The organism is Pseudomonas lundensis (assembly GCF_002269125.1).
In the GTDB taxonomy this organism is placed as follows: domain Bacteria; phylum Pseudomonadota; class Gammaproteobacteria; order Pseudomonadales; family Pseudomonadaceae; genus Aquipseudomonas; species Aquipseudomonas lundensis_A.
Genome location: NZ_NQKI01000010.1, coordinates 1 through 56,279, shown reverse-complemented (window position 1 = coordinate 56,279; position 56,279 = coordinate 1). Strand labels below are relative to the sequence as shown.

Annotated in this window: 58 protein-coding genes, 1 other RNA gene and 1 riboswitch (1 of these 60 running past the window's edge); of the genes, 23 read left to right on the top strand and 36 right to left on the bottom strand. The window is 56.7% G+C overall.

Features of this window, described 5'->3' with window-relative positions:
• The 10 genes from murD to rsmI all read right to left on the bottom strand — a co-directional run.
• A protein-coding gene (gene murD / locus CJF39_RS08695; RefSeq protein WP_094993051.1) for a UDP-N-acetylmuramoyl-L-alanine--D-glutamate ligase crosses the window boundary here: on the bottom strand, positions 1-952 show its 5' portion. 395 nt of this gene lie to the left of the window's left edge; 952 of the gene's 1,347 nt are visible here — the first part of the coding sequence; its start codon is at positions 950-952; the stop codon falls past the left edge of the window.
• 5 nt (positions 953-957) lie between these two features.
• Positions 958-2,040, bottom strand: a complete 1,083-nt coding sequence (gene mraY, locus CJF39_RS08690) for a phospho-N-acetylmuramoyl-pentapeptide-transferase (protein WP_047273782.1) — start codon at positions 2,038-2,040, stop codon at positions 958-960.
• Positions 2,040-3,407, bottom strand: coding sequence for a UDP-N-acetylmuramoyl-tripeptide--D-alanyl-D-alanine ligase (locus CJF39_RS08685; protein ID WP_094993050.1), 1,368 nt, complete (start codon positions 3,405-3,407; stop codon positions 2,040-2,042). The genes mraY and CJF39_RS08685 overlap by 1 nt, the downstream gene beginning before the upstream one ends.
• A complete protein-coding gene (locus CJF39_RS08680; protein WP_094993049.1) occupies positions 3,400-4,863 on the bottom strand; it encodes a UDP-N-acetylmuramoyl-L-alanyl-D-glutamate--2,6-diaminopimelate ligase in 1,464 nt (487 codons plus the stop codon). The genes CJF39_RS08685 and CJF39_RS08680 overlap by 8 nt, the downstream gene beginning before the upstream one ends.
• Positions 4,863-6,605, bottom strand: a complete 1,743-nt coding sequence (locus CJF39_RS08675) for a peptidoglycan D,D-transpeptidase FtsI family protein (protein WP_094993048.1) — start codon at positions 6,603-6,605, stop codon at positions 4,863-4,865. Before CJF39_RS08675 ends, CJF39_RS08680 begins: the two co-directional genes overlap by 1 nt.
• The gene (gene ftsL, locus CJF39_RS08670) at positions 6,602-6,895 is read right to left on the bottom strand and encodes a cell division protein FtsL (RefSeq protein WP_019823808.1); all 294 of its coding nucleotides are present in this window, start codon (positions 6,893-6,895) and stop codon (positions 6,602-6,604) included. The genes CJF39_RS08675 and ftsL overlap by 4 nt, the downstream gene beginning before the upstream one ends.
• The gene (gene rsmH / locus CJF39_RS08665; protein WP_432760237.1) at positions 6,892-7,839 is read right to left on the bottom strand and encodes a 16S rRNA (cytosine(1402)-N(4))-methyltransferase RsmH; all 948 of its coding nucleotides are present in this window, start codon (positions 7,837-7,839) and stop codon (positions 6,892-6,894) included. The genes ftsL and rsmH overlap by 4 nt, the downstream gene beginning before the upstream one ends.
• Complete coding sequence (gene mraZ, locus CJF39_RS08660) at positions 7,836-8,291, bottom strand: division/cell wall cluster transcriptional repressor MraZ (protein ID WP_047273774.1); 456 nt, start codon at positions 8,289-8,291, stop codon at positions 7,836-7,838. The genes rsmH and mraZ overlap by 4 nt, the downstream gene beginning before the upstream one ends.
• Positions 8,292-8,646: 355 nt before the next feature.
• Positions 8,647-9,000: RNase P RNA component class A (rnpB, locus tag CJF39_RS08655), an RNA gene on the bottom strand.
• Between the two features lie 140 nt (positions 9,001-9,140).
• Complete coding sequence (rsmI, locus tag CJF39_RS08650; protein ID WP_094993047.1) at positions 9,141-9,995, bottom strand: 16S rRNA (cytidine(1402)-2'-O)-methyltransferase; 855 nt, start codon at positions 9,993-9,995, stop codon at positions 9,141-9,143.
• A gap of 236 nt (positions 9,996-10,231) precedes the next feature.
• Here rsmI and CJF39_RS08645 point away from each other — a divergent pair, with 236 nt between their 5' ends.
• From CJF39_RS08645 to CJF39_RS08630, 4 genes are all read left to right on the top strand, one after another.
• The gene (locus CJF39_RS08645) at positions 10,232-12,004 is read left to right on the top strand and encodes a penicillin-binding protein activator (protein WP_094993046.1); all 1,773 of its coding nucleotides are present in this window, start codon (positions 10,232-10,234) and stop codon (positions 12,002-12,004) included.
• Positions 12,004-12,366 carry a YraN family protein gene (locus CJF39_RS08640; protein ID WP_094993045.1) on the top strand — a complete coding sequence of 121 codons (363 nt, stop codon included), beginning with the start codon at positions 12,004-12,006 and terminating at the stop codon, positions 12,364-12,366. Before CJF39_RS08645 ends, CJF39_RS08640 begins: the two co-directional genes overlap by 1 nt.
• A 137-nt stretch (positions 12,367-12,503) precedes the next feature.
• On the top strand, positions 12,504-13,097 hold the full coding sequence (locus CJF39_RS08635) for a phosphoheptose isomerase (protein WP_094993044.1): 594 nt from the start codon (positions 12,504-12,506) through the stop codon (positions 13,095-13,097).
• A complete protein-coding gene (locus CJF39_RS08630; RefSeq protein ID WP_047273769.1) occupies positions 13,094-13,675 on the top strand; it encodes a BON domain-containing protein in 582 nt (193 codons plus the stop codon). The genes CJF39_RS08635 and CJF39_RS08630 overlap by 4 nt, the downstream gene beginning before the upstream one ends.
• A gap of 118 nt (positions 13,676-13,793) precedes the next feature.
• On the opposite strand, the gene CJF39_RS08625 is transcribed toward CJF39_RS08630, so the two are convergent.
• The 7 genes from CJF39_RS08625 to rplM form a co-directional block, all read right to left on the bottom strand.
• Positions 13,794-14,207 (bottom strand): ClpXP protease specificity-enhancing factor, encoded by a 414-nt coding sequence (locus CJF39_RS08625; protein WP_094993043.1) that lies wholly within the window; start codon positions 14,205-14,207, stop codon positions 13,794-13,796.
• Between the two features lie 17 nt (positions 14,208-14,224).
• On the bottom strand, positions 14,225-14,842 hold the full coding sequence (locus tag CJF39_RS08620) for a glutathione S-transferase N-terminal domain-containing protein (RefSeq protein ID WP_094993042.1): 618 nt from the start codon (positions 14,840-14,842) through the stop codon (positions 14,225-14,227).
• A gap of 184 nt (positions 14,843-15,026) precedes the next feature.
• Entirely contained in the window at positions 15,027-15,806 is a 780-nt protein-coding gene (locus tag CJF39_RS08615) for a cytochrome c1 (protein WP_094993041.1), read from the bottom strand.
• On the bottom strand, positions 15,806-17,017 hold the full coding sequence (locus CJF39_RS08610) for a cytochrome b (protein WP_047273766.1): 1,212 nt from the start codon (positions 17,015-17,017) through the stop codon (positions 15,806-15,808). Before CJF39_RS08610 ends, CJF39_RS08615 begins: the two co-directional genes overlap by 1 nt.
• On the bottom strand, positions 17,017-17,616 hold the full coding sequence (petA, locus tag CJF39_RS08605) for a ubiquinol-cytochrome c reductase iron-sulfur subunit (RefSeq protein WP_094993040.1): 600 nt from the start codon (positions 17,614-17,616) through the stop codon (positions 17,017-17,019). Before petA ends, CJF39_RS08610 begins: the two co-directional genes overlap by 1 nt.
• Before the next feature lie 253 nt (positions 17,617-17,869).
• The gene (rpsI, locus tag CJF39_RS08600) at positions 17,870-18,262 is read right to left on the bottom strand and encodes a 30S ribosomal protein S9 (RefSeq protein ID WP_047273763.1); all 393 of its coding nucleotides are present in this window, start codon (positions 18,260-18,262) and stop codon (positions 17,870-17,872) included.
• Between the two features lie 14 nt (positions 18,263-18,276).
• A complete protein-coding gene (rplM, locus tag CJF39_RS08595; protein WP_047273761.1) occupies positions 18,277-18,705 on the bottom strand; it encodes a 50S ribosomal protein L13 in 429 nt (142 codons plus the stop codon).
• A gap of 246 nt (positions 18,706-18,951) precedes the next feature.
• On the opposite strand from rplM, the gene CJF39_RS08590 reads away from it, so the two are divergent.
• Positions 18,952-19,992: an NADP(H)-dependent aldo-keto reductase gene (locus CJF39_RS08590; protein WP_094993039.1), complete on the top strand. Its 1,041-nt coding sequence runs from the start codon at positions 18,952-18,954 to the stop codon at positions 19,990-19,992.
• A 225-nt stretch (positions 19,993-20,217) separates the two neighbouring features.
• Complete coding sequence (locus tag CJF39_RS08585) at positions 20,218-21,138, top strand: GlxA family transcriptional regulator (RefSeq protein ID WP_169963341.1); 921 nt, start codon at positions 20,218-20,220, stop codon at positions 21,136-21,138.
• Between the two features lie 70 nt (positions 21,139-21,208).
• Here CJF39_RS08585 and zapE read toward each other — a convergent pair whose 3' ends face one another.
• The 3 genes from zapE to CJF39_RS08570 form a co-directional block, all read right to left on the bottom strand.
• Positions 21,209-22,303, bottom strand: coding sequence for a cell division protein ZapE (gene zapE, locus CJF39_RS08580; RefSeq protein WP_094993038.1), 1,095 nt, complete (start codon positions 22,301-22,303; stop codon positions 21,209-21,211).
• Positions 22,304-22,394: 91 nt separating this feature from the next.
• Positions 22,395-23,750: a tryptophan--tRNA ligase gene (locus CJF39_RS08575; RefSeq protein ID WP_094993037.1), complete on the bottom strand. Its 1,356-nt coding sequence runs from the start codon at positions 23,748-23,750 to the stop codon at positions 22,395-22,397.
• A 24-nt stretch (positions 23,751-23,774) separates the two neighbouring features.
• A complete protein-coding gene (locus CJF39_RS08570; protein WP_094993036.1) occupies positions 23,775-24,410 on the bottom strand; it encodes an alpha/beta hydrolase in 636 nt (211 codons plus the stop codon).
• Between the two features lie 139 nt (positions 24,411-24,549).
• Between CJF39_RS08570 and CJF39_RS08565 the strand changes: the two genes are divergently transcribed.
• Positions 24,550-24,984, top strand: coding sequence for a YhcB family protein (locus tag CJF39_RS08565; protein WP_047273751.1), 435 nt, complete (start codon positions 24,550-24,552; stop codon positions 24,982-24,984).
• A 157-nt stretch (positions 24,985-25,141) separates the two neighbouring features.
• Here CJF39_RS08565 and CJF39_RS08560 read toward each other — a convergent pair whose 3' ends face one another.
• The 4 genes from CJF39_RS08560 to CJF39_RS08545 all read right to left on the bottom strand — a co-directional run bounded on the left by CJF39_RS08560 (position 25,142) and on the right by CJF39_RS08545 (position 29,378).
• Positions 25,142-25,858: an OmpA family protein gene (locus CJF39_RS08560; RefSeq protein WP_094993035.1), complete on the bottom strand. Its 717-nt coding sequence runs from the start codon at positions 25,856-25,858 to the stop codon at positions 25,142-25,144.
• A gap of 100 nt (positions 25,859-25,958) precedes the next feature.
• A complete protein-coding gene (locus tag CJF39_RS08555) occupies positions 25,959-26,600 on the bottom strand; it encodes an MBL fold metallo-hydrolase (protein ID WP_094993034.1) in 642 nt (213 codons plus the stop codon).
• Positions 26,601-26,631: 31 nt separating this feature from the next.
• A complete protein-coding gene (locus tag CJF39_RS08550) occupies positions 26,632-28,398 on the bottom strand; it encodes a DUF1302 domain-containing protein (protein WP_094993033.1) in 1,767 nt (588 codons plus the stop codon).
• A 350-nt stretch (positions 28,399-28,748) separates the two neighbouring features.
• The gene (locus CJF39_RS08545) at positions 28,749-29,378 is read right to left on the bottom strand and encodes a LysE family translocator (protein ID WP_094993032.1); all 630 of its coding nucleotides are present in this window, start codon (positions 29,376-29,378) and stop codon (positions 28,749-28,751) included.
• 80 nt (positions 29,379-29,458) lie between these two features.
• Here CJF39_RS08545 and CJF39_RS08540 point away from each other — a divergent pair, with 80 nt between their 5' ends.
• From CJF39_RS08540 to CJF39_RS08530, 3 genes are all read left to right on the top strand, one after another.
• Complete coding sequence (locus CJF39_RS08540; protein ID WP_094993031.1) at positions 29,459-30,424, top strand: 2-hydroxyacid dehydrogenase; 966 nt, start codon at positions 29,459-29,461, stop codon at positions 30,422-30,424.
• A 30-nt stretch (positions 30,425-30,454) separates the two neighbouring features.
• Positions 30,455-31,453: a class I SAM-dependent methyltransferase gene (locus CJF39_RS08535; RefSeq protein WP_094993030.1), complete on the top strand. Its 999-nt coding sequence runs from the start codon at positions 30,455-30,457 to the stop codon at positions 31,451-31,453.
• Positions 31,454-31,502: 49 nt separating this feature from the next.
• A riboswitch (yybP-ykoY riboswitch) is annotated at positions 31,503-31,624 on the top strand.
• Between the two features lie 90 nt (positions 31,625-31,714).
• Complete coding sequence (locus tag CJF39_RS08530) at positions 31,715-32,299, top strand: TMEM165/GDT1 family protein (protein WP_047274281.1); 585 nt, start codon at positions 31,715-31,717, stop codon at positions 32,297-32,299.
• A gap of 51 nt (positions 32,300-32,350) precedes the next feature.
• On the opposite strand, the gene CJF39_RS08525 is transcribed toward CJF39_RS08530, so the two are convergent.
• The 4 genes from CJF39_RS08525 to CJF39_RS08510 are packed head-to-tail and all read right to left on the bottom strand — an operon-like array spanning position 32,351 to position 34,338.
• Positions 32,351-33,172 (bottom strand): M48 family metallopeptidase, encoded by an 822-nt coding sequence (locus tag CJF39_RS08525; RefSeq protein WP_094993029.1) that lies wholly within the window; start codon positions 33,170-33,172, stop codon positions 32,351-32,353.
• Between the two features lie 45 nt (positions 33,173-33,217).
• Positions 33,218-33,844, bottom strand: coding sequence for an SOS response-associated peptidase (locus CJF39_RS08520; RefSeq protein WP_094993028.1), 627 nt, complete (start codon positions 33,842-33,844; stop codon positions 33,218-33,220).
• A 45-nt stretch (positions 33,845-33,889) separates the two neighbouring features.
• Positions 33,890-34,150 carry a putative signal transducing protein gene (locus CJF39_RS08515; RefSeq protein ID WP_094993027.1) on the bottom strand — a complete coding sequence of 87 codons (261 nt, stop codon included), beginning with the start codon at positions 34,148-34,150 and terminating at the stop codon, positions 33,890-33,892.
• 5 nt (positions 34,151-34,155) lie between these two features.
• The gene (locus CJF39_RS08510; protein ID WP_094993026.1) at positions 34,156-34,338 is read right to left on the bottom strand and encodes a CPXCG motif-containing cysteine-rich protein; all 183 of its coding nucleotides are present in this window, start codon (positions 34,336-34,338) and stop codon (positions 34,156-34,158) included.
• A 105-nt stretch (positions 34,339-34,443) separates the two neighbouring features.
• On the opposite strand from CJF39_RS08510, the gene CJF39_RS08505 reads away from it, so the two are divergent.
• On the top strand, positions 34,444-35,610 hold the full coding sequence (locus CJF39_RS08505) for a 1-acyl-sn-glycerol-3-phosphate acyltransferase (RefSeq protein WP_094993025.1): 1,167 nt from the start codon (positions 34,444-34,446) through the stop codon (positions 35,608-35,610).
• Positions 35,611-35,741: 131 nt separating this feature from the next.
• Positions 35,742-35,948 (top strand): hypothetical protein, encoded by a 207-nt coding sequence (locus tag CJF39_RS08500; RefSeq protein ID WP_094993024.1) that lies wholly within the window; start codon positions 35,742-35,744, stop codon positions 35,946-35,948.
• Between the two features lie 58 nt (positions 35,949-36,006).
• On the opposite strand, the gene CJF39_RS08495 is transcribed toward CJF39_RS08500, so the two are convergent.
• Entirely contained in the window at positions 36,007-36,591 is a 585-nt protein-coding gene (locus CJF39_RS08495) for a YajG family lipoprotein (RefSeq protein WP_094993023.1), read from the bottom strand.
• A gap of 157 nt (positions 36,592-36,748) precedes the next feature.
• On the opposite strand from CJF39_RS08495, the gene CJF39_RS08490 reads away from it, so the two are divergent.
• Together CJF39_RS08490 and mqo are read left to right on the top strand one after the other, a co-directional pair.
• A complete protein-coding gene (locus tag CJF39_RS08490; RefSeq protein ID WP_094993105.1) occupies positions 36,749-36,982 on the top strand; it encodes a hypothetical protein in 234 nt (77 codons plus the stop codon).
• A gap of 739 nt (positions 36,983-37,721) precedes the next feature.
• Positions 37,722-39,221 carry a malate dehydrogenase (quinone) gene (mqo, locus tag CJF39_RS08485; RefSeq protein WP_094993022.1) on the top strand — a complete coding sequence of 500 codons (1,500 nt, stop codon included), beginning with the start codon at positions 37,722-37,724 and terminating at the stop codon, positions 39,219-39,221.
• 91 nt (positions 39,222-39,312) lie between these two features.
• On the opposite strand, the gene CJF39_RS08480 is transcribed toward mqo, so the two are convergent.
• From CJF39_RS08480 to CJF39_RS08460, 5 genes are all read right to left on the bottom strand, one after another.
• The gene (locus tag CJF39_RS08480; RefSeq protein WP_249275338.1) at positions 39,313-39,768 is read right to left on the bottom strand and encodes a hypothetical protein; all 456 of its coding nucleotides are present in this window, start codon (positions 39,766-39,768) and stop codon (positions 39,313-39,315) included.
• Positions 39,769-39,960: 192 nt separating this feature from the next.
• Positions 39,961-40,248, bottom strand: coding sequence for a PA4642 family protein (locus tag CJF39_RS08475; protein WP_094993021.1), 288 nt, complete (start codon positions 40,246-40,248; stop codon positions 39,961-39,963).
• A 51-nt stretch (positions 40,249-40,299) separates the two neighbouring features.
• The gene (locus CJF39_RS08470; protein ID WP_094993020.1) at positions 40,300-40,794 is read right to left on the bottom strand and encodes a hypothetical protein; all 495 of its coding nucleotides are present in this window, start codon (positions 40,792-40,794) and stop codon (positions 40,300-40,302) included.
• A gap of 124 nt (positions 40,795-40,918) precedes the next feature.
• Positions 40,919-41,479: a response regulator transcription factor gene (locus CJF39_RS08465; RefSeq protein ID WP_094993019.1), complete on the bottom strand. Its 561-nt coding sequence runs from the start codon at positions 41,477-41,479 to the stop codon at positions 40,919-40,921.
• The gene (locus CJF39_RS08460; RefSeq protein WP_094993018.1) at positions 41,472-42,734 is read right to left on the bottom strand and encodes an ATP-binding protein; all 1,263 of its coding nucleotides are present in this window, start codon (positions 42,732-42,734) and stop codon (positions 41,472-41,474) included. Before CJF39_RS08460 ends, CJF39_RS08465 begins: the two co-directional genes overlap by 8 nt.
• 273 nt (positions 42,735-43,007) lie before the next feature.
• Between CJF39_RS08460 and CJF39_RS08455 the strand changes: the two genes are divergently transcribed.
• From CJF39_RS08455 to CJF39_RS08415, 9 genes are all read left to right on the top strand, one after another.
• The gene (locus tag CJF39_RS08455) at positions 43,008-43,727 is read left to right on the top strand and encodes an SIMPL domain-containing protein (RefSeq protein ID WP_094993017.1); all 720 of its coding nucleotides are present in this window, start codon (positions 43,008-43,010) and stop codon (positions 43,725-43,727) included.
• A gap of 420 nt (positions 43,728-44,147) precedes the next feature.
• Positions 44,148-45,773 carry an ABC transporter substrate-binding protein gene (locus CJF39_RS08450; protein WP_094993016.1) on the top strand — a complete coding sequence of 542 codons (1,626 nt, stop codon included), beginning with the start codon at positions 44,148-44,150 and terminating at the stop codon, positions 45,771-45,773.
• Positions 45,774-46,074: 301 nt separating this feature from the next.
• Entirely contained in the window at positions 46,075-47,673 is a 1,599-nt protein-coding gene (locus CJF39_RS08445; RefSeq protein ID WP_094993015.1) for an ABC transporter substrate-binding protein, read from the top strand.
• A 165-nt stretch (positions 47,674-47,838) separates the two neighbouring features.
• Positions 47,839-49,218, top strand: a complete 1,380-nt coding sequence (locus CJF39_RS08440) for an OprD family porin (protein ID WP_070411210.1) — start codon at positions 47,839-47,841, stop codon at positions 49,216-49,218.
• Between the two features lie 75 nt (positions 49,219-49,293).
• Positions 49,294-50,889 carry an ABC transporter substrate-binding protein gene (locus CJF39_RS08435; protein WP_094993014.1) on the top strand — a complete coding sequence of 532 codons (1,596 nt, stop codon included), beginning with the start codon at positions 49,294-49,296 and terminating at the stop codon, positions 50,887-50,889.
• 75 nt (positions 50,890-50,964) lie between these two features.
• On the top strand, positions 50,965-51,975 hold the full coding sequence (locus CJF39_RS08430) for an ABC transporter permease subunit (RefSeq protein ID WP_094993013.1): 1,011 nt from the start codon (positions 50,965-50,967) through the stop codon (positions 51,973-51,975).
• A 10-nt stretch (positions 51,976-51,985) separates the two neighbouring features.
• Positions 51,986-52,897, top strand: coding sequence for an ABC transporter permease subunit (locus tag CJF39_RS08425; protein WP_094993012.1), 912 nt, complete (start codon positions 51,986-51,988; stop codon positions 52,895-52,897).
• Between the two features lie 10 nt (positions 52,898-52,907).
• On the top strand, positions 52,908-53,876 hold the full coding sequence (locus tag CJF39_RS08420; protein ID WP_094993011.1) for an ABC transporter ATP-binding protein: 969 nt from the start codon (positions 52,908-52,910) through the stop codon (positions 53,874-53,876).
• The gene (locus CJF39_RS08415; RefSeq protein WP_094993010.1) at positions 53,876-54,847 is read left to right on the top strand and encodes a peptide ABC transporter ATP-binding protein; all 972 of its coding nucleotides are present in this window, start codon (positions 53,876-53,878) and stop codon (positions 54,845-54,847) included. The genes CJF39_RS08420 and CJF39_RS08415 overlap by 1 nt, the downstream gene beginning before the upstream one ends.
• 71 nt (positions 54,848-54,918) lie before the next feature.
• Here CJF39_RS08415 and CJF39_RS08410 read toward each other — a convergent pair whose 3' ends face one another.
• Positions 54,919-55,245 carry a hypothetical protein gene (locus tag CJF39_RS08410; protein ID WP_094993009.1) on the bottom strand — a complete coding sequence of 109 codons (327 nt, stop codon included), beginning with the start codon at positions 55,243-55,245 and terminating at the stop codon, positions 54,919-54,921.
• A 221-nt stretch (positions 55,246-55,466) separates the two neighbouring features.
• Positions 55,467-56,087: a hypothetical protein gene (locus CJF39_RS22805; RefSeq protein WP_141232174.1), complete on the bottom strand. Its 621-nt coding sequence runs from the start codon at positions 56,085-56,087 to the stop codon at positions 55,467-55,469.
• Positions 56,088-56,279 lie beyond the last annotated feature (192 nt).

Sequence of the window (56,279 nt, the reverse complement as noted above, 5' to 3'; positions counted from 1 at the left end):
CCTCAAGCTCGCGTACCCACTGGCAGCGATGCTCAAGGCCGGTGAAATTACGCAAGCTCGACAGCATCGCGTCGAACGGCAGCCCCACTGCGTGGCCCAGTGCCAAAGCAGCAAGCGCGTTTGCCTGATTGTGCGCACCGCGCACTTTCAGTTCACGCACAGGCATGAGGTTTTGAAATTCGAACGCGAGGTATTTTTCGCCGTTTTCTTCACGCAAACCGAACGCTTTGAAGTCCGGCGCGCCCAGACCGAACGTCCAGCACGGCAGGCCGTCACTCATCAACGGGCGGGTCAGCGCATCCTGACGATTGACCACCACTTGGCGAGCACCCCGGAAGATCCGGTGCTTGGCCAAGTGATACGCGGGCAAGCCGCTGTATCGGTCCATATGGTCTTCGCTGACATTGAGCACGGTGGCCACTTCAGCCCCCAACTGATGGGTCGTTTCAAGCTGGAAGCTCGACAGTTCCATCACGTACAACTCAACGTCGTCGCTGAGCAGGTCGAGTGCAGGCATGCCGAGGTTGCCGCCGACCGCCACGCGCTTGCCTGCCGCTGCAGCCATTTCGCCAACCAGCGTGGTTACCGTGCTCTTGGCGTTGGAGCCACTGATTGCAACGATGGGCGCTTTTGCGTTACGCGCGAACAGGTCGATGTCGCCCGACAACTTCACGCCCCGTGCAGCCGCTGCTTGCAATGCCGGGGTGGCCAGTGCCAGCCCGGGGCTGACGTACAGCTCATCCGCCCGGCACAGGAACTCGACATCCAACTCGCCACAACGCACTTCCACTTGCGGGTAGTCACGGCGCAACGTGGCCAGCTCCGGTGGATTTTCCCGCGTGTCGGCAACGGCAAATGACACGCCCTGACGCGCCAGGAAGCGCACCAGGGACATGCCGCTCTTGCCGAGGCCGACAACAATGCGGAAGTGGTCAGAAGCGATCAGAGACACAGGTTCTACCTCAGCTTCAATGTGGCAAGGCCGATCAACACAAGAATCACGGTGATGATCCAGAAACGGACGATCACGCGCGGCTCAGGCCAGCCTTTGAGTTCAAAGTGGTGGTGAATCGGCGCCATGCGAAATACACGTTTACCGGTCAACTTGAAGGACGCGACCTGGATCACCACGGACAGGGTTTCCATCACGAACACCCCGCCCATGATGAAGAGCACGATTTCCTGACGCACAATCACGGCGATGGTCCCCAGTGCGGCACCCAGCGCCAGTGCGCCGACGTCGCCCATGAAGACTTGGGCCGGGTACGTGTTGAACCACAGAAACCCAAGACCGGCGCCGATCAATGCGCCGCAGAATACGATCAGTTCACCGGCCCCCGGCACATAAGGGATCAACAGGTAATCGGCAAATTTCACGTTACCCGACAGGTAGCAGAAGATGCCCAGTGCACCGCCCACCATCACCGTCGGCATGATTGCCAGGCCATCAAGGCCGTCAGTCAGGTTGACGGCGTTGCTGGAGCCGACGATCACGAAATACGTCAGCACCACAAAGCCAATGCCCAGCGGAATGCTGGCATCTTTGAGGATCGGCAAGATCAGGGTAGTTTCGACCGCGCTCGGTGCCGTCATATACAGGAAGATCGCTGCACCCAGACCGAATACCGATTGCCAGAAGTACTTCCAGCGGCTCGGAAGGCCGCGGGAGTTTTTCTCGATCACCTTGCGGTAGTCGTCGACCCAGCCAATGGCCCCGAACAGCAGGGTGACCAACATCACGACCCACACGTAACGGTTGCTCAGGTCTGCCCACAGCAAGGTGCTGATGGTGATGGCGGACAGAATCAACGCACCGCCCATGGTCGGGGTGCCGGATTTCGACAAATGCGATTGCGGCCCGTCGTTACGCACAGATTGGCCGATTTGGCGGTTTTGCAGGGTGCGGATCATCCACGGCCCAAGGCACAGTGACAGAGACAGCGCGGTCAGTACGCCCAGAATTCCCCGCAGGGACAAGTACTGGAAGACCGCGAAGCCCTTGTAGAACTGTTGCAGATACTCCGCTAGCAGCAGCAGCATTAATGTTTCTCCCCGCTGGAACCGCACAGCGCCGCAACGACGTTTTCCATCGCAGCGCTACGCGAGCCCTTGATCAAAATAGTGGTGTTTGTTTCGTGCTCAGCGCGAAGCGCCTTGATCAGGTCAGCCTGATTGGCGAAGTGACGAGCCTGGTGTCCAAATGCAGCGACGGCATGAGCCATCATTGGCCCCACCGCATAGAGCGCTGAAACCTTGTCGGCGGCATAAGCGCCTACTTCACGATGTCCTTGCTCCGCCCACTCACCCAGCTCGCCAATATCTCCGAGCACCAGAACGGTGCGGCCGGAAAAGGCGGCGAGTATATCAACGGCAGCGCACATTGAGGTGGGGTTTGCGTTGTAAGTGTCATCAATAATTCGTAGTCCGGCAGGGGTCAGTTGAGCCACTGCTCGCCCCTTGACCGGTTGCACCGCGTTTAACCCGGAAACGATGCCAAACAGTGAAACGCCCAACGCATAAGCGGCTGCCGCTGCGGCCAGGGCATTGGCTACGTTATGACTGCCCAACAGGTTGAGCTGAACCTGCTCCACGCCCGCCGGGCTGTGCAAAGTAAACCCTGGGCAACCACGCGCATCACGGGTCAATTGGCTGGCATGGAAATCCGCTTGAGCATTGCTCAAGGCGAACGTGAGAACCTTGCGCTCACCGGCACGGGCCTTCCAGATGCCGAATGCCTTGTCATCAAGATTGAGCACCGCGACGCCATCGGCCGCCAGCCCTTCGATGATTTCGCCTTTGGCTTCGACAATTTTATCCGGGCCGCCAAATTCACCGACATGGGCTGTGCCAGCATTGTTAAGCACGGCCACGTGGGGGCGGGTCAAGCTGACGGTGTAGGCGATTTCGCCCAGACGCGATGCGCCCAGTTCGATCACTGCCGCTGTGTGCTCGGGCGCCAGCTCCATCAAGGTAAGCGGAACGCCGAGGTCGTTATTCAAATTACCTTTGGTTGCCAACACCGGCCCGCGCGTGCGCAGGATGCACGCGAGCATTTCCTTGACCGTGGTTTTGCCGCTGGAACCTGTAATCGCTGCCACCGGCTTGTCGTAGCCAGCACGGTTCAACGCACCCAATTGACCCAACGCGACGCGTGTGTCTCTAACGATCAATTGGGGCAAGGCTGACTCAGGTACTTCCCGCTCGACCAGTGCGGCTACAGCGCCCTTGGTCGCCACTTCGTTCAAGTAGTCATGCCCGTCAAAACGTGGGCCCGTTAAGGCAATAAACAACTGCCCTCTGGTAATTGCACGACTGTCAATGCTGACACCGTTAAAGGTCGCATCAGCCTCAACCAGACGACCGTTAAGTGCCGCACAGACTTCGCTCAACAATAGAGGCTTAAGCATGGGCGGCCTCCCAAGCGAGCAAGGCATTTTCGGCTTCTACAAGATCGGAGAAATCATGACGTTCGCCATTGATTTCCTGATAGTCCTCGTGACCTTTACCCGCCAGCACGATCACGTCATCAGCACTGGCTTGAGCAATGATCTGCGCAATGGCTTCAGCACGCCCGGCAACGAAGGTGACGTTGGCCTCATCGGCAAATCCGGCGCGGATGTCATTGAAAATCTGCGCGGGGTCTTCAGTACGTGGGTTATCGTCGGTGACCAGAACGGTGTCAGCCAAACGCTCTACCACCTCAGCCATCAGCGGCCGCTTGCCGCGATCGCGATCACCGCCGCAGCCAAACAGGCACTGCAACTGCCCTTTTGCGTGAGGACGCAGGGCCAGCAGAACTTTTTCCAGCGCGTCAGGGGTATGTGCGTAATCAACCACGACCAATGGCTTGGAACCACCGCCCAAACGCTGCATACGGCCTACCGGACCTTCCAGTTTTGGCAGCACGTTAAGAATTTCATCCAGCGGATAATCCAGGCCCATCAAAGCACCGATAGCGGCCAGCACGTTGCTCAGGTTGAAGCGACCGAGCAGCGTACTGCGCAGTAAATGCTCACCTTGAGCGGTTTTCACCGTGGCACGCACGCCGTCATCGTCAAACGTAGCGTCGTAGCAATACAAAGAAGCACTGCTGTCTTCGAGGCTATAGCTAATCAGTCGGGAATCATGCTTTTCAGCGGCGAGTTCACGACCAAATGCATCATCCAGATTCAGTACCCGGCACCGCAGGTTCGGCCATGCAAACAGCTGGGCTTTTGCCTGCGCATACGCTTGCATGGTGCCGTGGTAGTCAAGATGATCGCGCGACAGATTAGTCAGGACTGCCACATCAAATGCCAATGCACTGACCCGCCCCTGATGCAAACCATGGGAGGAGACTTCCATCGCTACCGCTTTTGCACCGGCTTTTTTCAGATCAGCCAGCATGGCCTGCACGGCAATCGGATCGGGCGTTGTGTGCCGTCCGCTTTGCAGCGCGCCATAAAAGCCAGTGCCCAATGTACCGACGATTCCGCAATGCTGGCCCAACAAATCCAGCGCCTGCGCCACCAATTGAGTAACGCTGGTTTTACCGTTGGTACCGGTGACGCCCACCAGGTTGAGGTGATGGCTTGGCTCGCCATAAAAGCGCCCGGCGATATCTGACAATTGTGCAGCAAGACCTTTGACCGGAATCAGCGGCACCGAGGTGATTGGTAGCACTGAAGCGCCATCCACTTCATACGCCACAGCAGCTGCGCCTCGGCTTAAGGCATCCGCGATGTGTTCGCGGCCATCGAGCTTGCCGCCTGGCACAGCAAGGAACAGGTCGCCTGCGCGTACGTTCCGGCTATCAAGGGTCAGCTCGCGGATCAGCAAATCGTGACCAGCGTGGGGGAATATTTTGTTCAGGCTCAAGGACATTAGCCGCGCCCTCCTTTGGCTGCCGCAGCGGCCGCCGCTGCTTGTTGCTCTGCCGCAGTCGGCAGGTTATCCGGCGTGACGTTCATCAGGCGCAGGGTGCCAGACATGACTTTGCTGAATACCGGCGCCGATACCAGACCACCGAAGTAGCCTGCCTTGCTCGGTTCGTCGATCACTACCACGATGGCGTAACGCGGGTCGTTCATCGGGCCGAAACCTGCGAACAGTGAGCGATAGGAATTCACGGCATAGCCTTTGACGCCGCCAGAAGACGTTTTGCGCGCCGTACCTGATTTGCCGCCCACATGGTAAGCCGGCACTTTGGCACGCCACACACCACGCGGGTTTTCGATCACTTCTTGCAGCATGCCCTGCACGGTTTTTGCGACTTGCTCGGGCATCACCTGCGTGGCCTGTACCGGTTTGTCAGTTTTGAGCAGCGTCAGCGGCGCGAGTTTGCCGTTGTTGGCCAATGCCGAGAACGCATGCACCAGCTGGATGGCTGTCACCGAAACCCCGTAGCCATACGACAAAGTAGCGGTTTCAGCTTTGCGCCATTCGCGGTAGTTGGGCAGGTTACCGACACGCTCGCCGGGGAAGCCGAGCCCGGTGTCTTGCCCCAGCCCCATTTTCGCCATCTGACGGAAAATAGCTTCTCCGCCGATATCGAACGCGACTTTACTCATGCCCACGTTACTGGAATTGATCAGAATGCCGGTCAGGTCGAGGATCGGGCCTTCGGTACGTGATACGTCACGAATGGTGTATTTGCCCAACTGCAGTGTGCCGGGATAGACCTCGACCTTGTCGGTCGGCTTCCAGCGGCCGGTTTCCAGTGCAGCACTCATCGAAATCGGTTTCACTGTCGAACCCGGCTCGAACACGTCGATCATGGCGCGGTTACGCATCATCGCCGGTTGCAGGTTGCGACGATTGTTAGGGTTGTACGTAGGCTGATTGACCATGGCCAGAATCTCGCCGGTCTTGACGTCCATGATCACCAGGCTGCCTGCCTTGGCACCGTTTTCGACCAGTGCGTTGCGCAGTTCACGGTTGGCCAGGTATTGAAGGCGCAGGTCAATCGACAACGCCAAGGTCTTCCCTGCCTTGGCGTTTTTGGTCACTTGCACGTCTTTGATCAGTCGCCCACGTCGGTCCTTGATGACCTGTCGCTTGCCCGCAACACCTGCCAGCCACTCGTCATAAGCCAACTCGACACCTTCACGGCCTTTGTCGTCGATATCCGTAAAGCCGACCATGTGCGCAGTCACCTCTCCCGCCGGGTAGAAGCGACGGAACTCTTCAATGCCATAAACACCTGGCACCTTGAGGTCGAGAACGGCTTGCCCCTGCTCCGGGGTCAGGCCCCGCACCAGGTAGATAAATTCTTTGTTGGCTTGCTGTTCAAGACGCGCAGCCAGGACCTTTGGATCCTGGCCCAGGGCATGGGCCAGAGCCGGCCAGCGATCTTTGGCAACCTGCATTTCCTTGGCGTTGGCCCACAACGTGGTCACTGGCGTACTGACCGCCAACGGCTCGCCATTACGATCGGTAATCAGGCCACGGTGAGCAGGTATCGGAATATGACGAACACTGCGCGCGTCGCCCTGACCTTTAAGGAAGTCGTGGTCGATCACTTGCAGGTAGATGATCTGGCAAGCGATCGCGCCTACCAACAGTGCCAGCAAAGCCAGCACCAAGCGAAAACGCCACGGGAAGAGTGCGCCTTCGAGTTTGATCATGGCGCCACCATCCGAACTTCTGCTGCGCCAGGAATGCGCATTTTCAGTTGTTCGCTGGCCAGGGTTTCGATACGGCTGTGGGCCGTCCACGTGCTTTGCTCAAGGATCAGACGGCCCCATTCGGCCTGCGCTTTGTCACGCACACTCAATTCGCCATACAGGGTGTTGAGCAATTGCCGATTCCAGTGCGCGCTGTAAGAAACGCCGACAGCCGAAACCAGCACGCCAATAAACAGCAGCAGCATGAAGAAACTTCCGCCGGGAAGTGGCTTGGCAAAGAGCTTGTTCAACGAAGCTTCTCCGCAACGCGCATGACAGCGCTGCGCGAGCGCGGATTGGCTTTTAGCTCTTTATCGGAGGCAGTCAGTGCCTTGCCATGAATTTTGATTTTCGGAACAAATGCAACGTGCTGAATAGGCAGGTCGCGAGGAAGGTTGTCTGACTCGCCCTTGACCAGCTTGCGCATGAACTGCTTGACGATGCGGTCTTCCAGGGAATGAAAACTGATGACGACCAGACGGCCGCCAATTTCCAGCGACTCCAGTGCCGCCTCAAGGCCCGCTTCCAGATCACCCAACTCGTTATTGACGTGAATGCGCAAGCCCTGAAACGTACGGGTTGCCGGGTTCTTGCCCTTTTCCCACGCAGGGTTGGCTACCTTCAGGACTTCTGCAAGGTCAGCCGTACGCTCGAATGGCTTGCTTTCACGTCGATCCACAACTGCGCCTGCCATGCGCCATGCGTGACGCTCTTCACCATACTCTTTGAAGACGCGGGCTATTTCTTCACGGGACGCAGTGTTGACGAATTCAGCCGCGCTGACACCTTGGGAAGGGTCCATGCGCATGTCCAACGGACCGTCGTTCATGAAACTGAAACCACGCTCCGGATCATCAAGCTGAGGCGATGACACGCCCAGGTCCAGCAAGACACCGCTGACTTTGCCGGCCAGCCCACGCTCGGCAACCTCAGCACCCATTTCGGCAAAGCTGCGCTGCACAATGACAAAGCGGCCGTCTTCGGCCGCCAGCGCTTGCCCTGTGGCAATCGCTTGTGGATCTTTATCAAACCCGAGCAGGCGACCCTGAGGACCGAGATGCTGGAGTATCAGACGGCTATGTCCGCCGCGACCGAAGGTGCCATCCAGATAGCATCCATCAGGACGTACGGCGAGAGCCTCTACGGCTTCGTCGAGCAGTACGGTGATGTGGTTGAAGCCGCTATCTATAGTCACAGAATTAAATCACGCAGTTCGTCAGGCATCGCGCCCGGTTGTTGAATAGCTGCAAGGTCAGCGGCAGAAACAGCTTCCCAGGCATCCTCGTCCCACAGTTGAAACTTGTTCAGCTGGCCCACCAACATCGCGCGCTTTTCCAACTTGGCATATTCACGCAAGCGCGGCGGCACCAGAAAACGACCACTGCCATCGAGCTCAAGGTCGACGGCATTACCAATCAGCAAACGTTGTAGCCGGCGGTTCTCTTCACGCAATGAAGGCAGTGCCCTCAGCTTCGTTTCGATCAACTCCCACTCATCAAGCGGGTACACACATAAGCAGGGATCTACCGCATCAATGGTCACGATCAGCTGCCCGGAGCTCCGCGAAATCAACTCGTCACGGTACCGGCTCGGCATTGCGAGACGGCCCTTTGCATCGAGACTGATTGCATTGGCTCCACGAAACACGGCTGCGTTTCTCCAAATATTAGCGTTTTACGTCTAGAAAACCCACTTTATGCCACTTTTCGCCACTTGCGCACACTATAGGAATGCGCCCACCACACCGTCAAGGCGCGACCCGAAGGAAAACCCTTACAGAACTGAGATTTAGGTGGGGAATTAGACGTACAGAAGCAAGCCGAAGAAATAATTGACGATTGATAGCCAATAAACTCAAAGCCCTGGACTTCAAACTTAAAGTAGTTTGTTAAGACTAAGAACTTTTTGTCATTACTTCGTGAAATTTTCGTGTGTTTGTTGCGAGGGGGTAGAGCGCGTCTTGATTATTGCTAGCTGCCTGCAGGGCAAGCAGAAGAAAAAGGTGGAGAGTCGATCTGTAAGCCGGGTTCTGTCGTGAACAGTCATTCGTCTACGATGGCCATCACTGGACATCTTTAGCAACCTACCCGGTTCCAGCGCGGGCCACGCCTTGGAACCCTATTTGGTCTTGCTCCAAGTGGGGTTTACCTAGCCACGAACTGTTACCAGACGTGCGGTGCGCTCTTACCGCACCTTTTCACCCTTACCGGCGCCGAAGCGCTTAGGCGGTTATTTTCTGTGGCACTTTCCGTAGGCTCACGCCTCCCAGGCATTACCTGGCACTTCGCCCTATGGAGCCCGGACTTTCCTCCCCCCCCTAATTTTCATAGAGGGCAGCGACTGTCCAATCGACTCTCCGCCGCGAAGATTAACGGCACAAAGCGTATAGGACAAGCTTTAATAGCCGTATGACACCCTCAACCGCCGATCCGAAAACCACGCACGCACCGGCAAAACAGCAAAAACCCGCTATGGGCTACCAGACACGCGGGGTATTCAATCGGTTTTTTGCTTCTCAAGCGCCACTTGATAAAGCACGTTCTTGCGCTCGCCGGTAATTTCAGCTGCCAATGCCGCCGCACGCTTAAGGGGCATTTCCTTGAGTAAAAGATCGAGAATACGCATGGCTTCACTGCTGATTGCATCTTCGCTTTCTGGCGCAGTCCAACCGGCCACCAGCACGACACACTCACCGCGCTGTTGATTGCTGTCACTTTCAACGAACTCTCGCAGCTCAGCCAATGGCAAGCCTTTGAGTGTCTCAAAAGTCTTGGTCAACTCACGGGCCAACAACGCCGGACGCTCTGGACCGAACACCAGCTCCATATCTTGCAGGCACTCAAGAATGCGATGCGGCGCCTCATAAAAAATCAAAGTACGCGGTTCTTCTTTCAGCAGCTCAAGCCGCGTCCGACGACCAACCGCCTTGGCAGGCAGGAAGCCTTCGAAGATAAAACGATCAGAAGGCAGCCCGGCAGCCGATAAAGCCGCAATCAAAGCACAGGCTCCCGGCACGGGAACGACAGGTATGCCAGCAGCTCGCGCTTGACGAACCAGGTGATAGCCCGGGTCAGAAATCAACGGCGTTCCGGCATCGGAGATCAACGCGACGTCCTCGCCCGCCAACAACCGCTGAATGAAGCGACTGCCTTCATCACGCTCGTTGTGTTCGTGACACGCACCCAACGGCGTGGAAATACCGAAATGCTGCATCAGGCGTAGCGAATGACGCGTGTCCTCCGCAGCAATAAGCGAGACATCACGCAATACTTTAAGCGCACGCGCACTGATATCGTCCAGGTTACCGATGGGCGTGGCCACCACATAAAGTGAGCCAACAACGGAATTCACAGCACCTGGAGCAGTCAAAACGCACACCTCAAAAGAGTTAAAGGCGCCATTGTAGCGCGTAGAGCCTTACTCGCAGCACCCCTGAGGCATGACGTAAAAGACATATACAGAAAAGATTGTCCGCCACAGACGCCTGAAGTCATCTAAATTTAGGCTTTATGGTCTGTAACATCGCACCCCGGCCAGTGCTTGGGTACACTTCGCCACCTTATTTGATCGAGTATCAGGAACACTACATGATCGCTTGCCTGCGGCTGTTCACTGCCCTCTGCCTCGCTGCCCTGTTGACAGCTTGCGCCAGCTCGCCCTCCTCCAGCCTCGGCGAACTTCCCCGGACGCCGGATGCCAGCCTTGAGCAGTTGCTCCAGCAGGCAGCGCAAAGCCAAAATCCGGAACAGGCTGCCTTGCTGAGACTTTCTGCCGCTGACCTAGCGTATAAACAGCATAACTTTGATCGAGCCAAGCAGATCCTTGCACAGGTGCCGCTGGATCAGCTAAAACCTGCCCAGCAAGTATTTGCCAGCACGCTGTCAGCCGAGCTGGCCATGAGCCGCAATCAAACCAAAGAAGCGTTGACAGCCCTAAGCCATCCAAGCGTAGCGCGACTTAATGAAATGCCTGCCGATTTGCAGGTACGTAGCCACACTGTCTACGCGCGCGCACTGGAAGCAGACGGCCAGACACTGGCAGCCGCTCGCGAACGCGCGGCAATGAGCCCGCTACTGACCGGTGATGCCGCCAACAGCAACAACGATGCGATTTGGTCGCTGGTGGCAGCACTGCCGGTGGATCAGTTGCAAAACCGAAGCGACGACGTGTTGGGCGGCTGGATGTCACTTGCACTGGCAGTTAAAAGCGCAGGCACGCTAGCAGATCAGCAAAACGCAATCGATCAATGGCGCGCCCAAAATCCGGCTCACCCTGCTGCGATCCAATTGCCGACCCCGCTGGTCAAGCTTAAAGAGCTGGCCAACCAACCATTGACCAAAATCGCTCTGCTGCTGCCTCAGGATGGACAACTGGCTTCGGTGAGCAAGGCATTGCGCGATGGTTTCGTGGCCGCCCACTATCAAGCTCAGCAAGCAGGTCAAAACCCGCCTGAAATTCTGTTCTACGACAGCTCGCGCATCGGCTCACTCGACAGTTTCTACAGCAAAGCCCAGGCTGACGGCGTCCAACTGGTCGTTGGCCCACTGGAGAAGCCGCTGGTCAAACAACTGAGTGCACGCGCACAACTCCCCATTACCACCCTCGCACTCAACTACAGTGAAGCCTCTCAAACACCACCCCAACTGTTCCAGTTCGGACTGGCCGCTGAAGATGAAGCCCGCGAGGTTGCTCGTCGCGCCCGGGCAGACGGCCTGACTCGCGCAGGTGCCATGGTTCCGCAAGGTGAGTGGGGCAACCGCGTACTCAAGGCCTTCCGTCAAGAATGGGAAGCCAATGGCGGCACCATCGTTGGCGTCGAGCACATCGACAAGCCGGTTGCGCTGGCCCAGCAAGTGGCCGATCTAGTGCAACTGCGCAAAAGCGGCAACTCGAGCGATCCTTCCCGACGTCAGGACATGGAGTTCATTTTTCTGGCCGCCACGCCGCAACAGGCACAACAGATCAAACCCACGCTCAACTACCAATATGCTGGTGACCTGCCTGTATACGCCACGTCCCACGTGTTCAGCGCCAGTGGCGATCAGAACCAGTACAACGACATGAACGGCATCCGCTTTTGCGAGACACCATGGCTGCTAACCCCTTCCAATCCTTTGCGCCAGCAAGTAGCCACCCAGTGGCCGCAAGCAGGCGGTAGCCTGGGACGCCTGTATGCAATGGGTGTTGATGCCTATCGCCTGACACCCAGCCTGGGTCAGTTGAAAGCATTACCGGACAGCCGTATTGACGGCCTTTCAGGTAGCTTGAGCATGAGCCAGAGCCAACGAATTGAACGCCAGCTGCCTTGGGCTGAATTCGTCAATGGCCAAGTTCAGAATCTGCCAGATACTCGTAACTGATGCCCCAGCCCTCACGCCAACAAACGGGCAAAAATGCCGAGCGCCTTGCATTGCGGCACCTTGAGCAACACGGATTACGCTTGCTGGCACAAAACTGGCTGTGCAGGCGCGGGGAGCTGGATCTGGTCATGCTCGACGGCGATACAGTAGTATTCGTCGAAGTTCGTTACCGGCAACATGCGCAATGGGGTGGAGCGCTGGCCAGCATTGATGCACGCAAGCGACAAAAGCTGATCCTGGCCGCTCAAACTTTTTTGCAGCAAGAAGCCCGATGGGCCAATTACCCTTGCAGGTTTGACGTCATTGCCATCGACAGCTCAACACCCGACATGAACTGGCTACGGAACGCCTTTGACAGCTGAAGCGCTGTCGGGCCGAACCACGCACCCTTTACTCAACGATTTTGCTTTGCTTGGCAGGCTGTACATTTTTGTACCGGAAAGTCACTCAGGAATACCTGGATCACGCCCGCACTGCCGCCCTACTTAAGGTCACATAGATGGACATGCAATCCCGGATTCGCCTGCTTTTTCAGGCCAGTATCGATACCAAGCAGCAGGCGATGGAAGTGCTTGCACCGCACATCGAACTAGCCAGCCAGGTGATGGTTAATGCCCTGCTAAACGAAGGCAAAATGCTGTCATGCGGCAATGGCGGCTCTGCGGGTGATGCTCAGCACTTCTCATCCGAACTGCTTAACCGGTTCGAGCGCGAACGCCCGAGCCTGCCCGCCATCGCATTGACCACCGACAGCTCGACCATTACCTCAATCGCCAATGACTACAGCTTTAACGAGATTTTTTCCAAGCAGATACGCGCCCTGGGCCAACCAGGTGACGTACTGCTGGCAATCTCGACAAGCGGCAACTCAGCCAACATCATTCAGGCCATTCAGGCCGCGCACGACCGAGAAATGACGGTGGTGGCCTTGACCGGTCGAGATGGCGGAGGCATGGCCTCGCTGTTGCTACCGGAAGACGTGGAGATCCGCGTACCCTCTCTGGTCACCGCACGCATCCAAGAAGTCCACCTGCTGGCGATCCACTGCTTGTGCGATCTGATCGACAGCCAACTGTTCGGGAGTGAAGAATGACTTTTAACCGCCTTGGCTTAGTAGCCCTGACCTTATGCCTGGGTTTGACTGCCGGCTGCAGCTCGGTGCTGACGGCGACACGCGACAAACCTATCGAAGATGATCGAGGCACGCGCACCTTCGGCAGCAAGATCGACGACTCACTGATCGAAACCAAAGTGGCTGTGAATATCGCTAAAGCCAATCCCGACCTGGATAACGGCTCGCACATCGTTGTGACCAGCTACAACGGTATCGTTCTACTGGCAGGGCAAACCCCGCGCGCCGATCTCAAGGCGCAGGCCGAACAGGCCGCTGCTGCTGTCCAGCGTGTCAAAAAGGTCAACAACGAATTGCAGGTCATGGCCCCCTCTTCGATCCTGGCCCGCAATAACGACGCCTGGCTGACCACCAAGATCAAATCGCAAATGCTGACTGACGGCGCAATCCCGGGGTCACGAATCAAGGTCGTAACTGAAAATGGCATTGTTTACTTGCTGGGCCTGGTAACCAAACAGGAAGCCACCCGCGCTACAAACTTGGTTCAAGGCGTCTCCGGCGTTCAAAAAATCGTCAAGCTGTTCGAATACATCGACTGATTCAGCTCCAAGACAGGCGCCGATCCGCCAATCAAGCATCGGGGCGGTACCCGCCCAACGACCAAGATCACACGCTAATCACGCACAAAAAAGGCGACCCCTCGAGGTCGCCTTTTTATTACTTCACCACTTTCAGACTCGGCCGTCCGCTAGGACGCGGTGGCTCGCTGCCCGGAGGCGGCAAATCATCATCCGGCTCAATCTCGTCATCAGCTTCAAGAGCCTCTTCCAGATCAAACACCATGCCTTGGCCATTCTCACGGGCATAAATCCCCAAAATGGCTGAAATTGGCACATACAGTGTGTGAGGCACACCCCCGAACCGCGCTTCGAAGCTGACCGCCTCGTTGTCCATGTGCAGATGACGCACAGCAACAGGCGCAACATTCAACACGATCTGCCCTTCACTGGCGAAGCCTTGCGGCACTTGCACACTCGGGTATTCGGAATTTACCAACATGTGCGGCGTGCAGTCGTTATCTACAATCCACTCATAGAGCGCACGCACCAAATAAGGTCGACTTGAATTCATCAAGGGCTCCTAAAGCCTTAGCGCATATCGCGTTCGACACCAGACAAGCTTGCCTGGAAAGCCTCACGCGCAAACTGGCGCTCCATATAATCAAGCAGCGGCTTGGCAGGCCGCGGCAGTTCAATACCCAAAACAGGCAAACGCCAGAGTATCGGTAATAGACAGCAGTCGACCAGACTTTGCTCGTCGCTGAGGAAAAAAGGTTTGTCAGCAAATAACGCCGAGACACCCGTTAAACTCTCGCGCAGCTCTTTGCGCGCCTGCACACGCGCAGGCTCTTTAGTGCGCGAGTCCAGAATCAGGTCAACCAATACGCACCAGTCACGCTGGATTCGATGGATTAGTAGACGACTGTTTGCACGTGCGACCGGATAGACCGGCAGCAAAGGCGGATGCGGATAACGCTCATCCAGGTACTCCATCACCACAGTCGATTCCCACAACGCAAGGTCGCGGTCGACCAGGGTTGGCAAACTGCCGTATGGGTTCACTTCGATCAGCTTTGGCGGTTGACGACCCGCCTCCACACTAATGATCTCGGCGCTGACACCCTTCTCCGCGAGCACAATGCGCACTCGATGGGAATAGTGGTCGGCGGGGTCGGAGTAACAGGCCAACCGATTGGTCACGCCCATGGCGGTCCTCCTCGCTTGTTGAAATGATCAGAAGCAGAAAAACGAAAGCGCCCGAGGTGCGTCTCCAGCAACCGTAAATCGTGGCACACATGATCAAAACGACCTTGTGTACCACAACCAGCACGGCTACCTGTTCAGAGACACCCTCGGGCGCACACGTTAAACAGCAATGCGTGTAACGATATCAGTGCACGTCTTTCCAGTATTCACGCTTGAGCAAATAAGCGAACACAAAGAAGAACGCCAGATAGAGCAATACGTACGTGCCGATGCGCTGATGCTCCAGCTTCACCGGGTTGGCTGAATAGGCCAGGAAGGTCACAAGGTTCTTGATCTTCTCATCGAACTGCTCTTCAGTCAGCGTGCCGGTTTTTGGCAATACTGTCAGCTGGTCGCACGCTTCATGTGTCAAAGGCGTGCCGGTGAGCGGATCATACTGCTTCTTGCCGTCTTCGACGATCTGAACTTGCTTGCAGCCAATCACCTGACGACCCTGTAGCGGCGCCAGAACGTTTGGCATGCCCACGTTCGGGAAGACCTTATTGTTCACACCCCAAGGGCGCGACGGGTCTTCATAGAACGAACGCAGGTAGCTGTAGAGCCAGTCAGTACCACGTACACGTGCTACCAGCGTCAGATCAGGCGGTGCCGCACCAAACCAGGCCTTGGCGTCTTCAGGCTTCATGCCGATGTTCATGTGGTCACCGATCTTGGCGCCAGTCATTACCAGATTATCGAGCATGACGTCGTGAGGGATGCCCAGATCATCAGCAACACGCTCATAGCGCTGGAATTTGGCACTGTGACAGCCCATGCAGTAGTTGGCGAACGTACGTGCGCCGTCTTGCATGGCAGCCTTGTCAGACACATCGATATCGACTTTGTCGAGCTGGACACCCTGCTCCGCAGCGAAAGACAGTGCAGGCATCACAGCAAGCATCAATACAGCAAATAGCTTTTTCATCAGCCAGTCACCCTTTCCGGAACCGGTTTGGTCTTCTCAAGCCTGGTGTAGAACGGCATCAAAATGAAGTAGGCGAAGTACAGGAACGTACACACCTGCGACAACAGCGTGCGGCCCGGGGTCGGCGCCAATACGCCCAACACACCCAGAATCACGAAGGAGATACAGAACACCCACAGCCAAATTTTGCTCATCCAGCCTTTGTAACGCATGGATTTGACAGGGCTACGGTCCAGCCATGGCAACACGAACAACACTGCAATCGCTGCCCCCATGGCGATAACGCCCATCAACTTGTCAGGAATGGCGCGCAAGATCGCGTAGAACGGTGTGAAGTACCAGACAGGCGCAATATGCTCCGGCGTTTTGAAGGCGTTAGCTTGTTCAAAGTTCGGCTTTTCGAGGAAGTAACCACCCATTTCCGGGAAGAAGAACACGATCGAACAGAAGACAAACAGGAACACCACTACGCCGACAATGTCTTTCACGGTGTAGTACGGATGGAAAGGAATGCCGTCCAGCGGGATGCCGTTTTCGTCTTTGTGCTTCTTGATATCCACGCCATCCGGGTTGTTCGACCCGACTTCGTGCAAGGCAAGAATGTGCAGCACCACCAGCCCCAGAATCACGATCGGCAAGGCTACAACGTGCAAGGCAAAGAAGCGGTTCAGGGTAATACCGGAGATCAGGTAGTCACCACGAATCCACTGAGTCAGGTCGTTGCCAATTACAGGGATTGCGCCAAACAGCGAGATGATCACCTGGGCGCCCCAGTAGGACATTTGCCCCCAAGGCAGCAAGTAACCCATGAAGGCTTCAGCCATCAGGGCCAGATAAATCATCATGCCGAACAGCCAGACCAGCTCACGTGGCTTCTGGTATGAACCGTAGAGCAAACCACGGAACATATGCAGATAAACCACGATAAAGAACGCAGAAGCACCGGTAGAGTGCAGCAGGCGCAAGATCGAGCCGTATTCAACGTCACGCATGATGTATTCGACAGAGGCGAAAGCTTCCTCTGCAGACGGCGTGTAACTCATGGTCAGCCACACACCCGTTACGATCTGGTTAACCAGAACCAGCAACGCGAGGGAGCCGAAAAAGTAGAAAAAGTTGAAGTTCTTCGGTGCGTAGTACTTGCTGAGATGGTCTTCCCACATCTTTGTGGCCGGGAAGCGTGCATCTACCCAATCCATGAACTTGCTCATTACGCGTTCTCCCCTTCGAGACCAACGACAATGATGTTGTCACTGCCCTCTACGTAGTAGTAAGGCGGCACTGGCAGGTTCAGTGGAGCAGGCTGTGCCTTGTAGACGCGACCGGCCAGATCATAGTGCGAACCATGACAAGGACAGAAATAACCCCCGACCCAGTCTTTACCCAGGTCAGCAGGTGCGACTTCAGGACGGAAAGTCGGCGAGCAACCCAAGTGCGTACAGATGCCGATCAACACCAGAATTTCCGGCTTGATGGAACGGTACTCATTGGTTGAGTTTTCGGGCTGGTCGGATTGCTTGGAATCCGGGTCAGCAAGCTGGCCTTCAATCTTTTTAAGATTCGCGAGAATCTCATCAGTGCGGCGGACAATGAATACCGGCTGACCACGCCACTCAGCAATCATCTGCTGACCTGGCTCAACCTTAGCAATATTGACCTTCACCGGTGCGCCAGCGGCTTTCGCCTTGGCACTGGGGAACCACGACCCCACAAACGGGACTGCCGCCCCCACCGCTCCTGCAGCACCCACCACGGATGTGGCTGCTACGAGGAAGCGACGCCGGCCGACATTTACGCCGTCATTGCTCATTCAGTCCTCTCCCATCAGCTTTGTGGCCTGTTAAATCAGGCATCTACTAAGTAAAAATCTGAACTTATAAAAATTTTGCAGAATGGTAATGAAAAGCCCCTACTCTGACAAGGTAATTACCGCTCTCGGTCGGCTACAAGCCTTGTAGTATAGGCATTTGCTGGATGTGGCAAGTTGTCACACGCATAAATCATTACCCATAAAAAACGCCCAGCTCCTAAGGAGACTGGGCGCTTTTGAACGAAGCTGCGAATTAACGCTTCGAGTACTGCGGACGCTTACGCGCTTTACGCAGACCGACTTTCTTACGTTCAACTTCACGAGCATCGCGAGTTACGAAGCCTGCTTTGCGCAGAGCGCCACGCAGAGTTTCGTCGTATTGCATCAGTGCGCGAGTGATACCGTGGCGGATTGCGCCAGCTTGACCACTTACACCACCGCCGATCACGGTAACGAAGATGTCGAATTTCTCAACAGTCTCAGTCAATTCCAGCGGCTGACGAACTACCATGCGGGCAGTTTCGCGACCGAAGAAATTATCCAGGGAGCGGTTGTTGATGGAGATGTTACCAGTACCCGGACGCAGGAAAACGCGTGCGGTTGCAGTCTTACGACGGCCAGTGCCGTAGTTTTGAGTCGCCGACATAATGAACTATTCCGTTAAAACTTCAGTTCTTGGGGCTGCTGAGCAGTATGAGGGTGAGCAGCGCCCGCATAGACTTTCAGCTTACGGTACATGTCGCGACCCAGCGGGTTTTTAGGCAGCATGCCTTTAACCGCGGTCTCGATCACGCGCTCAGGAGCTTTGGCGATCAGCTTTTCGAAGTTGATCGACTTAATCCCGCCCGGGAAACCGGAGTGAGAGTAGTACATTTTGTCAGAGGTTTTGGCACCAGTGACACGGATTTGCTCAGCATTGATAACAACGATGTAGTCACCGGTGTCAACGTGCGGAGTGTATTCCGGCTTGTGCTTGCCACGCAGACGGCTCGCGATCTCGGTGGCCAGACGACCCAGGGTCTGACCAGCAGCGTCGACGACAAACCAGTCGCGCTTTACTGTTTCTGGTTTAGCAGTAAAAGTTTTCATTCTTTATAGCCTCAGGGGCCGCCCTGTAAATTAGACGGCGGATCTTACTGAATAGTGCGTACTTTGACAAGTCAAAGGCAGCCGGGTACAGACGCTATCGGGGGCTCGGGTCAGCGCGTCCGTTCAACGGCAAGATTCTTCGGCAGGCGGCGCATCACTTCCACTGCAGAAAGAGGTCGGCAATTATCCAGATTGCGAAAAAAATTACAACCTGCTTTTATGATTCTTTCCCCCAAGGAGCACCCTATGGATTACCGCCAGCTAGGCCGAACCGATCTCAAAGTCAGCACAATTGGCCTCGGAACCATGACCTGGGGCGAGCAGAACACCCAGGATGAAGCCTTCGCGCAGATTGAGTACGCAAAAAACGCAGGCATCAATTTCATCGACACCGCTGAAATGTACCCGGTACCACCCAAGGCCGACACTTACGCCACCACCGAGCGTTACATAGGCAATTGGTTCAAGGCCCGCGGTGATCGGGCGGACTGGATACTGGCCAGCAAGATCGCCGGCCCGGGCAATGGCATCGACTACATTCGCGACGGCCAGCTCAAACATAACCGAACCCATATCGTCCAGGCACTGGATGCCAGCCTCAAGCGCCTGCAAACAGACTGGATCGACCTGTACCAACTGCACTGGCCGGAACGCAGCACCAATTTCTTCGGTCAACTCGGCTACACCCACCACGCTGACGAGCAATTCACTCCACTCGAAGACACCCTCGAAGCCCTCGACGAACAAGTCAAAGCAGGCAAAATCCGCCATATCGGCCTGTCCAACGAAACCCCCTGGGCCACGATGAAGTTTCTGCAACTGGCCGAAAGTCGCGGCTGGCCTCGGGCTGTTTCAATCCAGAACCCCTACAATTTGCTCAATCGCAGCTTTGAAGTCGGCCTCGCTGAAATTGCCATTCGCGAACAATGCGGCCTGCTCGCCTACTCCCCGCTGGCGTTCGGGATGCTTTCGGGCAAGTACAACGGGGGCGCCCGACCTCCAAAGGGCCGCTTGAGCCTCTACAGCCGCTTCTCGCGCTATTCCAACCCGCAGGCCGTGGCTGCCAGCGAGCGTTATGTGGCACTGGCCCACCAACACGGCCTGGACCCCGCTCAAATGGCCCTGGCTTATGTGACGCAACAGCCGTTCGTCACCAGCAATATCATTGGCGCAACCACGATGGCGCAACTTGAGAGCAATATCGCCAGCATCGAAGTAGAACTCTCGGACGAAGTACTGGCAGGCATCGAGGCCATTCACAAGGAGCAGCCAAACCCCGCACCTTGACATGATTGCGTAGCAGCTGTTTGCGACGGCCTGCGCCTCGATCGGCAGCTGCTACGGCGCTCACTGAATCCCCCCCCTAGACACACAGGACAAAAAATAAGACGATCCAGCCGCAAGTTGACCAATTTCACCTATAAGAATAATCAAATCATGTCTACTCATCTCTCCGCGCCCTTGCGGCGCGTCAGCATATTGGCTATCGATCGGGTTTTTGCCTCGACACTGATGCAGGCCAAAGATTTCTTCCACCTCGCCAGCCTGCGTCATGGCAAACAGTTAGGCCAAGGCCTTAACGCCAGCTTCGAAACACGCCTCGTCAGCCCTGACGGCCTGCCTGTCAGCAGTTTTAGTAACGTGATGCTTCCGGTGGATGGCAGCCTCGAAGACACTGACATCATCATCCTCCCGGCCTTTTGGGACGACTTCGACACACTCTGTCAGCGCTACCCGCAAATACTGCCCTGGTTACGCGCACAACACGCACGCGGCGCCGTACTCTGCGCTGAAGCCACTGGCGTCTTCTGGCTGGCAGAAGCCGGCCTGCTGGACGGTAAGGAAGCGACAACCTACTGGCGTTTTTTCAACAGCTTCGCCGAACGCTTTCCGAACGTTCATCTCAATCAAGACAAACACCTGACGGATGCTGACAACCTGTATTGCGCGGGAGGCCCCACCTCGGCCTGCGACCTTTACATTTACCTGATCGAACGCTTCTGTGGCGCCAATATCGCCCAGGCCGTGGCACGTGACATTCTTTATGAAGTGCAACGTAACTACGCACCCGGTCGCATCGGGTTTGGCGGACAGAAGCTGCACCAGGACGTCATCATTCTGCAAATACAGCACTGGCTCGAAGAACATTTTGCCGACAAGTTCCGCTTCGAGGATGTGGCTCGCGAACATGGCATGAGCATTCGTAACTTTATGCGTCGCTTCCAGATGGCGACAGGCGACAAGCCCTTGCATTACCTGCAACGTCTGCGCATAGAGACCGCCAAAGGGCTACTTTCAGCCACCCGTAAAAGCATCAAGACCATCAGCTACGACGTTGGCTACGACGACGCCAGCTTCTTCGCGCGCTTGTTCCGGCAACACACCGAGCTGTCACCCAACCAATACCGCCAGCAATTTCAACAAGCCGCCTAACCGGCCGTAACATTCATGACCAGCCAAAAAAAAGGCCTGCATAAGCAGGCCTTTCTCATGAAACGCTCGACTAAGGCTTATGCGCCCGCGTCAGGTATTCATGGGATTGCATCTCCAGCAAACGGCTCAGCGTGCGCTGGAATTCAAAGTTCAGACGCCCGCCCGTGTATAAATCCTTGAGCTCGACTTCTGCCGAAATGATCAGTTTGACGTTACGGTCGTAAAACTCGTCGACCATGTTGATGAAACGGCGCGCAATATCGTCCGTTTTCACGTCCATCTGTTCAACACCGCTCAGAATCACCGCATTGAAAATTTTGCCCAACTCAATGTAATCGTTCTGGCTACGCGGGCCATCACACAGCTCGCGGAAATCAAACCAGGCCACGTCATCGCATGTCCGCAAGGCGCGAATGGTACGGTTCTCGATGATCAAATCATCGTTTTCCACTGCACGCGTCGAGTTGTGTGTGAGCGCTTTAAAGCTTTCGCGCAAGGACTTTTCCGAGGCTTCATTGAGCGGAAAGTGGAACAGCTCAGCCTGCTCCAGATGGCGCAGGCGGTAGTCCACGCCACTGTCAACGTTGACGATCTCAGTGTTCTGCTTGATCAATGCAATAGCGGGCAAAAAGCGCGCGCGCTGCAGGCCGTCTTTGTACAAACCATCGGGCACGATGTTCGAGGTCGCAACCAGAGTGACACCGTTTTTGAACAGCTCTTCCATCAACGTCCCGAGAATCATGGCGTCGGTAATGTCCGACACAAAGAACTCATCGAAACAAATCACCCGAGCCTCATCGGCAAAACGCTTGGCGATGATGGTCAACGGGTTTTTTTCGCCATTCAGGGTGCGCATTTCTTCATGCACACGCTTCATGAAACGGTGGAAGTGCGTACGAACTTTCTGCTTGAACGGCAGAGCATCAAAGAACGTATCAACCAGATACGTCTTGCCCCGCCCTACTCCACCCCAGAAATACAGGCCTTTGACCGGTGTCTGGTCCTTTTTGCCGAAGAGCTTGCCGAACAGCCCCGGCTTGCTGTGCGAAGAAGCAACCAGATCGTCATACAGACGCTGCAAATGGCGTACAGCGTTTTCCTGCGCGGCATCGTGGAAGAAGTCCGGGCGTTTCAGATCAGCTTGATATCGTTCTAAAGGCGTCATAATTCGTTAGCAAGGCAACAAAAACGGGCCGTCACTGTAGCGACGGCCTTGGGGAATGGCAATCGGACCTGAGGCGAATCGCCGCACTTTCTTAGTCCTGTGCAGGCACCAGCGACAAGCGCAGGGTCTCAATAGCAGCATCCCGTGCCGCGCTGTCGGCAAATTCCGAACTGTCCGCCACGCACTCTCCTGCCAGCCACACACTGAAACGCGAGTCCTGGGTGCGCACGTCAAGCGGTTCACCGGATTGCAGTTGCTTGGTCACTTGCCCTGCCGCCTTACCATCGCTGAAGCTGCGCGACAGCAACAATTGTTCGCCGTCGGTTGCCAATAAGCGGAAGCGGAAGCTGCCGTCTTCGTCACGGAAGCTGACAAAGCGTGGGCCTTTGGTCGCTTTCTTTTTGGTCGCGGTAGTGGCCTGCGCCGCACTGACAAACGAACGCAGACCGACGGCTTCGCGCAACTGCGCCAGGAAAGGCGTCGCGATTGTGCGAGCTTTATGGGCTCCGGCCAACAAGATGTCTTCCATGTCGGATGGGCGCGACATCAGCTCGTGATACCGCTCGCGGGCCTCGCCCAGTTCGGCATCCAGCAGCTTGAACAGACGTTCTTTCGCCTCCCCCCATCCCAAGCCCTGCAACAGTTCATTGCGGAACTCTGCGGTCTGCGCAGGCGTTGAGAATGCCTGATACAACGTGAACAGGTGCGAGTTGTCAGGATCCTTGGCTTCGCCCGGCGCACGGGAGTCAGTCACGATGCGCGAAATAGCGCTTTTCATGTCTTTGGCGCTGGTGAACAGCGGGATCGTGTTGTCGTAGCTTTTGGACATCTTGCGACCATCAAGACCGGGCAAGGTGGCAACGCTTTCTTCAATCAGCGCTTCCGGCATCGCGAAAAAGTCTTTGCCGTTGCCAAATAGATGATTGAAACGCTGGCCGATGTCACGGGCCATTTCAACGTGCTGGATCTGGTCGCGACCGACCGGCACTTTGTTGGCATTGAACATCAGAATGTCGGCAGCCATAAGCACCGGATAGCTGTACAAGCCCATGCTGATGCCCGCGTCCGGGTCTTCGCCGTTTTCCAGGTTTTTGTCCACCGACGCCTTGTAAGCGTGGGCGCGGTTGAGCAGACCTTTAGCCGCGACACAGGTCAGCAGCCAGGTCAGCTCAGGAATCTCGGGGATGTCTGACTGACGGTAAAAAGTCACTCGCTCGACATCCAGACCGGACGCTAGCCAAGTTGCTGCGATTTCCTGACGCGAGCGCTGGATGCGCTGCGGGTCATCGCATTTGATCAGCGCGTGATAATCCGCCAGAAAGTAAAACGAGTCGGCATTGCTGTCACGGCTGGCTACGATGGCCGGGCGAATCGCACCGGCATAGTTGCCCAGATGCGGCGTCCCGGTCGTGGTAATACCGGTGAGGATTCGAGTACGAGTGGTCATAGGTAATCGCTTATCAGACTGCAATCAATTCGAAAGGCGTGGCTGCACCAACTCTTTGAGGTCAGTCAGCTTGCCGTGAAAAAAGTGTCCGCATTCTGCCACTTTCAGCAGCTCATGGGGGCGAGAGAGGTGTTCTGACCAGTCGTAGACCAACTGCGGATCGATCACTTCATCAGTTTCTGGCTGAATCACGGTCAATGCGCATTGGTGCGCCAATGCATCTTCGTCACGCAGGCGCATCACCGCCGGTGCAATCATGAACACATGCTTGAGCGTTTCGCCCTGAGCCTCAAGGCGTCCGCCCAAGCTGGCGGCCACAAAACCACCAAACGAAAACCCAAGCAACGTGATCGGCAGATCTGGGTGTTTGGCGCGCAGCCAACGAGCTGCCGCCAGTGCATCATCGACTTCACCGGTGCCCATATCATGGCTCCCCTCACTCTGGCCTGTGCCACGGTAATTAAACCGCAAGGTAATCAGGCCAGCATCGCGGGCAGTGCGCTGAAGGGTTGAAACAACTTTATTCAACATTGTCCCACCCTGTACCGGGTTGGGATGGCACAGCAGTGCAAGGCCTTTTGCTTCGGGGTGATCGAGGTATAAAGCTTCCAGACGGCCCACGGGGCCATCAATCAAAAGAGGGGTTTCGCGGGTAAGCAAGAAGGAACTCCGTGACCTCAAATTGGGTCGACTCGTCTAGCTGATAGATTCTGTCTGACATATTTGCGAGTGCATCGCGGTATACAGCGCAGGTCCGAGCCGTTAACGTAAAGCAAAGCCGTTTATAGAGGAAGGACTCGTGGAACACTCGCTCTTGATTTGGTTGTTGCCGACTCTAGCCTTGGTTGCAGGTGTCGCCATTGGTTTTCTGGTCGCTCGTCTGCTGCCCAATGCCGCGCCTAACCGCACGCAGCGCCAGCTAGATGACATCCAGGAACGTTTTGACAGTTATCAGAATGAGGTGGTCACCCACTTCAACAGCACCGCCAATCTGGTGAAGAAACTCACTCAGAGCTATCAGGATGTGCAAGACCATCTCGCCGAGGGCGCCAACCGTTTGGCCCTTGACGAGCAGACTCGCCAACGCCTGCTGGCCGCACTGCATTCAGAAGCGCCTCAACCGCACCGCGAGCGCCTTACCCCGCCGCACAGCTCTGAGCCGCCATTGGACTACGCGCCAAAAACCCCGAACGCACCCGGCATGCTCGACGAGCATTACGGCCTGAAGAAGTAACACTTTCAGTAAAGCGTTCAGCAAAAAGCCCCGCGACCTGATAAAGATCGCGGGGCTTTTTGTTATGCGTCTTGCTGTGACCGCTGCAGGAGGATCGTGCGGTAACCGGTCTTACAAACCTTGCACAACCTGCGTCAGCAACGGCAAAGCACGAGGCTTACGGGTACTGTTGAACCTGACCTTGTTGCTGATAGTTCATGCCCGGAATCGGCGCCAGGGTGATCTGCACTCGACGGTTTTGAGCTCGGCCATCAGGGGTCGCGTTGCTAGCAATCGGGTCCGCAGGCCCCTTACCGGTGACAGACAAGTACTGACCACTGACCCCCTGAGACGTCAGATAGGTGGCAACGCTCTGCGCACGCTGCTGCGACAGCTTCAAGTTGTATTCGTAGTTACCGGTGCTATCGGTGTAACCCACAATTTGAATCTGTTGCTGGTTATTGAGTTGCTTCAGCGAGTTGGCCAGGCTGTTGAGCGGTTGATAGAAGCTGGGCGAAATATTTGCCGAGCTAGTGGCAAACGTAATATTTCCCGGCATAACCAAGGTGATGTTGTCGCCCTGACGCTGAACCTCTACCCCCGTGTTTGCCATACTGGCGCGCAGTGCAGCTTCTTGCTTGTCAGCGTAATAGCCATAACCCGCAGCCCCCAGACCCGCAACGGCAGCGCCGATCAGTGCGCCCTTGCCACGGTTGTTGTGGTCAATGGCAGCACCCGCCACTGCACCGGCCAACGCTCCCAGCCCGCCATACTTGGCCGTTTTGCTCATGCCCGTCGATGCCTGCCCCTGGTTGTCATACGGGTTGGGCGAGGCACAGCCGGCCAGCAAAGCAATCGCACTGGCGGCAACAATCAAACGACTCGAAATAAACATGGTGAAGCTCCTACTCAATACTTTCTGGGGGCAAAGGTCGTTGGCAGTGGACCTCTGTTGGCGTTGGAACACGACCAACGGTAAAAATTCCATTGGCCTCTCAAGCACGTACAAACGGGTTTTCGCGCATCTCTTCGCCCAGACGGGTAACAGGGCCATGGCCTGTAATCACTGTGGCATCTTCATCCAGCGTATACAGACGCTGCTTGATGGAACGTACGATAGTTGCCTGATCGCCACCCCACAAATCGGTACGGCCAACGCCACGACGAAACAGGGTGTCACCGGCAATCAACAGCTTGGCATCGGCAAACCAGAAGCTCATGGAGCCGGGGGTGTGCCCCGGCGTGTGCAGCGCCACACCACACCCGCACGCAAGCTCCTCATCATCGGCAAGCCAGCGATCCGGTGACGGCACCGGGGTGTATGGAACGCGAAACAACTTGCACTGCATCTCAAGGTTGTCCCACAGGAACTGGTCCTCTTTATGCAGGTGCAACGTCGCCCCGGTTTTCTCCTTGAGTTGACCCGACGCCAGAAAATGGTCCAGGTGCGCATGGGTGTGAATGATGCTCACCACCTTCAAACCGTGCTTTTCCAAGCGCGCCAGAATCAACTCATGATCGCCACCCGGGTCGACCACAATGGCCTTTTTCGTGACTGGATCGCCGATGATCGTGCAGTTGCACTGCAAAGGGCCGACAGGGAAGGTTTCACGGATGAGCGCGGGCGGGTTGTTCATGGTTCTGGGTTCCAAAGCGGATAAAACGGTTTTAAAACTTGACCCCGACGCTTAACGCCATAAAGTCGCGATCACTCAAGGTACTGTAACGGCCGCCAAAAAAATTGGTGTACGACACGCTGCTGGTGTAGGTGTCCTGGTACTCGGCATCCAGCCCCAGGCTGACTGCTTTACGGCCTTCTTCAAACGTGGCGGCGGGTCCCGGTGAGTAACCGCTGACATCATGGGACCATGCCAACCCGGGTTTGAGATTGATGCCCGGCAGCACGTTGTTGTATTCCCACACGGCCCGCGCCCGATACCCCCACGAATTGGCAGTGGTAAAACCATCGTCACCCTCCTGACCAAACACCGGGTCGCGGCCATAGCGTTTATCAGATCGGCTTTCCAGCCCGGCAACGTGAGAGAGACCGATTTCACCGGTCAGAATCAGCCGATTGGCGCCCATGGCATTGTCTAGAACGTGTGTCAGGGATGTCTGAAACTGGGTGACCTCTTTACGTCGATAGCCTGAGGCATCCGCCCCCGGCGTGACACTCAAGGGGGACGCGTCTGCCAACCCCGGCAACAAGGTGACATTGGCGTACAGCAGATCATCGGTATTGAGTTGCACCGGCGCATTGGGACGATAGCTCAACTCCCCTTTCCACGCCGTGCCTGTGGATAACGTGGTTGCGAAACTCAAGCCGTATAAACGAATGTCTTCGGGGTATTCGACGTAGTAGCTGGCATTGCCCGCGACGTGCATTGGCCCCAAACCGCTAGCAGCAGACGCCGCGTTGTACACCGCTTGTGAAGCCGCACGCCCGCTGATGATCGGATCACGGCTGTGGTAGTTCATGAAGAACGCACCAAATTCAGTGTCCAGCGGGTCGAAGCGATAGTGCATGGCAAGCCCGAACTGCCCGCTATTGCGTGCGTTGCGGTCTGCATCCCGGCGCACCAACACGCCTTCGTTGTTGATGTCGACACCGGCCGAGGTCAACGCAGCCAAGTCTGCCACCGTCAGGGCTGAACGCTTGTTCATCACCCGGTAGTTACCGCTACAGCCGTGCGCAATGACATCCGATTGTGAAAAAAATGTCCCGCAGTTGTCGGTCTCGGACTGCTCCCAATTCAGCTGATAAAACCCTTCGACTGATAACCGGTCGGTGAGGCTTTGCGACAGGTAGAACAGGTTGACCGGAACCAGCCCATCCTTGTATTCAGTGGCTGGACGGCGATAGGCCGCCGCATCCGTCGGGTTGATGGCATTGATCCCGCCGCCGATGAAAGCGCCTTCACCCCAACTGACCACTTGCTTGCCCAGACGCACCGCGCCAGGTTGATCGGCAATCACATAGTTGTGGTACACGAACGCATCCAGCCACTGCGCGCCAGCGGATTGCGCCGAAGCGCGCCGACCTTTGTCGCTGATGTTCTTGAATGGGCGACTGTCATCTTGCAGCTCAAAGTCGTACCAATACTTGCCACGCACATAGAGGCCGCTGTCGCCATACTTCAGCTCCAGCCCATGAACACCCATGAATAATTTGGAAAAGGTCTCACCGCGCTTGAAGTTCAAGCGACCATCATCAGAAATTTGCGAGTGGCCAGTGCCGCCGTTATTGGCCCCGATCAATGACTGATCGGCCTTAGCGGTTGACCAACTGGCGCCGATCGACAACTCGGAATCAAGCTGAGCTTCCACGTCCCCGACGTTGAAGCTCACACCCCAGGCGGGCCCGGCGAGCGTCGCGGCGAAGCTGACTGCCAGCGGCAGTTGAGCGCGATGCCAAAACCGGTTGACTGAGGGCATTGATACTTCTCCATGGGCACGTCGCAATAGGCCCGCAAGGATGAAGGAAAACCAGATTTTGACAAGATCCGCCGCTGATACGGCTCAGGGCTGATGCCGTAGCCGAGCCAGAAAAGGGCTGCCATCGAGGGCCGCGAAATCACTGTTGCGCAATACAAACCGGCCTTGCGCGTGATTCATCGTGTTGAGGAGTTGCACGGGGGATAAACGCAGGTTGAGGGCGGGCGCCGTCCTGCGAGCCTGCACATAAGCCCCCCAATGAGAAAACGATCAACATCGTTTTTGGGGGGACTCATGTTGGCAGAGGCAAAAAACCGATCACTCACAGCGGTGATCGGTTTAAAACAGCCTCAGTTCATTTCGGTAAAGGCCAGTTTCACACCCAGCGCGACCAAGACTGCACCCATGGTGCGATCAAACCAATGGCCCATGCGCGCAAAGCCCGTGCGTACACGTTGATGGCTGAACAGCATGGCCACCATGCAGAACCACAGGCCGGTGGCCACAGCCAAGTACACGCCATAGCCAGCCTGAATCGACAATGGCGTGTGCGGGTTGATCACAACTGTAAACAGCGACAGGAAAAACAGCGTGGCCTTCGGGTTCAAGCCATTGGTCACAAAACCCGACGTGAACGCGCCGCGCGCCGTGCGCTCGCCCACAGGCAGCGCAGTAGCAACGGCGGTCGGATCGGCCGGTTTTGCACGCAGCGCCTTGATCCCGATGTACAGCAAGTAAGCGGCCGCCAGCCATTTGAGTGCGTTAAACAACACGATCGATTGCGACACGATGATGCCAATGCCGAGCAGCGAATAACCGACATGAACAAAAATCGCCGTGCCAACTCCGAATGCCGTGAACATGCCAGCGCGGCGACCGTGGGTCACACTCTCACGCACCACCACGGCAAAGTCCGGGCCCGGGCTGGCCACCGCCAACAGGTGAATCAGGGCGACGGTCAAGAATTCTGTCCAATACATGCACGGCTCCATTACAAATTGTTTCTTCTGATAGTCTCGCCACATTACGCCTTCATTTCACCGCACAAAAGGTACAGTTGATGACTAACACTCGCCGCGCCGTGTTCCTGGATCACACCTCACTGGATCTGGGTGATCTCGACCTCAGCCCTTTGCGTGACTGCCTGGGCGATCTGCAACTGTACGCCGATACAACCTCTGAAAACCTGATCGAGCGCTTGCAAGGTGCCAGCGTTGTCATCAGCAATAAAATCCTGCTAAACGCTGAAACACTCGCAGCGTGCCCGCAACTGAAACTGATCCTGGTCGCCGCCACTGGCACCAATAACGTGGACCTTGAAGCCGCACGCGCCCGGGGTATTGTTGTCGCCAACTGTCAGGGGTACGGCACGCCCTCGGTGGCACAGCACACGTTGACTTTGCTGCTGGCACTGGCGACCCGCCTGCTCGACTATCAAAACGCAGTGTCGGCCGGGCAGTGGCAAACGGCCAAACAGTTCTGCCTGCTGGACTTCCCGATTGTGGAACTGGAAGGCAAGACCCTTGGCTTGTTCGGTCACGGCGAGCTGGGCAGCGCAGTCGCGAAATTAGCAGAAGCCTTCGGCATGCGCGTACTGGTCGGGCAGATTCCGGGCCGCCCTGCCCGTGCCGATCGTCTGCCTCTGGATGAACTGTTGCCGCAGGTCGATGCGCTGACGTTTCACTGCCCGCTCAACGAACATACGCGCAATTTCATTGGCGCCCGAGAGCTGGCAATGCTCAAGCCCGGCGCGTTCGTGGTCAATACAGCCCGGGGCGGCATAATCGATGAACAGGCCTTGGCCGATGCCTTGCGCAGCGGCCATTTGGGCGGTGCGGCCACTGACGTGTTGAGCGTTGAACCGCCGCGTAATGGCAATCCGCTGCTGGCTGAAGACATCCCGCGGCTGATTATCACCCCGCACAGCGCGTGGGGCAGCCGTGAAGCGCGACAGCGAATCGTGGGTCAATTAACCGAAAACGCTCAAGCGTTCTTCAACGGTACAGCGCTGCGGGTCGTCAGTTGATAAACTGCGCCCCTTTTTGAGGAGCAGATTATGGATCCGCGCAGTGAAGTACTGCTTCGTCAGCCTGATTACTTTCAAGGCAACGTGTTGTTGGTGGGCCTGCCCCCGGACGACGCACTCGGCCGCTTGCCCAACGCCCACGGCTGGTGCTGGCACGCTGGCGATCACGCCGCGCTGGAGGCCCGTTTCGCCGGGCGCGTACATTTTGGGGTGGATGTGCCGGAGCGCGCGTTTGACACCGCCGTGGTGTATTTGCCCAAGTCCAAAGAGCTGAGCGATTACGTCCTCAAGGCCGTGGCCGCACGCCTGCCCAATGCCGATGTATTTCTGGTGGGCGAGAAAAAAGGCGGTATTGAAGGCGCCTCCAAACAACTGATCCCGTTCGGCAAGCCGCGCAAGCTCGACAGCGCCCGGCATTGCCAGCTGTGGCAAGTCAGCGTGGTCAATGTTCCGCAAGCGCCCGTGCTGGCTCACCTGGCGCAGCATTATGAGCTGGCTCTGGAAGAAGGCCCGTTAAACGTTGTCAGCCTGCCGGGTGTGTTCAGCCACGGCCGACTGGATCGCGGCAGCGCCCTGCTGCTGGACAACCTCGACAAACTGCCCAGCGGCCATGTGCTGGATTTTGGCTGTGGTGCAGGCGTGCTGGGCGCGGCAGTCAAACGCCGTTACCCGCACAACAGCGTCACCCTGCTCGATGTGGACGCATTTGCCACCGCCAGCAGCCGCCTGACATTGGCAGCCAACGGACTGGAAGGTGAGGTGATCTGCGGGGATGGTATCGACGCAGCACCGATGGAGTTGAACACCATCCTGAGTAACCCGCCCTTCCATGTCGGCGTGCATACCGATTACCACGCCACTGAAAACTTGCTGCAAAAAGCCATTAAACATCTGAAAAAAGGTGGCGAACTTCGGATTGTTGCCAATAGCTTCCTGCGCTATCAACCGCTGATCGAAGAGCAGTTCGGCGCCTGCACCGTCAAGGCCGAGGGCCAGGGTTTTCGGATTTACAGCGCCAAGCGTCGATAACGCAATTTAAAAAACAAGGCTTGCCGGATCGGATTTGCGTAGGCAGAATCCGCTCCGTCCTAGGGGAGTAGTCTCCCACGAGCTTCGCGCTCGTCCGGCATACGTCAACATACTTGGTCAACAGGCCATGGCGTATGCGACCCAGGAGTCCGCACAGACGGACCGGGGTTTGACAAGACCTATGACACGAACACCTTACCCGGGGCGGGAAGGCTGTACGTGTCATAGCCGTGTCGACCCGCCCCTGGAAACCACCTGATGATGCTCGACTCCTTACTCGTTCCTACTGCAATCGTTGCCTTGGCCGAAATCGGCGACAAGACGCAATTGCTCGCCCTCATTCTCGCCGCTCGCTTTCGCAAACCCTGGCCGATCATCGCCGGCATCGTGGCCGCCACCCTGGCCAATCACGCAGCCGCTGGCGCCGTGGGTGCCTGGTTCGGCAGTTTCTTCTCGGATGTGACCCTGCACTGGATACTCGCAGCCAGCTTTGCTGCCACCGCACTGTGGACACTGGTGCCGGACAAAATGGACGATGACGAAGCGAGTACCGCACGTAAATTTGGCCCGTTCCTGACCACTCTGATTGCGTTCTTTATCGCTGAAATCGGCGACAAGACCCAAGTGGCGACCGTTATGCTGGCCGCTCAATACCCGGATCTGTGGCTGGTGATTATCGGCACAACGCTGGGCATGTTGATTGCCAACGTGCCGGTGGTTCTGGCGGGTAACTTTGCGGCAGACAAGTTGCCGTTGACCCTGATTCGCCGGTTGGCAGCAACTGCGTTCTTCGTACTGGCCGCCGTGGCTGTGTACAAGGCAATGGCAATCAGCGGTTGGGTGTAGCACCTCATCACCGGCCCTCTCCTTCGGGAAAGGGCCGGCGAAAGCGCGGGATTACCGGGTTTTCGGAGCTTGCTGATACAGCGGCATCACCTTGGGAATCGCCGCCTCTAACGCGGCAATCCGGCTGCTCGACGCCGGGTGGGTGCTCATGAACTCCGGCGGCGCACTTTGTGACGCTTGCCCCATTTTCTGCCACAAGGTGATGGCGGCATTCGGGTTGTAACCTGCACGTGCCGCCAGCTCCAGACCAATCAGGTCGGCTTCGTTTTCATTGCTGCGGCTGTTAGGCAGCGTCAGGCTGTAATTGACCACGGTATCGGCCAGTTGCAGGCTGTCCTGCCCCAGCCCCAACAATGCGCCCGCGCCCTGTTTGGCAATTTCAATTCCGTACGCCTTGGACATCGACTCACGCCCATGCTCGCGCAAGGCGTGGGCGATTTCGTGCCCCATGACCGCAGCGATTTCATCGTCGTTGAGTTTGAGCTTATCGATGATCCCGTTGTAGAAAATGATTTTGCCGCCCGGCCCGCAGCTGGCGTTCAGTTCGTCACTTTTGATCAGGTTCACTTCCCAGTTCCATTGCGCCGCATCCGCGCGAAAGGCAGGGACCTGGGCAATCAAGCGGTTGGCGATGGCCTGCAAGCGCTTGGCATTGGTACTGGTTTTGTCCAGCGCACCCTTGGAGTTGGCTTCGCTGACGGTTTGTTGGTACGACTGGGCATACATCTGATCCACTTGCTGACTCGACAGCATGCTGAACATGTACTGCTTGCGCTCAATACCGACCGCACCGGCATTGGTGGTATTGACCGACTGACAACCGCCGAGCAACAGCCCTGCGCCAACCACGCACACTACCGCTAATTTACCCATCACGACTCTCCATAAAGATGGCGCGTATCGTAGCAGACACGCCCCTCAACCCGGCGTCAGACACTCGGGGGCATTAAGCTTGGGGTCATTGACCAGATTGGCCAACGGGCGCTCACGCAACGGGGACTGCGGGCTGGCCAGCAGCGCCTGCAATACGTGTAAAGGGGTTTGAGGATCAAGCCATGCCTGCTGGCCCGCTTCATCCAGAATCAGCGGGCGACGCTGACTGGCTGCGGCCTGGGTAATAACAGCCGTGCTCAACCATTCGTGGCCTTGCACCGGATAGGCTTCCCAAATCGCTGCAAAAAAAAGTGACGCGCCCTCCCCTGGCGTCAGCCAATAAGGACGTTTGCGGGTGGTGCCACGCCATTCGTAAAAGCCATTGGCCGGGAGCAGGCAGCGGCGCAGGCGAAACGCATCACGGAACATCGGTTGTTCGGCAACGGTTTCGGCCCGGGCATGGGCGGGCGTGCGAGACAGGTCGGTCAGCCAGGGCGGGGTCAATCCCCAGCGCGCCCGGGCCAGTGTTCGCTGCTCCGGCGCTTCACCTGCGCGCAAGATCAACACCGCATCATTAGGCGAGATATTCCATTGCGCCTGCTGATCCGCCGGAAAACCGGGCAAGGCTGCAAATGCAGGGTTCCAGCGAAACAGGGCAAAACGTCCACACATGGGGCAGTACAACTCTTCTCTATATAGCAGTAAACAAAGGGCCTTTTAGCACTCCAGCACATCGGGGTAGCTATCAGGCTCGTCGCCGTCAAGGGGCGAGGCAGCATTGTACGCATCGATCAGCTCGCGCGCGTAACGGGCATGGTCATCGGCCACGGCCAGCCCCAGCAGACCAAGCGCCGGTAATTCCCCCGTGCCGCCGATCAGGTCACGCCCCTGAAGGGTCGCCGCAACCCCTTCGCTGGCGAGCATGCCCAGCAACAGTTCGGCTTCCATCAAGTTTTCGGGCTCGTAGATGCGCTGCATGGCGGCTACTCGTTTTCGCTGTGGACATCGAGCATCCACTCATGACCGTCGGTCTGGAGCGTAAAGACAATCGGCCGGCAGCATACAGGACAGTCTTCAATATAGGTCTGGTCACCGGCCGACAGGTCCAGTACGGCTTCTGCAGGTTCACCGCAATACGGGCAATAGTAGGGTTCGGTTTCAAGCATCGCGGTCTCCAGAGTGACTTGTGCGTATAATCGCCGGTCTATTTGCAGGGCTATTATTTTTGGCCTGCCTTGTTTACTTACCCTAGCCGTTTCCAACAAGAGAGCATGATGGGCGAATTCGATACCATCCGACCTTACGACGACACCGAAGTCCCAGCTGTGCTGGCCCGGTTGCTCAGCGACAAGGCGTTTCTAGATATCCTGACCCACTTTCGCTTCCCGCGCCTGGCTGGCGCTTTCGGCTGGCTGTTAAAACCTCTTATAGCGCATCGCCTGCGCAAAGAGTTCGCTGGCGTGACCTCGGTCGCCACCTTGCAGGACAAAGTCGAAGTGTATGTCGACCGTACCATCGAGCATGCGACCGATGGCGTGACCTACACCGGCGTCGAGCATTTGAAGTCGGGCACCGCTTACCTGTTCCTGGCCAACCATCGCGACATCGTGATGGACCCTGCCTTCGTCAATTACGCGGTTTACCACGCAGGCCTCCCCACGCCGCGTATCGCCATCGGCGACAACCTGCTGCAAAAGCCGTATGTCAGCGATCTGATGCGCCTCAACAAAAGCTTCATCGTGCACCGTTCTATCACCGGGCGCCGGGAAAAGCTCGCGGCCTATCAATTGCTGTCGGCCTATATCAACCACTCGATCCGCAACGACGGCGTGTCGATCTGGATTGCCCAGGCTGAAGGCCGTGCCAAAGACGGCGACGACCGTACTGATTCGGCCATCCTCAAAATGTTCCACATGAGCCGCAAAAACGAACCGTTTGGCGAAGTGGTGCAGTCGCTGAACATGACGCCAGTGTCGATCAGTTACGAATACGACCCATGCGATCAGGCGAAAGCCCGTGAGTTGTATATCCGCGCAACCACCGGCACTTACACCAAGGCGCCTGGCGAAGACGACACCAGCATTGCCAATGGCATTACCGGTTACAAAGGCCGCGTGCACGTTAACTTTGCCGAGCCGATCACTGAGTTTTTCGAAGACAGCAAACTGCTTGCTGCGCAAATGGATCGCCAAATCCTCAGCGGTTATCGCCTGTTCCCCGCACATTACCTGGCATATGCACAGTGGGATGACGCAGACCCGCAATTGCAGGTACCTGCCGCTGCTGACATCTTTGCCGCGGAAGAACTGGCCAAGGCCCGGCAAGAGTGGCAGCGTCGTCTGGACGCGTGCCCGGCCGAGCACCGCCCTTACCTGGTGCTGCAATATGCAATGCCGGTGCGGAACCAGTACCGCATCAAGGCTGGCCTGCCCTTATAAATAAGCGTGTGTGGTCGCTGCCTCGCGAAGTTCGGTGGGGACTACAGGGTTAGGGCTTAATTTCTGCTGTCACCGTATCGTCATGTCTAGAGGTCACTCTGTGGCCCCTCGACACCGACACGGAGCTTGTCATGTTGCATGCAGAAAACCAGGACCGCCTCTACCTGATCGCCCCCAGCGACGAACAGCAGGCGTTGATCGAAGGGTTAGCCTTTAACGTTCAGGATCAACATTGGCTGGTCTATTGCGCCCTCAGCGGCCACACCCATGCCGACTTGCCTGAGCTGGATTTGCTCACGGGCGTCAGCCGTCTGGAACTGTATGCAGAAGCGGCTTGAACCCTTCGCGCATAAAAAAGCCCGAACTCATCAAGTTCGGGCTTTTTGCTTTATACCGTTACTCGCCCAGCAAACGCCCCACTGATGGGTCTTTGAACACGCGGGTCAAAGCATCGCTCAACACGTCGCTGACCAGCTTGGTGTTGGTTTCCTGATTGGGCGCCATACCGAAGCGCTGATCCAGGGACGCACCATACCGACCACTGTAAGTACGGCCGCCGTTCTTCACATCAGAACGGAATGTGGCGCCAATGGTCGCTTCAGTCACGTACATGGAATCTTTCGGCGACTGGTACTTCAGCTCCGCCAGGGTCACCGTCAACTGCGGGGCATTCATCGCATGGGTCGTCGGGGTGTAACCCAGCAGGCGTACCGCAGCTTCAGCCTGGGCTTGCAGTTTGGGGATCAGGTCCGCGCTGCTCACACTAATAGCGCTGGTTTCAGGGTACATGCCACCCCGGGTGCCCAGGGTTGGCGAGGGACGACCGTCAACCACACGGACGACCACCGGCTGGCCGCGGCCAACGGGCGTCAGCTGCGTGGTCAGCTTGGGTTGCGGGCTGAGTTGTTGCGGGCTGTGGGCGCAGCCGACCAGCGTCAAACTGGTCACAGTGATCAAACCGAACAACAGGCGTTGCAACATGCTCATCTCTCCAGGGCAAAGTCAAACTGGCCGCCAGTATAGCGGGGCGACCGTCCTGCAAACCAGCCGCTTGCTGTCACCCGGCTGTCACGTGCAATACATCAGTGCGTCACGCCAGCGTGGCATTGTCAGGTCACTCACTGAAGAGGTGTTTGCCATGAACTGGTTAAAGTCGTTGTTGAGCGCCACCCGCCCCCATCGCAGCTTTGCGCGTCTGGACAACAGCGGCCGCTGCCGGGCTTTTAGACAATGTGCGCAACCGCCGGTCGGCGATGGCTGGGTCGAAATTTCAGAAATTCGCCTTAACTGGTTGCACCAGGTATTACCGCCTGACGCCCGCGTCAGCTCACCTGCGACGCACTCAAGGGTGCAACCGCTGTTGGGGATTTGACCCAATCACCAATAAAAGTCATTTAACAGGATCAATTGCCGACGTTTCTTCGCTACAATCTCCCCCCGATTATAAGGACGTCTCCTGATCGGGCCCCGCAACACCGTTGATACGCAGGTATCAGCACACCAAAATCGCCCACAGAGAGCCGCCCACACAGACTGTGTAGCGCTGGCGCTTGCTTTTTTTCATGCAAACCACCACCTCTTAACAGTCTGCAGAGCTGCCATGTTGCTCGGCCCCTGCGTTGTTCGCCCGCTATGCCACACCTGCTTTGCAGGTCGTCCACGGGTTTGGTGCCAGGCATGCGGCAGCCCTTTTTTGAGGTTCACGTCTTCAAAAGAGCGTGAAAAAAAACGGGTTTTCACAACTTCACAAGAGTGTGGCGAGCAAATGAAAAGTTTTGCGTCTGAATATGCACCATTAGCGTCTGTTACTGCCCCATCCAGCAGGTCTGAAGTCAGCTTTACCGCACACGACTGAAGCCTGTCCGCTTACGGATTTGGTTGCCCAAACGGACGCTCTTGACCTTAAGTCGAATTGCCTCCCGCCCTATGAAGTGCGTTCATATGAACCTTCAAGGCCCGGTTGGTGGCGTCCGCTGAAGCAGCAAGCAATTGCGATGAATCGGACATGGCGATCCTGGCCACGCGTGACCCGAGGCTCCACCTGATCCACGCCTCGGACCACCTGGCAGCTATGCCGTCAATTTGGTGCCGTAGATTTTGGAGACGCGTTAATGGCGCATAACGAAGCAGTCGACGTAGTACTGGTTGGAGCGGGCATCATGAGTGCCACCCTCGCCGTACTGCTCAAAGAGCTCGACCCCGGTATTTCGCTGGAAGTAGTAGAGCAAATGGACTCAGGTGCTGCGGAGAGTTCCAACCCGTGGAACAACGCAGGTACCGGCCATGCTGGGCTGTGCGAGTTGAACTACACACCGCAGGCGGCCGATGGTTCGATCGACATCAAAAAAGCTGTGCACATCAATGCACAGTTCGAAGTCTCGAAACAGTTCTGGGCCTACCTGGCGCAACAGGGCACGTTCGGCTCCTGCAAATCCTTCATTAGCCCGGTGCCTCACCTGAGCTTTGTGCAAGGCGAAAAAGGTGTGTCTTTCCTGAAAAAACGCTTTGACGTGCTGAGCAAGCACCATGCGTTTGCGGACATGGAATACACCGAAGACAAAGCCACGATGGCCGAGTGGATGCCGCTGATGATGCCTGGCCGCCCGGCTGATGAAGTCATTTCGGCAACCCGTGTGATGCACGGTACAGACGTTAACTTCGGCGCCCTGACCAAGCAGTTGCTCAAGCATCTGGCCAGCGCTCCCGACACGCAAATCAAATACAGCAAAAAAGTTACTGGCCTCAAGCGCAATGGCAGCGGCTGGACGGTCAGCGTCAAGGACATCAATAGCGGCAACACGCGTCATATTGATGCCAAGTTCGTATTCCTGGGCGCGGGCGGTGCCGCCTTGCCACTGCTGCAAGCTTCGGGCATTGAAGAAAGCAAAGGTTACGGCGGCTTCCCGGTCAGCGGCCAATGGCTGCGTTGCGACAACCCGGAAGTGGTCAAGCACCATCAGGCCAAGGTGTACAGCCAGGCCGCAGTAGGTTCGCCACCGATGTCGGTTCCGCACTTGGACACCCGTGTCGTGGACGGCAAAAAATCCCTGCTGTTCGGACCTTATGCTGGCTTTACCACCAAGTTCCTGAAGCACGGCTCGTTCCTTGATCTGCCAATGTCGATTCGTTTGGGCAACATCGGGCCGATGCTCGCTGTTGCGCGCGACAACATGGACCTGACCAAATACCTGGTCAGCGAAGTGCGGCAGTCGATGGAACAGCGCCTGGAATCTTTGCGCAGGTTCTATCCGCAGGCCAAAGCTGAAGACTGGCGTCTTGAGATCGCGGGCCAACGGGTTCAGATCATCAAGAAAGACCCGAAAAAAGGCGGTGTGCTGCAATTCGGCACTGAGCTGGTCGCTGCCAAAGACGGTTCGCTGGCTGCATTGCTGGGTGCGTCTCCGGGCGCATCGGTGACCGTGTCGATCATGCTGGACCTGATCGAACGTTGCTTCGCGCAAAAAGCCACGGGCGAATGGGCTACCAAACTCAAGGAAATCTTCCCGGCACGGGAAAAGGTCCTTGAAACAGACGCCGAGCTTTACCGTGAAATCAGCACTCGCAACTCTGAACTACTGGAGCTGGTAGCGCCGAACACCAGCATCGCGTAACGCGGCCTTAGGGTTTCAACGTCACGCTAGCGCCCTCACCCTTTCTGGGGTGAGGGCTTTTTTTGCACTCAAATAGCGCACAAGTGTTAAATCACTGCCCCATGGTGAACAGCACACGCGTTCCGCCATTGCTCACAAAGTCATCATCGTCTATCACCGGAATCAACTCTGCGCGACAGCGGCTCAGCATTTTCCCGGTGGAGCGGGCGTTGACCTGACGATTGATCCTGGTATTGGCTGGGGTGAGATGGCTGAAGCTGAAGGCGCACTCCCGCTCGCCCTGTTGATAACTGAACGACTCGCTACCGCGCGCTTGCGGCATATAGTACGTCAGCTCCTGGCTGCCGCCCGGCTCAACAACAAAGTCATGACCTGCATTCTGGGGGCTTTCCAGCCATGAAAACCCCTCTCCCGGCGCAATCGGCGCAGTGGTCGCATTATGAATCTCGACCTCCAGCACCTTATCAACAGCCATTGCTGGCGCGCCCATGACACTTAATCCCAGACCCAGCAGCAAGCGAGTGATAAAACGTTTTATTGCTTTCAACGTTGAAATCCTTTCAATTTTTTTGCACCGCTCATCATCCTGATGAACAGTGGACAGACTGGCTGTCGACCTGAGTATTAACCGCCCACGAAAAAGTGCCCCGTCGTCATTAACACGCAGGCTGTAAGACAGATCTGTATTGAGTGAAGCGTGCGTCGTCGCAGCCTGGGAGGCCGCGACATCAGGGGCAGATCAACCGCGGGCGCTGGCGATCAGTTCGATGTACTCGGCAGCGTTGCGCTGATCCTTGATCAAATCCACGAAGGTCTGGCCATGCTCGTCCTTGCCATCAAGGTCATACCCGGCTTGCTTGAAGAACGTCAGAAAACGCTCGAAATCGTCGATGCGCAATCCGCGATAGGCCTTGATCAATTTGTGCAGCGAGGGAGATGTCGCGTCCACGGGCTCGAAGTCCAGGAACAACTTGATCTGCTCATCGCCGATCTCATCGCCAATCAACTGTTTCTTGTCTTTACGCATGTCCGACTCCAGCTTGCTGATACTTCACGGGGCCCGCAGTTTACCCAAGGCTCAACGTGCGCGCACGCTGCCGGTGTGCAAGTCGGCCCAGATATGGCCATTGGCATAGGTCAAAAATTGGCAATAAACCGTGTCGTTGCGCAAAAGGTCCATCACCACGCGATACTGCGCAACGGGGTAGGAGAGCGTCAGGGTTCTGGTCATACTGTCGAATACGGGTTTTTTCAGGCTTTTGCTTTCCCCGTCAAACGAGATCAACACCTCGCGCACCGTTGCTCCCTGGCTCATCGGCTTGCCTTTCAAGCGGATAAACAGTGGCGAGGTCACGGGAATCGGCTGTTGATTGGACTGACGTTGACTGCCCACGACCACCGAATAGGACGTCACCAGCATCAACTGCTGCTGCTCAGGTTTTTCGGCGCGCAATTGCAAGTCATCCGCAGGCAAAAACTGCGAGTGCAAAAGGGGAGGTGCCGCAGGTGCAGCCGCCAAAGGCAGGCTAACCAGCATTAGAAAAGGTGCGACGTAACGCAGTAAACGGCTCATGACGTGCTCCGGGAGTCGAAGCCAGCACTCTAGCATGCACATGGCCAAGACTAACGAGCGCGAGCGCAGAGCCCAACTGACAAACCGGCCAGTACGGCCGGCGCTTCAGTTAAAACCGCTCGGCTCAGCGTCGTACCGGACGCTTCTGTAATTTGCGCTGCAAAGTGCGGCGGTGCATGCCCAAGGCACGGGCGGTGGCCGAAATATTGCCTTCATGCTCGCCCAATACGCGCTGGATATGCTCCCATTGCAGGCGGTCTACCGACATGGGGTTGTCTGGCACCAGTGCATCCAGATCGGCATGTTGGGTCAACAACGCAGCCAGTACGTCATCGGCATCTGCAGGTTTGCACAGGTAGTTGCAGGCACCGCGCTTGATGGCTTCGACGGCAGTGGCAATGCTGGAATAACCGGTGAGGATCACGACCCGCATTTCGGGATCAAGCTCAAGCAATTTGGGCAGCAGTACCAGCCCCGAATCGCCGTCCATTTTCAAATCCAGCGCAGCATAATCAGGCAGATCGTGCTTCGCCAGCTCCAATCCTTCCTCCGCAGAGCCCGCCGTACTGACACGGAAACCGCGTCGACTCATGGCGCGTGCCATCACACGGGTAAACGTTGCGTCATCATCCACCAACAACAGATGCGGCAGTTCTTCGCCTTCGACCTGGATTTCTTCACTCATTTTCGTTTCCTCGGGCGACACGAGGCAGGCGCAGCTCGGTGAGCGTACCGCCATCCTCATGACTGTAGAGTTTTACCGAGCCGCCAGCGCGTGTCACGCTGGCTTTGCTCAAGAATAGGCCCAGGCCGAAACCTTTGCCTTTGGTGGTAAAAAAAGGTTTGCCAATTTGCTCGGCGATCGCCAACGGTACACCTGCTCCGTGGTCGCGGATACTGATCGTCAGGTCCACGGCATCCCAGTCCACCGTGACTTCGAGCCCTTCCGGGCAGGCATCGGCTGCATTGTTCAACAGGTTAAGCAATGCCTGAGTCAAATCAGGCGGTGGCGCCAGGCGCGGTACGGGCGCATGTCCCAGGCACTTGAAGCGATAAGTCGCTTCAGGGCGCATCAAATGCCAACGGTTCAAAGCTTCGTCCAGCCACTGCGTGACGTCTTGAACCTCAACCGCCAACCGACGATTGGCTTCTGCTGCACGCACCAGTTGTTGCAGGGTTTCCTTGCACAATTTGACCTGGTCTTGCAGCACGCTCAGGTCATCCTGCAATTCGGGATCCGGGTGTTCGCGTCGCATTTCCTTAAGCAGTACGCTCATGGTCGACAAAGGCGTACCCAACTCGTGGGCCGCGCCCGCTGCCTGGGTCGCCACAGCCAGCAGTTGTTTATCGCGTAACCCTTCTTCACGACGCAGCGCCCGTAACTCTTCTTGACGTCGCAGCTCTTCGGCCATGCGTGCAGCAAAGAAAGTAATGACGGCTGCCGACAGCGCAAAACTCAGCCACATCCCGTAGATCTGCAACTTTTCGCGAAAGAACGCGCCCGTATCCAGCGGATAAGACTGCACCAGCAGTAGCGTGTAGAGCGCCAGCGCGATCCCGGACAACGCCACCGAGAAACGCCATGGCAGCGTCACGGCAGCAATGGTCAAAGGCACCAGATAATACGACACAAACGGGTTAGTCGAACCACCCGAGAAATACAGCAGTGCGCTGTGGATAAACAGGTCGCACGTCAGTTGCAGCGCATATTCCAGCTCAGTGACCGGCCAGGTGGTGCGCAAGCGGATGGCAGTAAACGCGCACAACAACATCGAGCACCCGAGGGTTATGCACAGCTGAAACCAGGGCAGCGGCAACAAATCAAACAGGTAGGCGATCCCCACCGATCCCGCTTGGGCAGCGAGGACCAGAGTGCGGATAATCGTTAGGCGCCAGAGGTTCTGACGGGCAGCAGACATTAACTGTACGGGGGCGAGCATGAGCTCTCCTGATGAGCGCTCCAGGCGGATCGCCGGGAGTATAACCAAGCTGACGGCTCCGCAGGCAAAAGTGCGGCAATGGGCCACAGTGTTTTTTTATCAATAACAGCTACCCATGCTTCCTCATGCACATGCGCTCTATCGTCTGAGTCGCGACAGGCCGTATATGTATTGAAAATGTAAGCGGGCGAACTGAAATTAACTTTCTACAGTCTTATGGTTCAGACACAGGCAGGGACACCCCTGCTTGTCGATCTCATTCAAGGAGCCTCCATGTCTACGTTCCCACGCACTGCTGCCCTTTTGACCCTGAGCCTGGGCGCATTTGCCAGCCTGCCCGCACTGGCCGCCGATGACTTGCATTACAACCAGGTCTCACTGCGCGCTGAAGCGAGCCAGGAAGTTGCGCGGGATTTGATGATTGTCACGTTGTACACCGAGGCTCAAAACGCAGACGCCGCCAAGCTGGCCGCCGAAATCACCACTGCGATGAACAAAGCCATCGGTCAGGCCAAGCAGGTCAAGGACGTCACGCTGCGTCAGGGCAGCCGTAACAGCTACCCGGTCTACGACAACAAATCGCAGAAAATTACGGGATGGCGTGAGCGCGCCGAGTTGCGCCTGGAAAGTTCGGATTTCGCAGCCCTGTCCAAGCTCACCGGCGATCTGATGCAAACCCTGAAGATGGGTAACATGCAGTTCGCGGTCGGTAACGCAGCTCGCAAAACCAGCGAAGATGCTCTGCTTAAAGACGCCGTGAACGCCTTTAAGGCTCGCGCCCAACTGGCGACCGACGCGTTGGGCGGGAAAGGGTACAAAATTGTTAGCTTGAACCTCAACAGCAACGGCTACCCGCAGCCATTCCTGCGCAGCCCGATGATGATGAAAGCCGCAGCCGCCGATATGGAATCGGCACCGACGCCGGAAATCGAAGCCGGCACCAGTGAAGTCAGCATGAGTGCCGACGGCGTGATTGAAGTGCAAATGCAATAAGCGCCCACGCCGAAGCGCATAAGCCCCTGAGGTGACAACGTCTCAGGGGCTTTTTAATGCCTGCGAAATCTCCTACTCCAAAATCTCACACAAACAAAAGAAAAAGCCCTCGTGCGACTCCAGTTTTAACTGACAGCTTTTCAACGCAAGAGTCTAGATAAGTAACACCCACGACTCAAAACAGTGCGATTGAAGTTTCATGGATCCCTAAAGGCGTTTCAAAATGCGTCAAAAAACCCGACGCAAACGATCAAATGCGTCATAAGTTATATAAAAGCGACATTCCTGTACGATCGTTCCACGTATTTAGGTTTCAACCGTTAACGCATCTTGCATTGGGTATGGGCCGTGCATAAGTATCGCCGGGTCGACTCACAAGGTCGCCCTCAAACCAAAAATGACAAAAATCATGAGGCCACCATGTTCAAACACGCGGTCATTCCGTTTTTAGTGGGCGCCAGCCTGCTGGCAAGTGCACCTTTCGCTCATGCAGCGACCAATCTGGTGTTTTGCTCTGAAGGCAGCCCAGCCGGTTTTGACCCGGGCCAGTACACCACCGGGACCGATTTCGATGCATCAGCCGAAACCATTTTCAACCGCCTGAGCCAATTCGAACGTGGCAGCACCCAGGTCGAGCCTGGCTTGGCGACAAGCTGGGACATTTCCCCCGATAACCTGACCTACACCTTCCATTTGCGTGACGGGGTCAAATTCCATACAACGCCTTACTTCAAGCCCACCCGCGACTTCAACGCCGATGACGTGCTTTTCACGTTCAACCGCATGCTCGATAAAGACATGCCGTTTCGTAAGGCGTACCCCACAGAGTTCCCCTACTTCACCGACATGGGCATGGATAAAAACATCGCCAAAGTCGAGAAAATTGACGACAAAACGGTCAGGTTCACGCTGAACACTGTCGACGCCGCGTTCATTCAGAACATGGCCATGCACTTCGCGTCCATCGGGTCGGCGGAATATGCCGACAAACTGCTTAAAGAAGGCCGCCCCGCAGACATCAATCAAAAACCGATTGGCACAGGGCCCTTTGTCTTCAAGAGCTATCAGAAAGATTCCAATATCCGTTACACCGGTAACAAGGACTACTGGAAGCCTGAAGACGTCAAAATTGACAACCTGATTTTTGCTATCACCACCGACCCGTCGGTGCGTATGCAAAAACTGAAAAAGAACGAATGCCAAGTTACGATCTACCCGCGCCCGGCTGACCTCAAGGCGCTTAAAGAAGACCCGGCTCTGCAGATGCCAGACAAGCCAGGCTTTAACGTGGGTTACATCGCCTACAACGTAATGGACAAAATCAAAGGCAGCGACCAGCCCAACCCGATGGCACAGCTCAAAGTCCGTCAGGCGCTGGACATGGCGGTGAACAAGCAGCAAATCATTGATTCGGTGTATCAGGGCGCTGGACAACTGGCTGTCAACGGTATGCCGCCGACGCAGTGGTCGTACGACGACACCATCAAAGACACCCCCTACAACCCGGAAAAAGCCAAAGAACTGCTCAAAGAAGCCGGGATCAAGCCCGGCACGGAAATCACTTTGTGGGCCATGCCTGTGCAGCGCCCTTACAACCCCAATGCAAAACTGATGGCCGAAATGCTTCAGTCGGACTGGGACAAAGTGGGCATCAAAGCCAAGATCGTGACCTATGAATGGGGCGAGTACATCAAGCGTTCCAAAGGCGGTGAAAACGGCGCCATGCTGATTGGCTGGAGCGGTGATAACGGTGACCCTGACAACTGGCTCGGCACGCTGTTTGGTTGCGATGCCATTAATGGCAACAACTTCTCCAAATGGTGTAACCCCGAGTTCGACACGTTAATCAAACAAGCCAAGTCCACCACCGATGTGGCTGAGCGCACCCGGTTGTACAAACAGGCGCAACACCTGCTCAAAGAGCAGGTTCCGATGACACCTATCGCGCACTCCACGGTGTATCAACCGATGCGCAGCAACGTCCAGGACTTCAAAATCAGCCCGCTCGGCCTGACGTCCTTCTACGGTGTTGGCATCAGCAAATAAAAAGGACCGGACAGTGTGGCTGACCCGCCGCACTGTCTTATCTGCCAGGACGGCGGAAATCCCCTTCATCCTGAAGCCACTCTGTACTACAGCAGAGGCTATAGGACGCTGAGACTTTTCCTACGCTCCTGTCAGGCCCGGCGCATTCACGACTGCCCATAGACCTCATAAGGTTTCAGAACAGTCTGTAGATAAGCACCGCAGGTCTAACCGTAGCCGAGGACGTCGACGCCCTGAGAACACCGCGACCGTAGAAGGCGCTCACTCAGGACACAAAAACAAGAAAAGGATTGGGATCGCAATGCGTAACCTTATGGTTTTATCCGCACTACTCAGCGCTGGCGTGCTTGTCAGCAGCCCTATCGCGCAAGCAGCCAACAGCTTGGTGTTTTGCTCTGAAGGCAGTCCGGCCGGATTTGACACGGCGCAGTACACCACCGCCACAGACAACGATGCCTCGGAACCGATCTACAACCGTCTCGCAGAATTTGAAAAAGGCGGAACAGCAGCAGGACCTGCCTTGGCAACACACTGGGATATTTCAGAGGACGGCCTGACCTATACCTTCCACCTGCGTCCCGGCGTGAAATTCCATACCACCAAATGGTTTACGCCGACCCGGGATTTCAACGCAGACGACGTGCTGTTCAGCTTCAATCGCATGCTCGATCGTGAACATCCCTTTCGCAAAGCGTACCCCACCGAGTTTCCTTACTTCAGCAGCATGAGCCTGGACAAGAACATCGCCCGCGTTGAAAAGACCGACCCGATGACTGTGGTGATCACGCTCAACTCGGTCGACGCAGCGTTCATCCAGAACATCGCCATGAGCTTTGCTGCAATTCTGTCCGCTGAGTACGCGGACCAACTGCTCAAGAACGGCAAACCCAGTGACATCAATCAAAAACCGGTGGGCACCGGCCCTTATGTGTTTCAGCGCTACCAGAAGGACTCGAACATCCGGTATGCAGCCAACAAGGACTATTGGGACCCGAGCCAGGTCAAGCTCGACAACCTGATTTTCTCGATCAACACCGACGCTTCGGCGCGCATGCAAAAGCTGCGTAAAAACGAATGCCAGGTCTCCCTCAATCCGCGCCCGGCGGATGTCGCCAGCCTCAAAAGCGACCCCAAATTGCAGGTGATCGAAAAGCCCGGCTTTAACCTTGGCTACATTGCCTACAACGTCAGGCACAAGCCGTTCGATCAGCTTGAAGTGCGTCAGGCGCTGGACATGGCCGTTAACAAGGACAGCATCCTGACTGCCGTGTATCAAGGCGCAGGGCAAAAAGCGGTCAACGCCATGCCGCCAACCCAGTGGTCGTATGACGACACCATTAAGGACGCGCCCTACAACCCCGAAAAGGCCAAAGAAATGCTTAAGGCCGCCGGGGTCAAGGAAGGCACTGAAATCACCCTGTGGGCGATGCCGGTGCAACGTCCCTACAACCCCAATGCCAAGCTGATGGCCGAGATGCTGCAATCGGATTGGGGCAAAATCGGGCTGAAGGTCAAAATTGTCAGCTACGAATGGGGCGAGTACATCAAGCGCACCAAAAATGGCGAGCACGACATCAGCCTGATTGGCTGGACCGGTGACAATGGGGACCCGGACAACTGGCTGGGCACGCTTTATAACTGCGACGCGATTGGCGGCAACAACTACTCCATGTGGTGCAACAAGGAGTACGACACGCTGGTCAAGAACGCCAAAATCGTCACCGACCGCGATCAGCGCACCGTGCTGTACAAACAAGCCCAGCAGTTGCTCAAGCAACAAGTGCCGATCACACCCATCGCCCACTCCACGGTCAACCAGCCGCTGAGCGCCAAGGTTCAGGGTTTCACCGTAAGCCCGTTTGGCCGTAACGCTTTTTCCGGCGTGAGCATCGCCGACTAACCCGCACCCGACTCTTGTCAGTTTCTCCAGGCCGCATGGGGCGGCCTGCAGAACACTGTAGCCAAATTAACCTTGGCAAACGTTTGCAAAGCGCTAACTCGTTCCACAACAGCCAGCTCAACACATAAAGAGCGGCAATAAAAAAGAAGCAGAGGAGCCTCAACCATGAGAGTCACAAACAGCGCGTTACTGGCCTTATCCATCAGCAGCCTTGCGGCGATGGCGAATGCCGAAGACGTCAGCCAGACATTTGTGCCCACCGAATTGAAAACCGGTGCCAGCAGCCAAAGCGAAGCCAGCGGTTTCATCGAAGGTCAAAGCTTGAGCGGCACCACCCGCAACTGGTATGCCAACGAACTCAAGCGCAACAAAGGCCGTTTCACGTACAACGACCACGGCGTCGAAAAAACCACGCCGCGCCGTATCAACTGGGTGCAAGGCACCATTCTGGATTACAGCTCGGGGTTCACCCAAGGCACCGTCGGCTTCAGCACCGAGGTCGCGGCCTACAACGCGATCGCCCTGGACCGTGATGTAAACGACATCGCGGGTAAAAACAACCGCACCCTGACCCACAGTGATGGGGATGCCGTTGGCCAGTGGAGCAAGCTCGGACTGGCCAACGTCAAGGCCCGTATCTCCAACACCACGCTGGTGGTGGGTCGACAGAACTTCAGCAGCCCGACAATCGACGTCATCGGCAACCGCGCGTTGCCCTCCAGCTTTCAGGGGGTGGGCCTGCACAGCGAAGAGTTCAACAACCTGTCCTTCGACGCAGGTTCTTTTGATCGCGTTTCACCCCGTACCGAACAGGGCCTGAAGAAGTTTCGCAGTGAATACGGCGCGGCCGGGGTAGAAACGGACCGTGCCAGCGTTGCCGGCCTCAACTATCAGCCGTTTAAAAGCCTGAAAACCTCGCTGTACGCGACCCATGTCGAAGACTTCTGGAACCAGTACTACTTCGGGGCCGTACACGATCTGGGCGACAACGCTGTGCTGGGCTTGAACACCAACTTCAACTACTACAAGACCCTGGACACGGGCAGCAAGGCAATGGGGGAGATCAACAATGACACCTTCAGCCTGGCATTCGGCCTGACCCATCAGGCGCACACTGTGACCCTGTCCTACCAGCAAGTAATCGGCGACGAATACTTCGACTACCTGCATGAAACCAACGGCATCTACTTGGCCAACTCCTTGCTGTCGGACTTCAACGGCCCGAACGAGAAGTCGGTGCAACTGGCCTACAGCATCAACATGGCGCAGTACGGCATCCCCGGCCTGAAGTTCAACGCCTACCATGCACGCGGCTTTGACATCGACGGCACCAAGTACAAAGGCACGGCTTACGACGTGAAGAACATGAACGGCGAAGACCACTCCGAGTACAGCATTGGCACGTCCTATGCAATTCAAAGCGGTCCCCTGAAAGCCACGGCTATTCGCGCGACCTACACCACGCACCGCGCCAGCCGGTTCCAGGCTGACGGCAACATCAACGAGTTCCGTCTGGTTACCACCATTCCGTTCAACATCCTTTAACCGCCCGGTGGCCGTGCCTGGCTTCACATGCCGGGCATAGCCGCTACGCGGCCCAACCGATTGAAGAGGGTTGCCATGAAACGACTTCCACTACGCACAGCCCTTGCCGTGGCAGTGTTCAGCACCGCGGTCAGTGTTTCAGCCAAACCGTTGGTAGTGTGCACTGAAGCCAGTCCCGAAGGCTTCGACATTGTTCAGTACACCACTGCCGTGACTGCCGACGCTTCGGCTGAAACCATCCTCAATCGTCTGGCAGACTTCAAACCCGGCACCACCGATGTGGAGCCCGCCCTCGCAGAGCGTTGGAACATCAGCCCCGACGGACTGGAATACACCTTTTACCTGCGCCCCGGCGTCAAGTTTCATACCACCGATTACTTCAAGCCGACCCGCACCCTGAACGCCGATGACGTGATCTGGAGCTTTCAGCGCCAGCTGGACCCCAATCACCCATGGCACGACAAGTCGCTGGTCGGCTATCCCTACTTTGAAAGCATGGGGTTTAAAAACCTGCTCAAGCGCGTCGAAAAAGTCGACGACATGACGGTCAAAATCACGCTTAACCACGCCGAGTCACCGTTCCTGCGCGACATCGCCATGCCGTTCAACTCGATCTATTCGGCCGAATACGCCGATCAATTGCTCAAATCAGGCAAAACCAGCGAGCTGAACAGCAAACCCATCGGCACCGGCCCGTTCATTTTTGTGCGTTACAACAAGGACGCGCAGGTCCGCTTCAAGGCCAACCCTGACTACTTTCGCGGTAAGCCCCCGAGTGATGTGCTGATCTTCGCCGTCACCACCGACAGCAACGTACGCCAGCAAAAGCTCAAGGCCAACGAGTGCCAGATCGCGCTGTACCCCAAGCCGGATGAAGTCGGTAATATCAAAAAAGATCCCAATCTGAAAGTCGACGAAATGGCAGCGTTGATGACCAGTTACATCGCCATGAACACCAGCCACAAATACCTCGACGATGTACGCGTACGCAAAGCCATCGACATGGCCTTCGACAAAGAGACCTACCTCAACTCCGTACACGGTAAAGGCAACGCCCTCCCGGCCATCAACCCCTACCCGCCGACCATGCTGGGGTTCAACACCGCCATTCAAAACCCGCCCCGCGACCTGGATAAGGCCCGCGCGCTGCTCAAGGAAGCCGGAGTACCGGAGGGGCACGTGTTCACCCTCTTCACCCGCAATGGCGGCGGCCCGACCAACCCCAATCCAATGCTGGGCGCTCAGTTGCTGCAGTCTGACCTTGCAAAGATCGGTATCAAACTGGACATTCGCGTCATGGAATGGGGGGAGATGCTCAAGCGCGCCAAAAATGGCGAACATGACCTGGTGTCTACTGGATGGGGGGGCGACAACGGCGACCCGGATAATTTCCTGACCCCTTTGCTCAGCTGCGAGGCTGCCAAAAATGGCGAAAACTACGCGCGCTGGTGCAACAAAGACTTTGAAGCCCTGATCACCAAAGCCCGTAACATCACTGAACCCGCTGAACGGGCGGCACTCTATGAACAGGCCCAGGTGCTCTTTAATAAGGACCAGCCCTGGATCAACGTCGTACACCCCATGCTTTTTACCGCCCGACGCAACAACGTCGAGGGTTATGTACTTAGCCCGCTGACGAACAACAACTTTGCCACTACCCAGGCGAAGTAGAACAATAAAACACCCGCCAGCGTTCACCCGAACCCTGGCGGTCCTGCCTAACCGGCTGATGAGGTACACCACGCGATGTTTAGTTTTATTGCCCGCCGAATAGGGCTTTTGATCCCTACGTTCTTCGGCATCACCCTGCTGACCTTCGCCCTGATTCGCATGATCCCCGGCGATCCGGTCGAAGTCATGATGGGCGAGCGTCGGGTCGATCCAGAGATGCATGCCCAGGCCATGGAGCGACTTGGCCTGAACAAGCCGCTCTATGAACAATATTTCGACTACGTGACCAAGCTCGCCCACGGCGATCTGGGCGAATCGTTGAGAACCCGTGAAAGCGTGTGGACCGAATTTACCGCGCTGTTCCCCGCCACCCTTGAACTGTCGATGGCTGCGCTGTTGTTCGCCGGCATACTCGGATTGCTGGCCGGGGTTATCGCGGCGTTGAAACGAGGCTCGTTGTTTGACCACGGGGTGATGGGCATCTCCCTCGCGGGGTATTCAATGCCGATCTTCTGGTGGGGCCTGATCCTCATCATGTTCTTCTCGGTAAGCCTGGGCTGGACACCGGTGTCCGGGCGTATCGACCTGCTCTACGACATTGAGCCGAAAACCGGTTTCATGTTGATCGACACCTTGCTCAGCGACGAACCCGAAGCTTTTTGGGACGCGTTGCACCACATGATCCTGCCCGCCATTGTGCTGGGCACCATTCCGCTGGCCGTGATCGCCCGAATGACGCGCTCCTCCATGCTCGAAGTGCTGCGCGAAGACTACATCCGTACCGCCCGTGCCAAGGGCTTGTCGCCTGCACGCGTGGTGTTTGTGCACGGCCTGCGCAATGCGCTGATCCCGGTACTGACCGTGGTCGGCCTGCAAGTGGGCACCCTGCTGGCGGGCGCCGTACTGACCGAAACCATCTTCTCGTGGCCCGGCATCGGCAAATGGCTGATCGAAGCCATTGGCGCCCGGGACTATCCCGTGGTGCAAAACGGCATCCTGTTAATCGCCTGCCTGGTGATTCTGGTCAACTTCGTGGTGGACATCCTCTACGGCTTTGCCAACCCACGCATCCGTCATCAGCGCTGAGATCATGACCATGAGCACACCTACCCCTGCTACCGCCGTGGATCAAAGCCTGCTTTATCCATCGCCTTACAAAGAATTCTGGCACGCGTTTTCCCGCAATAAGGGCGCCGTGGCCGGACTGATCTTCATGAGCATCATCGTGTTCTGCGCGATTTTTGCGCCATGGGTTGCCCCCCATAACCCGAGCGAGCAATACCGCGATTTCTTGCTGACCCCGCCAGCATGGCTTGAGGGCGGGCACATGCAGTTCCTGCTGGGGACCGATGAACTGGGCCGCGACCTGCTATCGCGGCTGATCGAAGGCTCGCGCCTGTCACTGCTGATCGGTCTGTCGTCCGTGGTGATCTCGCTGATTCCGGGCGTGATCCTGGGCCTGTTCGCCGGGTTCTTTCCGCGCTTTCTTGGCCCCGGCATCATGCGCCTGATGGACATCATGCTGGCCTTGCCTTCACTGCTGCTGGCCGTGGCAATTGTCGCCATCCTCGGCCCTGGCCTGATCAACACCGTGATCGCGATCGCCGTGGTGTCGTTGCCCTCTTACGTACGACTGACCCGCGCAGCCGTCATGGGTGAACTGAACCGCGACTACGTCACTGCCGCCCGCCTGGCGGGTGCCAGCCTGCCGCGCCTGATGTTCATCACGGTACTACCAAACTGCATGGCGCCCCTGATCGTCCAGGCCACCCTGAGTTTCTCTTCGGCGATTCTCGACGCCGCAGCACTGGGTTTTCTGGGCTTGGGCGTACAGCCGCCAACCCCGGAGTGGGGCACCATGTTGGCCTCGGCCCGCGACTACATCGAACGCGCCTGGTGGGTCGTCAGCCTGCCTGGCCTGACCATTTTGCTCAGCGTGCTGGCAATCAACCTGATGGGCGACGGCCTGCGCGATGCGCTTGACCCGAAACTCAAAAATGCCGCCTGAGGAGATTCCAATGTCACTGTTAGAAATCAAGAATCTCAACGTCCGCTTTGGCGACGCCAAGGCTGTCCCGGTGGTCGACGGGTTGAGCCTGTCTGTGGATAAAGGCGAAGTACTGGCCATCGTCGGCGAGTCAGGTTCCGGCAAGTCCGTGACCATGATGGCCTTGATGGGATTGATCGAGCACCCCGGCATCGTCACCGCCGACGCGCTGAACTTCGACGGCAAGAACATGCTGACCCTGAGCCCCCGTCAACGGCGGCAAATTGTCGGCAAAGACATGGCCATGGTCTTTCAAGACCCGATGACCGCATTGAACCCCAGCTACACCGTGGGCTTTCAAATCGAAGAAGTGCTGCGCCTGCACCTGAAAATGTCCGGCAGAGCGGCGCGCAAACGTGCCATCGAACTGTTGGAAAAAGTCGAAATCCCCGGCGCTGCCAGCCGCATGGACGCCTACCCGCATCAATTGTCCGGCGGCATGAGCCAGCGCGTGGCAATCGCCATGGCCATTGCGGGCGAACCCAAGTTGCTGATTGCGGACGAACCGACCACAGCACTCGACGTGACCATTCAGGCACAGATCATGGACCTGCTGCTCAACCTGCAACGCGAGCAGGACATGGGGCTGGTGTTGATCACCCACGACTTGGCTGTCGTGGCTGAAACCGCCCAGCGCGTGTGCGTGATGTATGCCGGTCAGGCCGTTGAAATCGGTCAAGTACCGGGTTTGTTCGATGTCCCCGCGCATCCGTACAGCGAGGCATTGCTGGCCGCCATTCCGGAACACAGCATGGGTGCTTCACGTCTGGCGACCTTGCCGGGCATCGTGCCGGGACGCTATGACCGTCCACAAGGCTGCCTGCTGTCGCCGCGCTGCCCGTACGTTCAGGACACCTGCCGTCAACAGCGCCCGGCGCTGGAGCCCAAAGCCAACAGCCAGGTGCGCTGCTTCTTCCCCTTGAATCAGGAGGTGGCGTAATGACTGTCGTTCTTACCGCCCGCGACCTAACCCGTCATTACGAAGTGTCCCGTGGCCTATTCAAGGGCCACGCACTGGTGCGCGCCCTCAATGGCGTGTCGTTTGAACTGGAAGCGGGTAAAACCCTTGCCGTAGTGGGTGAGTCCGGGTGCGGCAAGTCCACCCTGGCGCGCGCGCTGACACTCATTGAAGAACCGTCCTCCGGCTCGCTGAAAATTGCCGGTCAGGAGGTTGCCGGGGCCAACAAGGCTGAACGCAAACAACTGCGCAAAGATGTGCAGATGGTGTTCCAAAGTCCATACGCGTCGCTCAACCCACGACAGAAAATCGGTGATCAACTGGCTGAACCGTTGCTGATCAACACCTCGCTCAGCGCCAGCGAACGTCGGGAGAAAGTCCAGGCGATGATGAAGCAAGTAGGGTTGCGCCCGGAGCACTACCAGCGCTACCCACATATGTTCTCCGGCGGACAACGCCAGCGGATCGCTTTGGCCCGCGCCATGATGCTGCAACCCAAGGTACTGGTGGCTGATGAACCGACGTCCGCCCTCGACGTATCGATTCAGGCCCAGGTGCTCAACCTGTTCATGGACTTGCAGCAAGAGTTCAATACAGCCTATGTGTTCATCTCGCACAACCTGGCAGTGGTGCGGCACGTAGCCGATCAAGTGTTGGTGATGTACCTCGGCCGCCCGGTGGAAATGGGACCGAAAGAGGAGATCTACACTCGGCCGCTACACCCTTACACCCAAGCGTTGTTGTCAGCGACCCCGACCATTCACCCCGATCCGCTGAAGCCGAAAATCAAGATAGTTGGCGAACTGCCCAACCCGCTCAATCCCCCTTCAGGCTGCGCATTCCACAAGCGCTGCCCGTATGCCACAGAGCTGTGCAGCACGGACGAGCCGGCATTACGCCTGCTGGATAACCGCCAAGTGGCGTGCCATTACGCTGAGCAGTTCATTGATTAATACGCGCGAATGAAAGACGCGCCTGAGTAGATCAGGCGCGTCATTTATACCTGTGTAGAAAGCACGAGAGACTAATACTGACCTTCGCTGGACTTCCCTTGATCGGCACTGTCGTCATCCTTGCGATCAGTCTTGCCGTCCCCATTATTCGTGGCGCTATCGGCAGAGTCATCATCCCCGTCGACCTGATCATCGTCCCCCGCGCTACCTCCCTGGCCTTGATCGCCCGGCTCGGATTCCGATTTGTAAATTGCATTGACCATAGGTCCCGGGACACCCGTTGCGGAAAATCCGACGGCCTGACCTTGCAGCGGATTGCTCGCCCACGCAGTTGAGGCGCTCACTGTCAGCAACATCATGACTTTTAACAACATGATAAAACGTTGATAAATCCTCATGTAGAACGCTCCCTGAATGCTCAAATGCACGCGTGAATAGCTGAGACGTCACCGCTATTCACGCCTCGTGGAGATCTTAAAGTAGTCGCTGAAAGGAGTCTTCGCCAACTTTAAAGGCGAGTATCCAAAAGCGTCACCGTTAGATCAACCCGCACTAAAGGTAATCGCTGTTATTTATATAGCCTTGTTAATACAGAAAAAGGGCCTGCTTTAAATAGACGTTATTTGACGTCAGGATACCCCCACGTACCGTCAGCGTCTTTAACCGCCTGAACAACGGTGCCATCTGCATACGTAAACAGACCGGTATTATCATTAAAGCTATCGCCATTCAGGTACTTCGTAATGCCATCGGCCGTGGTAGTACTTCCATCAACATTTTTATGTGCGCCTTCAGGCAGTGTGTCTGAGCCTCCAGAACCCTTCTCATCACCTTGCGAGCCTTTCCCATCCGGAAACGTCCACTCACCACTGCTATTTTTAACGCCCTGCACAGACTCGCCCGTTGAAAACGTGTAGATGCCTGTAGCGTTATCGAGCGTATCGCCAGATTTCGAGACCCAAAGACCATCCGCTCTGGTGGTACTGCCATCAGGATGCTTGACAGAACCATCAGGCATAACAGTAGTGCCGTCGGGATGAGAGACAGAACCGTCCGCATTTTGCTGACTGCCTTCGGGGTGTTTTACGGTTCGCTTGCCGGTGACCTGATCGACAACGATCTCAACAGCGGCGGGCGCAACGAAATTCGCCAGAATGAACTGCAGGGCTTCGCTGATCTGACCTCGACCACCACCCGTGGTTGTCGGATTGGTTACGGGCGGCTTAACCGGGGGTTTCACTGGTGGCTCAACGGGAGGCTTAACCGGGGGTTTCACCGGTGGCTCAACGGGCGGCTTAACCGGGGGTTTTACCGGTGGTTCAACGGGCGGCTTAACCGGGGGTTTCACCGGTGGCTCAACGGGCGGCTTAACCGGGGGTTTCACCGGTGGCTCAACGGGCGGCTTAACCGGGGGTTTCACCGGTGGCTCAAC

Coding starts and splice junctions, on each gene's coding strand:
- CJF39_RS08680 (WP_094993049.1), bottom strand. CDS start 4,863: ATGTCCTTGAGCCTGAACAAAATATTCCCCCACGCTGGTCACGATTTG.
- CJF39_RS08460 (WP_094993018.1), bottom strand. CDS start 42,734: ATGCTCGCCCCCGTACAGTTAATGTCTGCTGCCCGTCAGAACCTCTGG.
- rplM (WP_047273761.1), bottom strand. CDS start 18,705: ATGAAAACTTTTACTGCTAAACCAGAAACAGTAAAGCGCGACTGGTTT.
- CJF39_RS08435 (WP_094993014.1), top strand. CDS start 49,294: ATGAAACGACTTCCACTACGCACAGCCCTTGCCGTGGCAGTGTTCAGC.
- zapE (WP_094993038.1), bottom strand. CDS start 22,303: ATGACGCCTTTAGAACGATATCAAGCTGATCTGAAACGCCCGGACTTC.
- CJF39_RS08675 (WP_094993048.1), bottom strand. CDS start 6,605: ATGATCAAACTCGAAGGCGCACTCTTCCCGTGGCGTTTTCGCTTGGTG.
- CJF39_RS08425 (WP_094993012.1), top strand. CDS start 51,986: ATGAGCACACCTACCCCTGCTACCGCCGTGGATCAAAGCCTGCTTTAT.
- CJF39_RS08560 (WP_094993035.1), bottom strand. CDS start 25,858: ATGTTTATTTCGAGTCGTTTGATTGTTGCCGCCAGTGCGATTGCTTTG.
- CJF39_RS08520 (WP_094993028.1), bottom strand. CDS start 33,844: ATGTGTGGACGTTTTGCCCTGTTTCGCTGGAACCCTGCATTTGCAGCC.
- CJF39_RS08450 (WP_094993016.1), top strand. CDS start 44,148: ATGTTCAAACACGCGGTCATTCCGTTTTTAGTGGGCGCCAGCCTGCTG.
- CJF39_RS08410 (WP_094993009.1), bottom strand. CDS start 55,245: ATGAGGATTTATCAACGTTTTATCATGTTGTTAAAAGTCATGATGTTG.
- CJF39_RS08440 (WP_070411210.1), top strand. CDS start 47,839: ATGAGAGTCACAAACAGCGCGTTACTGGCCTTATCCATCAGCAGCCTT.
- CJF39_RS08515 (WP_094993027.1), bottom strand. CDS start 34,150: ATGCAGCGCATCTACGAGCCCGAAAACTTGATGGAAGCCGAACTGTTG.
- CJF39_RS08610 (WP_047273766.1), bottom strand. CDS start 17,017: ATGAGCAAGTTCATGGATTGGGTAGATGCACGCTTCCCGGCCACAAAG.
- mraY (WP_047273782.1), bottom strand. CDS start 2,040: ATGCTGCTGCTGCTAGCGGAGTATCTGCAACAGTTCTACAAGGGCTTC.
- CJF39_RS08445 (WP_094993015.1), top strand. CDS start 46,075: ATGCGTAACCTTATGGTTTTATCCGCACTACTCAGCGCTGGCGTGCTT.
- CJF39_RS08645 (WP_094993046.1), top strand. CDS start 10,232: ATGATCGCTTGCCTGCGGCTGTTCACTGCCCTCTGCCTCGCTGCCCTG.
- CJF39_RS08525 (WP_094993029.1), bottom strand. CDS start 33,172: ATGGGTAAATTAGCGGTAGTGTGCGTGGTTGGCGCAGGGCTGTTGCTC.
- CJF39_RS08585 (WP_169963341.1), top strand. CDS start 20,218: ATGCAGGCCAAAGATTTCTTCCACCTCGCCAGCCTGCGTCATGGCAAA.
- CJF39_RS08505 (WP_094993025.1), top strand. CDS start 34,444: ATGATGGGCGAATTCGATACCATCCGACCTTACGACGACACCGAAGTC.
- CJF39_RS08455 (WP_094993017.1), top strand. CDS start 43,008: ATGTCTACGTTCCCACGCACTGCTGCCCTTTTGACCCTGAGCCTGGGC.
- CJF39_RS08430 (WP_094993013.1), top strand. CDS start 50,965: ATGTTTAGTTTTATTGCCCGCCGAATAGGGCTTTTGATCCCTACGTTC.
- CJF39_RS08510 (WP_094993026.1), bottom strand. CDS start 34,338: ATGCTTGAAACCGAACCCTACTATTGCCCGTATTGCGGTGAACCTGCA.
- rpsI (WP_047273763.1), bottom strand. CDS start 18,262: ATGTCGGCGACTCAAAACTACGGCACTGGCCGTCGTAAGACTGCAACC.
- CJF39_RS08545 (WP_094993032.1), bottom strand. CDS start 29,378: ATGTATTGGACAGAATTCTTGACCGTCGCCCTGATTCACCTGTTGGCG.
- mqo (WP_094993022.1), top strand. CDS start 37,722: ATGGCGCATAACGAAGCAGTCGACGTAGTACTGGTTGGAGCGGGCATC.
- CJF39_RS08615 (WP_094993041.1), bottom strand. CDS start 15,806: ATGAAAAAGCTATTTGCTGTATTGATGCTTGCTGTGATGCCTGCACTG.
- CJF39_RS08685 (WP_094993050.1), bottom strand. CDS start 3,407: ATGCTTAAGCCTCTATTGTTGAGCGAAGTCTGTGCGGCACTTAACGGT.
- petA (WP_094993040.1), bottom strand. CDS start 17,616: ATGAGCAATGACGGCGTAAATGTCGGCCGGCGTCGCTTCCTCGTAGCA.
- CJF39_RS08535 (WP_094993030.1), top strand. CDS start 30,455: ATGGATCCGCGCAGTGAAGTACTGCTTCGTCAGCCTGATTACTTTCAA.
- CJF39_RS08550 (WP_094993033.1), bottom strand. CDS start 28,398: ATGCCCTCAGTCAACCGGTTTTGGCATCGCGCTCAACTGCCGCTGGCA.
- CJF39_RS08635 (WP_094993044.1), top strand. CDS start 12,504: ATGGACATGCAATCCCGGATTCGCCTGCTTTTTCAGGCCAGTATCGAT.
- CJF39_RS08640 (WP_094993045.1), top strand. CDS start 12,004: ATGCCCCAGCCCTCACGCCAACAAACGGGCAAAAATGCCGAGCGCCTT.
- CJF39_RS08475 (WP_094993021.1), bottom strand. CDS start 40,248: ATGCGTAAAGACAAGAAACAGTTGATTGGCGATGAGATCGGCGATGAG.
- CJF39_RS08420 (WP_094993011.1), top strand. CDS start 52,908: ATGTCACTGTTAGAAATCAAGAATCTCAACGTCCGCTTTGGCGACGCC.
- CJF39_RS08590 (WP_094993039.1), top strand. CDS start 18,952: ATGGATTACCGCCAGCTAGGCCGAACCGATCTCAAAGTCAGCACAATT.
- CJF39_RS08625 (WP_094993043.1), bottom strand. CDS start 14,207: ATGAATTCAAGTCGACCTTATTTGGTGCGTGCGCTCTATGAGTGGATT.
- CJF39_RS08495 (WP_094993023.1), bottom strand. CDS start 36,591: ATGTTGCAACGCCTGTTGTTCGGTTTGATCACTGTGACCAGTTTGACG.
- CJF39_RS08470 (WP_094993020.1), bottom strand. CDS start 40,794: ATGAGCCGTTTACTGCGTTACGTCGCACCTTTTCTAATGCTGGTTAGC.
- CJF39_RS08620 (WP_094993042.1), bottom strand. CDS start 14,842: ATGGGCGTGACCAATCGGTTGGCCTGTTACTCCGACCCCGCCGACCAC.
- CJF39_RS08415 (WP_094993010.1), top strand. CDS start 53,876: ATGACTGTCGTTCTTACCGCCCGCGACCTAACCCGTCATTACGAAGTG.
- CJF39_RS08575 (WP_094993037.1), bottom strand. CDS start 23,750: ATGACCACTCGTACTCGAATCCTCACCGGTATTACCACGACCGGGACG.
- CJF39_RS08630 (WP_047273769.1), top strand. CDS start 13,094: ATGACTTTTAACCGCCTTGGCTTAGTAGCCCTGACCTTATGCCTGGGT.
- CJF39_RS08555 (WP_094993034.1), bottom strand. CDS start 26,600: ATGAACAACCCGCCCGCGCTCATCCGTGAAACCTTCCCTGTCGGCCCT.
- CJF39_RS08530 (WP_047274281.1), top strand. CDS start 31,715: ATGCTCGACTCCTTACTCGTTCCTACTGCAATCGTTGCCTTGGCCGAA.
- CJF39_RS08465 (WP_094993019.1), bottom strand. CDS start 41,479: ATGAGTGAAGAAATCCAGGTCGAAGGCGAAGAACTGCCGCATCTGTTG.
- CJF39_RS08490 (WP_094993105.1), top strand. CDS start 36,749: ATGAACTGGTTAAAGTCGTTGTTGAGCGCCACCCGCCCCCATCGCAGC.
- CJF39_RS08540 (WP_094993031.1), top strand. CDS start 29,459: ATGACTAACACTCGCCGCGCCGTGTTCCTGGATCACACCTCACTGGAT.
- CJF39_RS08500 (WP_094993024.1), top strand. CDS start 35,742: ATGTTGCATGCAGAAAACCAGGACCGCCTCTACCTGATCGCCCCCAGC.